The following is a 56,617-nucleotide window of genomic DNA, read 5'->3' as shown; positions in this document are numbered from 1 at the left end:
GAGCTGCTGTCGATGCAGAGCCTGGTTCTGATTGGCGAGCAGATCCTGTGGGGATTTGTATTTGGCGCCACCCTGCAACTGGTGTTTGTCGCCCTGCAGACCGCCGGACATATTCTTTCCATGAATATGGGTCTCGGGATGGCGGTGATGAACGACCCGACCAACGGCAGCTCGACCACGGTGATTTCGCAGATCATTTTTGTCTTTTGCGTACTGCTGTTTTTTATTATGGACGGTCATCTGCTGATGGTAACGCTGCTGTATAAAAGCTTCAGCTACTGGCCCATCGGCCAGGCCATCACGGTGCCCTCGTTGCAGACCCTGGCCCAGAGCCTGGGCTGGCTGATCTCCTCTGCCCTGCTAATCTCCCTGCCGACCGCCTTTGTGATGCTGATGGTGCAGGGCTCGTTTGGCCTGCTGAACCGCATCTCACCGACCCTGAACCTGTTCTCGCTTGGCTTTCCGATCAGCATGTTGTTTGGCCTGCTGTGCCTGGGTCTGATGGTGAGCAATATTCCCGATCACTACCTCAACCTGACCAATTACATCCTCGGCAAGCTTGACGCAATGAGGGTCTACTGATGGCCGCCAGCTCGGGGGATAAAAGTGAAAAGGCCACGCAGGGCAAGCTGCGCAAGGCGCGCAAGAAAGGCGACGTTCCGCGCTCCAAAGACGTGACGATGGCCGCCGGGCTGGTGACATCGCTGGTGATCCTGATGCTGTTTTTCCCCTACTACGAACAGCTGGTGCAGGACTCGTTCACCTCGGTTGGCGTGCTGGCGAGCAAGCTGGATGACCCCACCGCGCTGGAGCATTTTTTGATGCACCACGTCTGGCTGCTGCTGAAATTTATCCTCACCCTCGTGCCGGTGCCAATCGTGTGCATTATCTCCACCCTGGTGCCGGGACGCTGGGTGTTTACCCCCGACAAGCTGCTGCCCGACTTCAAAAAAATCAGCCCGATCAGCGGCTTTAAGCGCCTGTTCTCCGCCAGTCACTATGTTGACGTGCTGAAGATGCTGGCGAAATGCAGCCTGATGATGGTGATGCTCTGGTCGCTTGTCCAGGACAACCTCCCTGCCCTGCTGCGCCTGCAGTTTTTGTGGCTGGAACAGGGCATCGACGAAGGGCTAGCCCTGCTGCGCCAGTCGTTTAGCTGGCTGCTGGGTATCATCGTGCTGTTCGCCCTGATCGACGTGCCGCTGGCGATCTTTATGTACCTGAAAAAGATGCGCATGACCAAGCAGGAGGTGCGCGACGAATTCAAGCAAAACGACGGTAACCCGCAGATCAAGAGCCGCATTCGCCAGCTGCAGCGCCAGATGGCGCAGGGCCAGCTCAATAAAGTAGTGCCGACGGCTGACGTAATTATCACTAACCCGACCCACTTTGCGGTGGCGCTGAAATACGATCCCGATAAAGCCCAGGCCCCCTACATCGTCGCCAAAGGGGTGGACGACGTGGCGCTTTACATTCGTGAAGTCGCCATTCGCCACCAGATTGAAGTCGTGCCGTTCCCGGCGCTGGCACGGGCGGTGTACCACTCCACACGGGTTAACCAGCAGATCCCCACTCCGCTGTTTCGGGCGATTGCCCACGTGCTGACCTACGTTATGCAAATCAAGTCCTGGCGTAGCGGGCAGAGCGCAACCCAACCACAGTTGAACAGGCATATGGATATTCCTAACGAGGTACTGAAATCAGATGGCTAGTCGTAAATTTCCGCAGGTGCTGACCCTGTTAAAGCAAGGCAACATCGGCATTCCGCTGCTGCTGCTTTGCGTGCTGGCGATGGTGATGCTGCCGCTGTCACCGCTGGTGCTGGATATTCTGTTCACCTTTAACATCGTGCTGGCGGTGATCGTCCTGCTGGTAGCGCTGAACAGCAAGCGGCCGCTCGATTTCGCCATCTTCCCCACCATCCTGCTGATCACCACGCTGATGCGCCTGACGCTTAACGTCGCCTCGACGCGCGTGGTATTGCTGCACGGGCACGAGGGCGAAGGCGCGGCGGGTAAGGTTATCGAAGCGTTCGGCCAGGTGGTGATTGGCGGTAATTTCGTGGTCGGCTTCGTGGTGTTCGTCATTCTGATGATCATCAACTTTGTGGTGGTGACCAAGGGCGCGGAACGTATCTCTGAGGTGTCGGCGCGCTTTACCCTCGACGCCCTGCCGGGCAAGCAGATGGCAATCGACGCCGACCTGAATGCCGGGCTGATTAACCAGGAGCAGGCACGCGTCCGACGCCGGGACGTCTCCAGCGAGGCCGATTTTTACGGCGCAATGGACGGTGCCTCTAAGTTTGTGCGCGGGGACGCCATCGCCGGGATCATGATCCTGCTGATTAACATCATCGGCGGGATCTGTATTGGGGTGTTTGCCCATAACCTGGACGTGGGCCACTCCTTCAAACAGTACGTGCTGCTGTCGATTGGTGACGGCCTGGTCGCCCAGATCCCGTCCCTGTTGCTCTCTACTGCGGCGGCGATTATCGTGACCCGCGTCAGCGATGGGAACGACATCAGCTCGGAGATCAAAACCCAGCTGCTGGCGCGCCCGTCGATTCTGTATACCGCCGCGTTCGTGATGTTTATCCTGGCGATTGTGCCAGGGATGCCGCACGTTGCCTTCCTGAGCTTTACCGCCATTTTGCTGTTTGCCGCCTGGAAGCAGAGCAAGCGGGTGGATGTGGCCCAGCCGGAAGTCGAGATGGAGGCGATCAACAGCGCGCTGACCACTGAGAGCACGGCGACCATCGACTGGAGCAGCATCCCGCTGGTGGAGCCGATTGGACTGAACCTGGGCTATAAGCTGGTGACGCTGGTGGACAGCGCCAAGGGAAGCCCGCTTTCCCAGCGTATCCGCGGGGTGCGGCAGGTGATCTCGGAGAACTGCGGCATTTTGCTGCCGGAGATCCGCATCCGGGAAAACTTCCGCCTGAAGCCAGCCCAGTACGCCATCCACATCAACGGTACCCGGGTCGCCACCGGCGAAGTGCACGCTGACAAGCTGATGGCCATTCCAGGGGCTGAACTGTATGGCGAGATCGACGGGGTGCTGGATACCGACCCGGCCTACGGGATGGCGATTATCTGGATCCTGCCGGAGCAAAAATCCCGGGCGTTAAACCTGGGGTACCAGGTGGTGGATTGCGCCAGCGTGGTGGCGACCCACGTCAATAAAGTGGCGCGCCACTATCTGCCGGAGCTATTTAACTACGACGACATCACCCACCTGCACCAGCGCTTGAGTTTGCAGGCCCCGCGCCTGGCGGAAGATTTATCCCAGGCGCTGAACTTCAGCCAGCTGCTGCGGGTGTACCGCCAGCTGCTGCTGGAGCAGGTGTCCTTGAAAGATATCAATACCATTGCCGCTACGTTGCTGGAGAGCGCGGTAGTGACCAAAGACCCGATCCTGCTGACCTCGGATGTGCGCTTCGCCCTGCGCCGGGCAATTATCAACGCGGTGAACGGTGAAAAGCGCCAGCTGTCGGTTTATACCCTGGATAATGCGCTGGAGAACCTGCTGCTTAATGCGCTGAACCATGCCCAGCAGAGCGGCAAGATTGCGCTGGACAGCTTCCCGGTGGACCCGAATATTCTGACCCAGCTGCAGAACACCATGCCGATGGTGTACGAGCAGATGAAGGCGCAAAACCGCGCTCCTGTGATGCTGGTGACGCCACAGCTGCGGCCGATTATCGCGCGGTATGGACGGCTGTTTGCCCCGAGACTTCAGGTTCTTTCTTACAATGAGATCCCGGATGAAGCGGAGCTGGATATTGTGGGGACGGTGGCGTAACCGGTGTGTCTAAGGGGCTTTGCGGCCCCTTTCTTCGCGCTTAATGTGCGGGGATAAGCTTTTCTAATAGATACTGCAGCAGATAAGTATCGCAGAGCTCGCGCACTGGATTAGGGGCTGGTAGCAGGCGTTCGCCGAGCACGGCGCGGGAAGTGACTGGGTGATTAAGCCGTGTGAGAAGCTGTTAAAGTAAATCATTACATTATCTCAACTGCCCGGGTTAGGGCTTAAACTAAGATGAGGGAAATATGACTACAGCCACAATTTCTGAACCTATCTCAGGAGAGAAAAAATATCAGATAAGAGCACGAGCAGCATTACCCTTGCTTGTACGGCAAGCGAAAGCCGGTGCTTCCATTTTTTATTGTGATCTTGCTGAAGAATTAGGCATGCCCAATCCACGCAACTTAAATTATGTTCTTGGAAGCATTGGTCAATCGTTAGAAAAACTTTCAAAAAAATGGAAATATAAAATCCCGCCGATTCAATGCCTTGTTGTAAATAAAAGTACAGGTCTCCCAGGAGAAGGCATTGGATGGTTTCTAGTTAAACAAGAAGAGTTTTCAACGCTTCCTCTGCGCAGAAAAAGAGAGATCGTCCAGGCAGAATTACACCATATTTTCTCATTCCCTGACTGGAACGATGTTCTTGACGCACTGGAGCTAGAACCCGTAATCTCTGATTTCACATTACTCGTAAAAAAAGCTACGGGTGCTTTTGGAGGAGGTGAGAGTCAACAACATAAAGCTTTAAAAGAGTATGTTGCACAGAATCCTGCTCTAATTGGTCTTGGTGAGAGGACACCTGTTGGTACAACTGAGTATCCATTACCCTCAGGTGATAGTTTAGATGTGTCATTCAGCGGCAAGAAAAACTGGGTAGCAGTCGAAGTTAAATCGTCAATATCAGATGAAAGAGATATTGTCCGCGGATTATTTCAGTGCGTTAAGTACCGGGCGATCATGGAAGCCGTGATGCTCACAGAATCACGACCACAAAGCGCGCGGGCTTTACTTGTATTAGAATCAAAACTCCCTGCGTCATTGATTCCAATAAAAAATCTGCTCGGCATTGAAGTCGTCGAAGATATTTCACCACAGAAATAACGCACAGAAAAGAGATATCTAAAGATGTTGAATTGTGGCTTTGACTAAAAACAAAGCCATGTACATAGGTAACATCGTAACCGATAACACAGGAGCACCCTTTAAAACCTCTCCATAATTACCTTGCTATCCCAGAAAGCGGAAAACACTTCCCGTTCATAAGCACAATATTTATAGCAATAGCCATCATATCAATGGCAATCATTAAGTCCTCCTGGAATCATTCTGTGATCTGTGAAGAGCCCCCCTACAGTCAGACTGGATACCCTTGGATAACAATAGCGACCGCTTAAGGTAAAATATTAAAAAATTATTTGAGTTTATTTTTTTCTCATTGACTCGCTTCATGAAAATACTCCACCCAAGTCACTCTCGATTAACAAACAACAATTTAAACCGAACATTCTCCTATACCTTTTCCGATCTAAATACCGGAAAATGTAAAGTTATGCATATATACCCCTCCAGATCAATAACCTTGAATTATCACTCTGGTTTATCACAACACCTATCAACTATCATTGCGCGAAATACATAGAAATATCCTGAAATACACACCAGCAATAAGGAGCACAAATGAGTTCACTCACAGGGACAGATAAAGCCGCGTCCGAAAGCCGCTTAATGAGCGGTTTTTTAAACGCGATTGAGCGCGCGGGGAACCGTTTACCGGAGCCGGCGCTGATCTTCTTCTACATATTACTGCTGGTGATGGGGCTGTCGGCGGTGCTGTCGCTGGTCGAGTTCGACGTGGTGAACCCGGTCACCCAGCAGGCGGTACAGGTTAATAACCTGCTCTCCGCCGAAGCGTTGACCAACACCCTGTCGTCGATGGTGACCACCTTTACCGGGTTTGCCCCGCTGGGGATCGTGCTGGTCGCTATGCTGGGTGTGGGCGTGGCAGAAAGCTCCGGCTTTATTAACGTTGCGCTCAAGAAAATGCTGCGCGTCACGCCGAAAAAACTGCTGACCCCGATGCTGATTTTCGTGGCGATGTTCAGTCACGTGGCGGCCGATGCCGGGTACGTGCTGGTGATCCCGCTGGGGGCGATTATCTTTATCGCCGCAGGTCGCCACCCGCTGGTGGGGATCGCGGCAGCATTCTCCGGCGTCTCCGGGGGCTTTGCGGCTAACATGGTGCCCACCGGCAACGACGCGCTGCTGCAGGGCTTTACCCAGGCTGCAGCCCAACTCCTCGACAGTACCTATACCGTTAATACCCTGTGCAATCTCTACTTTGGTATCGCCTCGTCCATTCTGATTACCCTCGTCGGTTGGTGGGTAACGGAGCGCATCGTCGAACCACGCGTCAGTAAGATGACCATTGATGGCGATTATAAGCATGACGGCGACATGACCCGCATCACCCCGCTGGAGCATCGCGCCTTTACCCGTGCCGGACTGGTGATGGTACTGGGCCTGGCGGCACTGGCCGCAGCCGCATGGCCAGAAACCTCGACCCTGCGCAGTGCAGAAGGTTCGCTCACCGCCTACGGTGCGCCAATCATGAAGTAGATTGTGCCGCTGATTTTCTTGATCTTTATTGTGCCGGGCATTGTCTTTGGGTTAAGCGCCGGGACCTTTAAATCGGGTAAAGACGTGATTAACGCCATGAATGATTCCATGAGCAAAATGGGATCGTACATGGTGATGGCCTTCTTCTGCGCGATGTTTATCAAAGCCTTCAACGACTCTAACATCGGCACGCTGGTGGCGCTGGCGGGCGCAGACGGTCTGAAAGCGATGGCACTCCCGGGCGAAGCGACCATCATCGGGATGATTGTCCTGACGGCAGCGGTTAACCTGCTGATCGGCTCCGCGTCGGCGAAGTGGGCGCTGCTCTCACCTATCATGGTGCCGATGCTGATGGCCGTGGGTATCTCCCCGGAGCTGACCCAGGCGGCGTTCCGCGTCGGTGACTCCTGCACCAACATCATCACCCCGCTGATGGTCTTCTTCCCGCTGGTGGTGGTGTATTGCCAGCGCTACGTGAAAGGGGCCGGTGTGGGTACGCTGGTGTCGATTATGATGCCTTACTCCATCGCTTTCTTTGTGGCGTGGAGTCTGTTCCTGCTGGTGTGGTGGGGCGTGGGCATGCCGCTAGGCGTTGCAGCGCCGTATACCTGGGCACCGAACTGAGAATCAACTAAGTACCAACAAAAATCCCCGACGCGTCGGGGATTTTTTTAGCCAGTCCGCGAGATTAGGGTTTGATGAACTGCTGTTTAAATGCAATTTTCTTTAGCGGTCGCGAGAACAAATACCCCTGCGCCAGCTCTACATTGTGCTTTAACAGCATCGACGTCTGGGCCATAGTTTCGACCCCTTCGGCGATCACCACGGCACCGTAGCGCTGCGCCTGGTAGATAACATCCTCAGTGGTCTGGAGATGTTGCAGTTTCAGGCAGCGGCGATCGAGCTTGATGTAATCACTGGGGATTTGCGTCAGCTTGCTCTCGACGTGTTCCACGGTGGCAACGTCATCCCACGCAATACCAAACCCGACAGTCTGCAGCATCGCCACCGTTTGTTCCCCTGTTTCAGTGAGAGGCTCTTCCGAAGCGGTGATCTCAAAAATAATGGCGGTAGCTGGAATGGAATACAGCTTCTGCATGTTCAGAATATGTTCTGCGCTTTCCGGTGCGTTCAGCTGATGGGTCGCCACATTAATACAGAGAAAGAAATCCGGCTTGATGGGTAAAATTTCATCGCGTAAAAAAAGAAACGCCTCGCGAATAATGTGATTTCCGATGTTGATAATGCTGTCTGAGATCCCGACCTGAGGCAGCAAAACAGCTGGGGCAATCACCTGCTGGCGATGGATCCCTCTCATAAGCACCTCAGCCCCCACGCACTGGAAGGTAGAGAGGTTAAAAATCGGCTGGAGGAAAAAATCGATAACAGACGCACACTTATCCTGCATGATTTTGCTGACAATGATGTTACAGGTTACTTCGCTACTCATTTCCTACCTCGACATAGTGCATCCCAAACAGCGGACAGAACAGGCATCCCGCCTTATCCGATGTCATCAGGAAGCTATAAGCGACCGGTAGCAGGCAAATATTAAAGCGCCCTGCCTTTAGTTCAGATTCTTCGCGATGCGGTACACCGTTTTCTGCTCGTTGGTGGCCGCTTCCTCCACCAGCCCCTCGCGCACCAACGCGCGCAAATCCTTGCGGGCGGTGTTATCCGAAATCCCCAGCGCGTCGCTCACGTCGGCGGCGGTATAAAGGGTTGCTGGCGTGGCCAGCATGATATTCAGCAGCGTTACCTGGCGCGGCAGCAGGCGCGACAGCGCGCCAGACTCAAACAATATCCGGTCAATATTAGCGCACCGGATCACCAGATCGTTAACGTGCTGCAAGAGCGTGTCCAGCGCGCGGCGGATCACGCCGGCTTGATACTCCAGAAAATAGGTCAGATCCATGCCATCCGTTTCGGTGTACTGGTAGCTGTGGGCATACTTCACCGGGGCGGCGTGCAGCAGACTGCTGATAGAGATATAGCGGAACGCCTCGTACCCCGATTTCAGCATAAACCAGTAAAACAGCCCCCGGCTGGTGCGCCCGTTTCCGTCCCGGAAGGGGTGTTCATGGGCCAGCATAAAATGCAGGATGCAGCCTTTCACCAGCGGATGGACGTAATCCGTTTCGCTGTTCAGCCAGTCGCAAACCCGCTGCAGACGATCCGGGAGCAGAACGGCTGCGGGCGGTTGGTGGACGACATTACCGTCATAGTCAGCGATGGCGATATCGTCGGTAGTGCGAAATTCTCCCGGCTGGTACTTCGCATCGTTGATCCCCTCCATCCCGATGGCATGGATACGGCAGATCAGATCCGGGGTCAGGGGCTCATCCAGCAAATCCGGGATTGCCGCCATCAGCCGGGCGTTACCGGCAATCATGTGCTCATCTTCGGTGCGCGGTGCGCGGCCAGAGCCCAGCATCTCCCGCGCCACCAGCGTGGTGGTGCTGGCCCCTTCCAACTGGGCGCTGGTGATCGGCTCCTCGAGTTCAAGCTGCATCAACGCCGCCCCTGCCCCGCGAAGACGGTTAATCAGGTCATTGAGCGCCAGCCGGGTAGCGTGCTTATCCACCCGCTCGCAGGTGGCGGCAATCGCAGGCGTCAGGATAAATCCGGCCTGTTCCCCCGCCTCGTTGCGGTAGTCGATACGCTGCATTGCCGCATCCCGCGTGCGGCGGGTCAGCGTCCAGGCCAGGGCGAGGTTCTCCCGGCGCGTGACCCGGTGCCTGAATTCATCAAACGGCAGATAGCGGCCTTTATCGTCGGTAATGCGCGTATACGACAGGTAGGCTGCAAAATCGGCCCCCGTCAGAGATTCCAGCGGTATCAGGACAGGTGGACGCTTAATCGCCATACGCAAACTATCTCAAAATAGTGAATATTTGAGATAGTTTATCCTGGGAGCGGCAAAATGCCACCCTGACGTCCAATACCCACACCAGGAATGAGAATATGCTCATATTCCCTGAACAATGCCCGATGCAAAACCCTATTCAGGGGCATACACTATCGCCTGCGATGCTCCCGGTACGTACGGACGGGCGTTCGCCAACAACAATAACGAAATACTCAGGAGAAGAGTGTGTCTGAAGTTACGCCTTTTCAGGTACTTATTGTGGACGATCATCCACTGATGCGCAGAGGGATCCGCCAGCTGCTGGCCCTGAATAGCGATTTTAACGTGGTGGCCGAAGCGGGTGATGGCGAGAGCGCCATCCAGTTGGCCAACCGCCTTGAACCGGATGTGATCCTGCTGGATCTCAATATGAAAGGGATGAGCGGGCTGGATACCCTTAATGCCCTGCGTCGTGAAGAGGTGACTGCCCAGGTCATCATCTTGACCGCGTCGGATTCCACCAGCGATATCTACGCCCTGATCAACGCGGGTGCTGACGGCTATTTACTGAAAGACAGCGATCCGGAAGTGCTGCTGAATGATATCCTCGCGGGCGCGAAGGGGGGAAAGGTGTTCAGCGAATTCGTCAGCGACTACCTGCGCGATCGCGACGTCTCCGGCGAACAAGCGGACCCACTGAGCGTGCTGACCGAGCGTGAGCTGGACGTGCTCCACGAGCTGGCGCAGGGGTTGTCGAATAAGCAGATCGCCGCCAGCCTGAACATCGCTGAGCAGACGGTGAAGGTACATATTCGCAACCTGCTGCGCAAACTGAACGTGCGCTCGCGCGTGGCAGCCACCATCCTGTTCCTGCAAACCCGCGGCCTGTAACACACCGGGCCGTTACTTCGCCTGCTCCAGCGCCTGCTGGATACTGCGCTCAATCACGGAACGGCGGGTATCGTTGGCGGGAAGTAATTTCAGCATCATCTCCCAGGCCGCCACCGCCTCACTGAACCGCTGCTGCTCGAAGGCGTTAAAGGCAAACATGCTCAGGACGCGCACGTTGGCATGATCGCTTTTCACCAGCTGGCGCAGCAGCGCCCCACCCCGGCGATTATCCTCCGGATCGGTTGAACGGGTCAGCGCCTCGGCGTAGCCCAGCGCGGCGTCGCTGTTTTTTGGATCGAGCCGGTATGCGTTGGCGTACGCTTCGGTGGCGGTGCTGGCATTGCCCAGCGCCATGCCGATACGACCCAGCATGATCCAGCCTTCGATATTGCCCTCATCGCTTTGCAAACGGGTGCGCAGGCCGAGCGCCAGACGGGTCAGCTCCTCTTCATTTAGCGGCTGCGCCTTCGCATTTAACGCCCGTTCCAGCAGAGCGGGCGTCTGTGCCGTCGCCTGCTGCCAGATCTTCACCTGCTGATAGTGTCCGGTCTGGTAGTAACTCCCCGCCCCCACCGCCAGCGCAATCACGACGCCGGGGGCATACACCCATGCTCCGGCGCGTTTGCCCTGGGGCAAGGTTTTATCGCTAGCGGCATCCGGCGCGATCCGCACCCGGCGGCGGGATCGGGAGTAGATCACCCAGCCCCCGGTCCCCATGGCGGCCAGCGGCAGGATCCACAGCAAAATAGTCAGCGGGGTGAGCGGAGGATCGTAGGTCACGAAGCTGCCGTAACGCGCCACCATGTACTCCACAATCTGCTTATTGCTCTTCCCCTCCTGCATCAGTTCATACACCTTCTGACGCAGGTCGACGGCGATCATCGAGTTGGAATCGGCAATGCTGTTGTTCTGGCATTTTGGACAGCGCAGCTGCTCCGTCAGCTGACGGAACTGCTGCTCCTGCGCCTCATCCTTAAACGGCATCACGTCGATGGTGGCCAGCGCCTGGCCGGATAGCACCAGCATCAGCAAAGCCTGTAAAAATCTCATTGTGCGGCCTCCTGGCTGTACTTGTCCCACAGCGGCTTGAGTTCACGATCCCAGACCTGCGCAGTCAGCGCGCCTGCGTGGCGGTAGCGAATGATCCCTTTTCCGTCGATCAGGAAGGTCTCCGGCGCGCCGTACACCCCCAGATCCAGCCCCAGCATACCGTCCCCGTCAAACAGGCTCAGCCCATAGGGGTTGCCGAGCTCTTTCAGCCAGGTAATGGCTTTCTGACGGTCGTCTTTGTAATTCATGCCCACCACGCGGATCCCCTGCGCGGAGAGCTGGTTCAGATACTGATGTTCAGCGCGGCAGGTCGGGCACCAGGTCGCCCAGACGTTGAGCAGCACCGGTTTGCCCTGGGTGAGGATATCCGCCTGATAGTGCTGACCGGGGTTATCCAGCGACTCAAGGCGAAACGTCGGCACAGGCTTACCAATCAGCGCCGACTCCAGATTGGTCGGATCGTCTCCCTCGGCGTTGCGCGCCAGCTGCCACAGCAGAAGCGCCGCAATCACCAGAAAGATCACAAAAGGAATGACCAGGACGTTACGCTTCATACCGTCGCCTCCGCAGTCGTGCGTTGCTTGCCGCGCTGGCGATAGCGCGGATCGAACAGGCACAGCAGCCCACCCAGCGCCATCAGTAATCCTCCCGCCCAAATCCAGCGCACAAAAGGTTTGTAGTACAGGCGCACGGCCCAGGCACCGTTATCCAGCTCTTCCCCGAGGGCGGCGTACAGGTCGCGGGTGATCCCGCCGTCAATCGCCGCTTCGGTCATCATCGCGCTGTTGCTGTTGTAGAAGCGTTTTTCCGCATGCAGCACCGCTTCGGCTTTGCCGTTTCGCGTGACGCCAATCGTCGCCACGCCGCCCCGGTAGTTAGGCCCGGCGATCTCGTTCACGTCGCGGAAGGTAAAGCGATAGTCGTGGATCTGGACACTTTCCCCCGCTTTCATGCGCACATCACGCTCTACGCTGTAGTTCTGGCTGAAGGCGATCCCGACGACAGTGACCGCCAGCCCGAGGTGACCCGCCACCATGCCCCAGTAGCTGAGCGTCATCGTCGTCCCACGCGAGACGCGCAGCGCGACTTCCGCGATCGCCAGCACAAAGATCCAGCACGCCATCGCCAGCCCGACCACCGTCATGGCAACAATCTTGCTCTCGAACAGCCACGGCAGCAGCAGCGACAGCGCGAAGGTGCTGACCAGGGCGATAACCAGCAGACGCTGGAGCTTGCGCGGACGGTCGCGTCCCCAGCGCACCAGCGGTCCGATCCCTACCAGCAGCGCAAACGGCGCCATCAGCCAGGTGAACAGGGTGTTGAAGAACGGCTCGCCAATCGAAATGCTGCCCAGCCCGAGCTGCTTATGCACCAGCGGTAGCAGCGTGCCCAGCAGCACCACCAGCATGGCGGTGATCAGCAGGATGTTGTTGCCGAGCAGCAGCGACTCCCGCGACCAAAGTGCATTGTTCACCCGGGAGCGAACTTTGTGCCCGCGGGTGGCAAACAGCAGCAGCGAGCCACCAATCACCAGCACCATAAAGGCGAGGATAAACATCCCGCGCGACGGGTCGGACGCAAAGGCATGCACCGAAACCAGCACCCCGGAGCGTACGAGGAAGGTGCCCAACAGGCACAGGGAAAAGGCGCTAATCGCCAGCAGCAGGGTCCAGGCTTTAAAGCTGGCGCGCTGTTCCGTCACCGCCAGGGAGTGCATCAGGGCGGTGCCCACCAGCCACGGCATAAACGAGGCGTTCTCGACCGGGTCCCAGAACCACCACCCGCCCCAGCCCAGCTCGTAATAGGCCCACGCGGAGCCGAGCACGATACCGAGGGTCAGGCACACCCATGCCGCCAGCGTCCACGGGCGGGCAAAACGGGCAAAGGTGCTGTCCAGTCGCCCGCTCAGCAGGGCGGCAATCGCAAAGGCAAAGGCCACCGAGAAGCCGACGTAGCCCATATACAGCAGCGGCGGATGGAAAATCAGGCCCGGGTCCTGCAGAAGCGGGTTCAGGTCCCGGCCTTCAATCGGAAAGTCCGGCAGCGTGCGGGCAAAGGGGTTGGAGGTGAAGAGGATAAACAGCAGGAAGCCGACGCTAACCATCCCCATCACCGCCAGCACGCGGGCGACCACGTCGGGTGGCATCCGCTGGCTGCACAGCGCCACGGCAAAGGTCCAGCCGCTCATCAGCAGCACCCACAGCAGCAGGGAGCCTTCGTGTGCGCCCCAGGTGGCCGCCACGCGATACCAGACCGGCAGTTGGGTGTTGGAGTTGCTGGCAACGTAGGTCACCGAGAAGTCGTTCACCACGAACGCGTGGATCAGCACGATAAACGCGCCCGTCACCAGCATAAACAGCAGCCAGGAAAACAGCCTCGCCGAGGCCATCATCCGCGGGTCATTGCGCGCCACGCCCCACAGCGGGTACAGCGAGAGAAGCAGCGCCACGCCCAGCGCCAGGCACAGCAGCCCGTTGCCAATTTCAGGCATCATGAGGCGTTATCCTTATACACACTTGCCGGACGACGGTGGTTTTCCTGCATCGCTTTTTCCACTTCCGGCGGGGTGTAGTTTTCATCATGTTTGGCGAGCACCTCTTTCGCCTGCACATGGTTGTTCTCGCCAAGTTCGCCCTGCACCACCACGCCCTGCCCTTCGCGGAACAGATCCGGCAGAATGCCGTCGTAGGTCACATCCACCACGCCTTCGGCGTCATAGATGCTGAAATTCACTTTTAACGATTCCGGGTCGCGCTTGACGCTACCGGCCATCACCATCCCGCCCACGCGCAGGCGCTGGCCGACTTCCGGCAGCTGGTGCGTTTCGCGCTTGCCGTACAGGATCTCGCCCGGGGTGTAGAACAGGTCGATGTTGGAACGCAGGGCGTAGAGCACCAGGGTAATAGTCAGCGCCAGCCCGGCCAGCACGGCGCAGGCCACCCACAGACGGTTTTTACGACGCAGATTCATGCCGCCTCCTGTGCCTGAGCGGCCCGCATGCGGGACTCCCGGGCGCGCTGTTGGGCGATGCCGCGAAGAATGGCGCGATGCTGCTGGGCGGTATGCGCCACCAGTATCGCCAGCGGGATCACGGTCATCGCCACCGCCAGCCAGACGTAAAAGGCGTAGCCGCCCATGGCGAAGAATTCACTCCAGGATGCAAACGCACTGTTCATTGGCGGCCTCTCTTTAAAATCAGTTCACTCACCCACGGGCGGCGTTTTTCCATGAGTAAAATCAGGTTACGCACCCGCATCAGCGTCAGCGTGATAAACAGCAGCAGCGTGCCGACGATCGCCAGGCGCAGCGGCGTGCGCATGGCCGGATCGATGCTCTGCTGCATATTGGTTGAGCCCTGATGCAGGGTGTTCCACCACTCCACCGAGTAGTGAATGATGGGTAAGTTGACCACACCAATCAGCACCAGAATGCCGGCAGCGCGACCGGCCAGACGGCGATCGTCAAAGGCGTGCCACAGGGCAATGGCCCCCACGTAGAGAAACAGCAGCACCAGCTCGGAGGTCAGGCGTGCATCCCACACCCACCAGGTTCCCCACATCGGTTTGCCCCAGGCGGAGCCGGTTACCAGCGCAATAAAGGTCAACACCGCCCCAATGGGTGCCATCGCCGCCAGCGCCAGGTTGGCCATTTTCAGCTGCCACACCAGGCCGATAAAGGCCGCCACCGCCATCGAGGCGTAAATCCCCATCGACCAGATGGCCGCCGGAACATGCAGATAAATAATGCGATAGCTCTGCCCCTGCTGATAATCCGCAGGCGCAAAGCCAAAGCCCCAAATCCAGCCCACGGCCAGCACCAGCGCGCTGGCTATCGCCAGCCAGGGAATAAAGTAACCGCAGATCTGATACAGCCGCGGCGGGTTCGCCAGTTGATGCAGTGTTTTCCACATAATTCAGTTACCAGATTCAATCCAATGATTACCGCGCTACTGCACACTGATGCGTAACGCAGCCGCCGTCGCAAACGGGCTTAACGTTGCGCTGCCCGCCAGTAGCGCCCCCAGAATCGCCATGTACCCCTCAACGGGAAGGTGCATGGAGGCCGCATCCATCGCTGCGGTCGCAAAAATCAGTAACGGGATGGTAAGCGGCAGCACCAGCACGCTCAGCAGTACGCCGCCGCGCTTCAGCCCTACGGTTAAGCCCACGCCTGGCGCGCCGAGGAAACCCAGCGTCGGGGTGCCCAGCAGCAGCGTCAGGGCCATAATTTTCCAGCCGTAGAGATCCATGCCGAGCAGCAGTGCCACCAGCGGCGAGAGGACCAGCAGCGGCAGGCCGGTCACCATCCAGTGGGCCATCACCTTGGCCAGCACCACCGCCGGGAGCGGGATCGGCAGCAGCATCAGCTGTTCCAGGCTGCCGTCCTGCAGATCGTCACGGAACAGCCGTTCCAGCGCCAGCAGCGAGGCCAGCAGCGCGGCGACCCAGATAATACCGGGGGCAATGCGCGCCAGCAGCTGCGGCTCCGGGCCAATACTCAGCGGGAACAGGGTGATCACAATCAGGAAGAACCACAGCGGGTTGGCGATCTCGGCGCTATGGCGGAACGCCACCCGCAGTTCGAGACGGAAGATGCGCCACATCATGATGCGACCCTCTCGGGGGTCAGGGCGATGCGTCGAATTTTATCGTTCGCCACGTTCAGCGGCTGGTGGGTCGTCAGGATCACCATCCCGCCCTGCCCGGTATGCCGGGCCATCTGGCGGGTCAGGCGTTCGACGCCGTTCACGTCGATGGCGGTAAAGGGTTCATCGAGGATCCAAAGCGTGGCGCGGGTCAGCCACAGACGCGCCAGCGCCACGCGGCGCTGCTGTCCGGCAGAGAGTTGGCTGACGGGAAGGTCTTCGTATCCGGCGAGGCCCGCCTGGGCCAGCGCCTCCAGGCACTGCTGCGTGTCGCCGTGGTGATGGAAAAAGCGCAGGTTCTCCAGCGCCGTCAGCCGGGTTTTGATCCCCGGCTGATGGCCAATCCACAGCAGATCCTGATGATAGCTGTCGCGCACCCGATGCAGGGGCTGCCCTTGCCAGCACACCTCCCCGGCATCAGGGCGCGCGAGCCCGGTGAGCAGCCGCAGCAGGGTGGTTTTCCCTGCGCCGTTGCCCCCGGTAATTTGTACCCACTCCCCGGCGTTCACCTGGAATGACAGATTGCTGAACAGTATTCTGTCATCCCGCTCGCAGAGCAGCGCTTTAGCGTCAAGTTGGCCCACGCATTAACATCCTGTTAAAAGCCCGGTTTGACGTCGCGCATATCCGGGAGCTTGTGGGCAATCCCTTTATGACAGTCAATACAGGTTTGCCCATCTTTGACGGCCTGGTCGTGCATTTTTGCCGCGACGCCTTTCTGGGCCGTTAAATCCATAAACTCGAAGTTGTGGCAGTTACGGCACTCCTGCGAGTTGTTCTCTTTCATGCGTCGCCACTCGCTCTGGGCCATGGTCAGGCGGTGGTCTTCAAATTTCTGCGGCGTGTCGATCAGTCCGGTCGCCTTGGCGTACAGCTCTTTACTGGCCTTGATCTTACGGATCATTTTAGGACCAAACTCGTGCGGAACGTGGCAGTCAGGACAGGTGGCCCGCACGCCGCTGCGGTTGTTGTAGTGCACCGACTCCATGTACTCCTGATAGACGGTGTTACGCATTTCGTGACAGCTAATGCAGAACGCTTCGGTGTTGGCTTTTTCCATCCCGGTGTTAAAGCCGCCCCAGAAAATAATGCCGCCGACGAAACCGATTAACAGCAGCGTGCCCAGCGCCAGACGACTGGGACGACGCCACCATTGCCAGAGGCGCTTAATCCAGCCAGGTTTAGGGTTAGGGTTAGAATTTTGCATAGTGACCTCTTATTTCCCGTAACCTTTTGATGGGGTAAAGGTGTTACCCACAATCGGCGCGGCATCGGCCTGCGGGACGTGGCACTGCAGGCAGAAGTAGCGACGCGGCGCCACTTCGGCCCCGACTTTACCGTCGCTGTCCATAAAGTGCGTTGGGCTGATGCGCGGTGCGCCGGTGGTGCGATAGCTCTCCACGCCGTGACACTGCAGGCAGCGGTTGGTGTTGGTGGATACCTGATACCCGTCCACGCTGTGCGGGATCATCGGCGGCTGGTTAACATAGTTCAGCGGCATCCGCCCCTGCTCTTTCTGGATATGAATCGCCCCCTCCTGGGTTCCGGAGACTTCCGGCGACTGGCTGAGATCCACTCCATTTGCTGCCCAAACCGCACCGCTCACCACCAGGGCAATCCCGGCCGTCCACTGGCACAGCGCTTTCTTCAGGTCATGGCTTTTCATTGTTTCGCTCCCGAACTCCATCGCATATACACTTCATCCTTCAAGCTGCCTCTTTGTTGGCTGCGATGCATCTCGAATGATTTTGTGTAGAGTTATTGTAAAAACATCCTCAGAACAAACGTCGACACAGCGACCGCAGGCCATGCAGTCACGGCTGGTCACCTGCACCGGGCTGTGCTCATCCAGCACCGGGGCACGCAGCACGTGCGGTTCCGGGCAAACATGAAAACAATCCATACAGCGGTTACAGTTGTGTCGGTCTTTGGCCGCCACCGTTAACGCGCCCTGGCTACCCAGCACGCCGTACAGGGCACCCAGCGGGCAAAGGTGCCCGCACCAGCCGTGCTCAACGACCAGTAAATCAAATAAAAACAGGGCGACGATCAGCAGTGCGCCGCTGCCAAACCCCATCACCAGACTGCGTCCGAGCAGCGAGACCGGGTTAATCCACTCCCACAGCAGCGTGCCGGTCAGCGCGGAGCCAATCAGCACTACCGCCAGCAGCACGTAGCGTATAGAGCGTGGGATCGTCGCGGACTGATTCAGGTCAAACCGTCTGCGCAACCAACCCGCAAAATCAGTCACCGGGTTCAGCGGGCAGACCCAGCTGCAAAACAGGCGTTTGCCTGCCAGGGCATACAGCACCGTGATAATGACCGCCCCGGTCAGCGCCACGGTGGCGGGCAGATGGCCACTCGCCAGGCTTTGCAGGGCAATCAACGGATCGGTCAGCGGAACGGTGTCGAACAGCAGGCTGCTGCTGTAGTTTCCGTGCAGGATCCACACCCCCAACCACGGGCCGCTGAGGAACATCCCCAGCACCGCAAGCTGGCTAAGACGACGTAAAACCAGCCAGCGGTGACTCCGCCACCAGCCCTTTTTCGCCTGCGCTTCCCGCCCAGCATCGCGTTTACGGTTTGCCATCGTTCCCCTCCAGCCAGCCGAAGCGGTAGTGGTGGCCCAACTCCCCTTTCGCCAGCGACAGCGGCAGGACTTTTATCGCCGGTTGCTCCAGGACGCAGACCTTCTCGCATTTACCGCAGCCGGTGCAGGCACTGCTGTGCACGGTGGGCAGAAATCGCGCGTGCTTGCCGGTGCGGATATTGCGATCCAGCTCGAGGGTGATGGCCTCGTCGAGCTTTGGGCATTCGCGATAGCAAACGTCGCAGCGTAAGCCCTGGAAGTTGAGGCAGTTTTCCTGGTCCAGCAGCACCGCCAGCCCCATCCGCGAATCATCGATAGACGCTATTTCGCGATCCAGCGCGCCGCTGGGGCAGACTTTGGCGCAGGGGATGTCTTCACACATTTCGCAGGGGATATCCCGGGCGACAAAGTACGGCGTGCCGGCCGACAGCCCGGAGGCCAGCGTCGCCAGCTTCAGGGTGTCGTAGGGGCAGGCCTGAACGCACTGGCCGCAGCGCATGCAGGCGCTGGCGAAGGCGTTTTCACTTAGCGCACCCGGCGGGCGCAGCCGCACGCCCGTTGCCCTGGCGGTGTGCTGTTGTAATCCCAGTGCGACGCCCACGGCAGCCAGCCCGCCCGCGGTGCGAAGCACATCGCGCAGAAAGCGGCGGCGGCCATTTTGCAGCTTCGCTGACCGGGACATGACCGTTACACCTTCGCCAGCTTAACGGCGCACTTCTTGAAGTCCGTCTCTTTCGAGAGCGGATCCGTCGCATCCAGGGTCAGGTTATTCACCATCTGCGCGGCGTCGAAGAACGGCATGTACACCAGCCCCTGCGGCGGACGGTTACGGCCACGGGTTTCCACCACTGAAATCACTTCGCCCCGGCGGGAGATGACTTTGACCTTTTCACCCCGGCGCAGATCGCGGGCTTTGGCGTCCAGCGGGTGAATAAACAGCACCGCTTCCGGGAAGGCGCGGTGCAGCTCAGGCACGCGGCGCGTCATGCTGCCGGTGTGCCAGTGCTCCAGCACGCGACCGGTAGAGAGCCACAGGTCGAATTCTTTGTCCGGCGCTTCTGCCGCCGGTTCAAACGGCAGGGCGAAGATCACCGCTTTGCCATCCGGTTTGCCGTAGAACTTGTAGCCCTCTCCCGCTTTGACGTACGGATCGTGACCTTCGCTGTAGCGCCAGAGGGTCTCTTTGCCATCGACCACCGGCCAGCGCAGACCGCGCGCTTTGTGGTAATCGTCGAACGGGGCCAGATCGTGGCCGTGACCGCGGCCAAACCAGGCATACTCTTCGAACAGCCCTTTTTGCAGGTAGAAGCCCAGCTCGCGGGATTCGTCGTTCAGCTGCTCTTCAGCGATTTCGCTCAGCGGGAATTTGCTCACCCCAGGAGTGGCGAACAGCACCTCATACAAGGTTTTGCCGCGTAGCTCCGGTTTCTGTGCCAGCAGTTCTTCTGGCCAGACCTCGTCGGTTTTGAAGCGACGGGAAAACTCAACCAGCTGCCAGAGGTCAGATTTGGCTTCGCCCGGCGCTTTAATCTGCTGACGCCAGAACTGGGTGCGGCGTTCGGCGTTGCCGTAGGCACCCTCTTTTTCTACCCACATCGCGGTGGGCAGGATCAGGTCGGCAGCCAGCGCGCTGACGGTCGGGTAGGGATCGGAGACAATGATAAAGTTGCGCGGATCGCGCCAGCCCGGCATACGCTCTTCGTTTATGTTCGGCCCGGCCTGCATGTTGTTGGTACACATCGTCCAGTAGACGTTCAGCTTGCCGTCTTTCAGGGCCCGATCCTGGGCCACGGCGTGCAGCCCAACCTTCGCTGGAATGGTGCCAGCAGGGATCTGCCACTGCTTCTCGCAGATAGCCCGGTGTTTTTCGTTGGTGACCACCATGTCCGCCGGCAGGCGGTGGGCGAAGGTGCCCACTTCACGGGCGGTACCGCAGGCTGAAGGCTGACCAGTCAGCGAGAATGGCCCGCAGCCCGGCTGGGCAATTTTGCCGGTCAGCAGGTGAATGTTGTAGACCAGATTGTTGGCCCACACGCCGCGCGTGTGCTGGTTAAAGCCCATCGTCCAGTAGGAGATCACTTTCTTCTTAGGATCGGCATAGAGCTTCGCCAGCATTTCCAGCTGATCTTTTGGCACGCCGGTCATCTCGGCCGTCTTATCCAGCGTGTACTCGGCAACGAAGGCTTTGTAATCCTCAAAGCTCATCGGCTCGGAGGCATCAGAACCTGGGTTTTTGGCGGCCTTTTCCAGCGGATGGGTCGGACGCAGGCCGTAGCCGATATCCGTCACCCCTTTGCGCAGGTTGACGTGTTTGCTGAAGAAATCCTGGTTGATCGCGTCGTTTTGAATAATGTAGTTGGCGATGTAGTTGAGGATCACCAGGTCGGTTTGCGGCGTAAAGATCATGCCGTTATCCGCCAGCTCAAAGCTGCGGTGCTGGAAGGTGGAGAGCACGGCGACGGTCACGTTCGGGTCAGTCAGGCGACGGTTGGTGATGCGTGACCACAGGATCGGGTGCATCTCTGCCATGTTGGCGCCCCACAGCACAAAGGCGTCGGTCTGCTCGATATCGTCGTAGCAGCCCATCGGCTCATCCATCCCGAAGGTGCGCATAAAGCCCACCACCGCCGAGGCCATGCAGTGACGCGCGTTCGGGTCGATGTTGTTGGTGCGTAAACCGGCTTTGAACAGCTTGGCTGCGGCGTAGCCTTCCCAGATGGTCCACTGACCGGAGCCGAACATCCCGACAGACTCCGGGCCCTTCTCTTTCATCGACGTTTTGAATTTCTCTTCCATCACGTCGAAGGCTTTTTCCCAGCTGATGGGCGTAAATTCGCCGTCCTTACTGTATGCACCGTCTTTCATGCGCAGCAGCGGCTGGGTTAAACGGTCCTTTCCGTACATGATTTTGGGCAGGAAGTAGCCCTTAATACAGTTCAGGCCCCGGTTAACCGGCGCATCCGGGTCGCCCTGGCAGGCGACAACGCGTCCCTGCTGGGTGCCGACCAGCACGCCACACCCGGTTCCGCAAAAACGGCACGGGGCTTTATCCCACTTAATGGCTTCCTGCTGTCCGACCACCGCCCGGGCGACACCCGGTACGCTGAGCCCGGCAGCCGCCGCAGCGGCCGCAACGGCGTTGGCTTTCATAAAGCTACGACGACTGAGTTTCATGGTGTTTCCTCACCTTGCTCATCCTGCTGGTGATAAACCAGCGACACCGCCAGTACGTCCGTAACGTTGCGTACCGACTCAATTGTTTGCATCAGCGTGTCGTGTTGTTCCGCTTCTACCACCACGATCATCTGACCGCTTGCTTCGTCGCTCAGGGCGACCTCGCAACCCGGAAAATCAGCCAGCTGAGCGCTGATAGCGCTGATGTGCTGACGTTTGGCCTGAACAACCAGGCTGCAGACTTGCCAGCTAGTTGACATGGTTGTACTCCGCTTTAATGGCTGATACCGGGCAACTGGCGACACACGCCCCGCATCCGTTACAGGTCTGGTTATCGAGTTGGGGCTGATAAATGCCCGACAGCGTGGGGCGAAATCGAATCGCCATCGGTTCGCAGCTGTCCTGGCAGCGATGACACTCAACGGACTGATTCGCCAGGCAATGTGCCTCAACGATAAACATCAGATCCCAGGCCCTGGTGTGGCGCGAAAGAAAGAGTGATTCAGGACAGACCTGCGCGCACGCAGCGCAAAAACTGCATTCGCCTTTTTGGAAATTGACGCTCGGATAGCCTCCCTGGCCACGTTCCAGAATGTTGCTCTCACAGGCCTGAATGCAGGCGTCACAGCGAGTGCAAAGTGCGAGAAAGTGCTGCTCTACCCCACTCCAGGGCGGACGGATCCCGCTGCTGGCTTGACGCCATCTGCCTGTCAACATGCCTCGACGGGAGTGATCAACCATGATATCGCCCTTCCATGACGGCGCTTGCCTGGGTGGCGAAGCGGCAATAAAAACCGCACAGTTTATGCGTAGTTATTTTTGCCCATACGATATTTCAGGATGTGTTAAAGGTGCATACCCCAATGGAGGTAAATGTTGTCGGTAGATCAACGAAATGGTGGGTTCGTAGAATAAGCGTGAGGAGTCGCGTCCGGATGAACGTAAACGGGGGTTTTGAGTGTGTGAGTGATGTAATGACTGATGTGAAATGGTACGCCCTGTAGGATTCGAACCTACGACCTACGGCTTAGAAGGCCGTTGCTCTATCCAACTGAGCTAAGGGCGCACTGAAATGCGCGTGCTTCGCGGTGATGAAGCGCGTGGAATTATACGGTCAAAGCGTGATGAGTCAATGCATTTTAGTTCGATCCCCTTTCAATTCATACTGATGTCGGGCGGCCACCGCGTGAAACAGGAAAATCCGCAAAGTGTGACTGACAGCGGCCCTCGCTTCTGACAAAATGTGCGCAATCCCCCTTTCATACCTTACAGACGGAATCTTCTCTCTGATGGCAGCAAAGATTATTGACGGTAAAACGATTGCGCAGCAGGTGCGCTCTGAGGTTGCGGAAAAAGTGAAGGCGCGAACTGCTGCCGGAAAACGTGCCCCTGGGCTGGCCGTTGTGCTGGTCGGCAGCAACCCGGCATCGCAAATTTATGTCGGCAGCAAGCGTAAAGCCTGCGAAGAGGTCGGCTTTCTCTCCCGCTCCTACGATCTGCCGGAAACCACCAGCGAAGCTGAACTGCTCGAGCTGATTGATACCCTGAATGCCGATAAAGAAATCGACGGCATCCTGGTTCAGCTGCCACTGCCTGCGGGTATCGACAACGTGAAAGTACTGGAACGTATCGCTCCAGACAAAGACGTGGACGGTTTCCACCCGTATAACGTCGGTCGTCTGTGCCAGCGTGCACCGCGCCTGCGTCCCTGTACCCCACGTGGTATCGTGACGCTGCTGGAGCGTTATAACATCGACACCTACGGCCTGAACGCCGTGGTGATTGGCGCCTCCAACATCGTTGGTCGCCCGATGAGCATGGAGCTGCTGCTGGCGGGCTGCACCACCACCGTGACCCACCGCTTCACCAAAAACCTGCGTCATCACGTTGAAAACGCCGATCTGCTGATCGTTGCCGTGGGTAAGCCGGGCTTTATTCCGGGCGAGTGGATCAAAGAAGGCGCGATTGTCGTGGACGTAGGCATTAACCGTCTGGAAAACGGCAAAGTGGTCGGCGATGTGGTGTATGAAGATGCCGCCGCGCGCGCATCCTATATCACTCCGGTACCGGGCGGCGTCGGTCCAATGACCGTAGCAACTTTGATTGAGAATACTTTGCAGGCATGCGTTGAATATCACGACGTAGAGGAAGCGTAAGATGACCACATTTTCATTAGGTAAACACCCCCACGTCGAGCTGTGCGATCTGCTGAAGCTCGAAGGCTGGAGCGAAAGCGGTGCGCAGGCGAAGAACTTCATTGCTGACGGTCTGGTCAACGTTGACGGCGCAGTGGAAACCCGCAAGCGTTGCAAAATCGTCGCTGGTCAGACGGTGAGTTTTCAAGGTCAGAGCATTACTGTCGTAGCGTAAACACCGCACCACGCTGTTGCCCTCACCCTCTCCCACCGGGAGAGGGGATCTCAATCCCCCTATACCCATCACGGTTAATTATCGATCGACTTCAAAAAATCACTATTTCGTTTGTTGAAATGTGAAAATTAAGTTGCGCGATTTCTGCACTTTCCTCACGATAAGTAGAACGTTCTACTAAAACGTTCTACTCACTATAACAGCGCTCACAGAGCGCACTCGGGGGAAATCAGCATGAGTCTGATATCAGGATTTGTTAAATCGCTGTCGAAATTATCGATGATTGGTCGCGCCTTGATGCTGCCGATCTCACTGCTTCCTGCCGCAGGCCTGCTGTTGGCCTTCGGTGACAAGTTCCATTTACCGCTGATGATGAATGCGGGCGGGGTTATCTTTGACAACCTGCCAATGCTCTTCGCCATCGGTTCTGCCGTAGGTCTGGCATCGGAATCGGGCATTGCGGCACTCTCTGCGGCGGTATCGGTGTTTATCACCAACATCACCATCGGGACGGTGCTCGGCATCACCCCGGAAATGGCCTCCCAGGGCGGGAAATACGCGATGGTGGTCGGCATTCCGACGCTGCAGATGGGCGTCTTTGGCGGCCTGCTGTGCGGTATTCTCGCCGCATGGTGCTATAACCGCTTCCACACCATGCAGCTGCCGGAATTCCTCGGCTTCTTCTCCGGCAAGCGCTTTGTGGCGATTGCCACTGCATTCCTGTCATTTGTGATGGGTCTGCTGCTGCCGTACGTCTGGCAGCACATCCAGGCCGGTATCGATGCCCTGTCGGTGATCGTCAACGGCGATAACCAGGCGGCCTCAACCTTTATCTTTGGCCTGGTCGAACGCGCGCTGATCCCGCTGGGTCTGCACCATATCTGGTATCCGTCGTTCTGGTACTCGTTTGGGGATTACACCACTCAGGCCGGTCAGGTGATCCACGGCGACCAGACCATCTGGTTCAAAATGCTGGAAGAAGGGGTGAAATCCTTCAGCAGCGATACGTACCAGAATGCCGGTAAGTTCATGCAGGGTGAGTTCCCGCTGATGCTGTTCGCGCTGCCTGCGGCCTGTCTGGCGATGTACCACGAAGCGCACACCAAAAACAAAAAGATCGCCGCCGGTATTCTGTTCTCCGCCGCGCTGACCTGTTTCCTGACCGGCATCACCGAGCCGGTTGAGTTCACCTTTATCTTCGTGGCACCGGTCCTCTACGTCTTCAACGCCATTATGGCGGGCCTGGCGTACATGACCATGTATCTGCTGGATGCGCACATCGCCAAATCCTTCTCGGCGGGCTTTATCGACTACCTGTCGTTTGGCATCCTGCCGTCGTTCAACGGCTACCAGACCAACTTCCTGAATGCGGTGATCATCGGTATTCCAATGGCGCTGATTTACTACTTCACCTTCCGCTTTGTGATCCGTCGCTTCGACGTGAAAACACCGGGCCGCACCGACGTCACCGCCAATGCGAATGACAAAACGGATACCGAAATCGCTACCGAAATTATCGGTCTGCTGGGTGGGGCGCAGAATATCGACTCTGTCGGCTCCTGCATTACCCGACTGCGTCTGGAAGTGGCGAAGAGCAATATGGTCGATAAAGATGGCCTGAACGGGCTGGGGGCACGCGGGGTGGTATTCGTGGGCGACTCCGGCATCCAGGTTATCTTTGGCGCAAGGGCGCAGTTTATCGCCCAGACCATGTCGACGATGATCGGTAAATAATTCAGCCTGATTGACGCGTCTCCTGTACTCTTACGGGGGACGTTGTCTTATCAGGCATTCAGGGAGAAGATGTGAAGAAGGTCAGCATCATAGATGTCGCCAGAGAGTCAGGGGTATCGGTTTCGACCGTCTCGCTGGTACTGCGTCAGAAGGGAAAAATCTCTGAGGCGACAATCGAAAAGGTTCACGCCGCCATCACCGCGCTGGGCTACGTGCATAACGTTGCCGCAGCCAATCTCCGGTCCAACACCTCCAATCTTATCGGCCTGATCCTGCGTGATTTCAGCGACAGCTTTTCCATCAAAGTGATGGCCAGCATCGTCCAGGAGCTGGAGAAGCAAGGTTTTATGGTCTTTCTCGGCCAGCCGCTGAACGACCATGATCACCTGGAGCGCTGCCTGCTCTCCTTTAAGCAGCAGGGCGTCGCCGGAGTGATCTATCTGGCCTCTGATACCCGCACTGCCGCCCTGCCCGCGATGATCCGCCAGTGTGCCCTGCCGCTGGTTGCCGTGTCGCAATCGCTGCTGGATGAAACCTGCAATCTGGTGATGCGCGATAACCGCCAGGCGGCGCATCTTGCCACCCGCTATCTGATTGAGCGCGGCCATCGCAATATTGCCTATATCGGCGGCAGAGAAGGCGACTTAATTCGCGAGCAGCGTCTGCTGGGGTTTCGCAGCGCGATGACGCAAAACGGGCTGGTGTTTCGCGAGGAGTCCGCCCCCGCCTGTAGCGACGATACCCAGGCGGTGAGCTTCGCTGCCCGTCAGCTGCTGGAGAAGAACAACACCATCACCGCCCTGCTCTGCCACTCGCCGGATGCGATGATCGGGTCGATCTCCGGGATCCATCACGTGGGACGCACCGTCGGCAAAGACGTGTTTCTGACCCAACAAGTGGCGCTGGTGGGGTTTGAGGATATGCTTCACGTTAACCTCACCTCGCCGTCGTTTACCTACGTCTCGTCTGCCAGTGAAGAGACCGGGCGGCAGGCAGCCGGGCTGATGATCCGCAAGCTGAAAGAGCCCGAACTGCAAACCCAGCGCATTACCTTGTCCGGGCAGCTGATCGCCCGGGAATCGGCATAATTCAGATTTGTGCCCGACGCAGAGCCCGATCAGGCTCTGCTATATTTCCATGATTTGCCATGGATAACTGCTATGCCTACCATTATCACCCACGCCGCTGTTCCGCTTTGCCTGGGCTTAGGCCTGGGCACCCGCGTTATTCCTCCGCGCCTGCTGTTTGCCGGGATCGTCCTTGCCATGCTGCCGGATGCCGACGTCCTGGCCTTTAAGTTTGGCATCGCCTACGGCAATATTTTTGGTCATCGCGGTTTTACCCACTCACTGCTGTTCGCCTTTGTGGTGCCGGTATTGTGCGTACTGGCGGGCCGACGATGGTTCAGGACCGGGCTGATACGCTGCTGGCTGTTCTTAACGGTTTCGCTGCTGTCGCACAGCCTGCTGGATTCGGTGACGACGGGCGGGAAAGGGGTAGGCTGGCTATGGCCATGGTCGGATGAACGCTTCTTTGCGCCGTGGCAGGTGATCAAGGTTGCCCCGTTTGCCCTGTCGCGCTACATGACGCCTTACGGGCATCAGGTGATTATCTCAGAACTGCTGTGGGTATGGCTGCCGGGGGTTATCGTAATGGGGATGTTGTGGTGGAAACGGCGGTAAAAGCAAAACGGCAACGCAAGTTGCCGTTTTTAGTGTTTGCGCCCTCTACCACGGGGGAGAGGGCAGCAGAGCGCACCAGAATTACTTACGGCGCCAGGTGGTGCCCTGCGGGCCGTCTTCCAGGATAATGCCCATCTCGGTGAGACGATTACGCGCGGCATCGGCTGCGGCCCAGTCTTTCGCCTGACGCGCATCCAGACGCGCTTTAATCAATGCTTCAATCTCTGCCACTTCACCGTCGTCCGCCTGCGCACCGCTCTGCAGGAAGGTTTCCGGCTCCTGCTCCAGCAGGCCCAGCACGCCGGACAGTTTACGCATGTGCGAAGCCAGCGCGTTAGCAGCCGCCATATCTTCACCCTTCAGACGGTTCACTTCACGCGCCATATCGAACAGCGCGGAATACGCTTCCGGGGTGTTGAAATCGTCGTTCATCGCCTCGATAAAGCGGGCTTCAAACGCCTCCCCCCCCGCAGCCGGTACGGATTTATCCGTGCCGCGCAGGGCAGTGTACAGGCGCTCCAGGGCAGAACGTGCCTGCTTGAGGTTCTCTTCGCTGTAGTTCAGCTGGCTACGATAGTGGCCGGACATCAGGAAGTAGCGGATGGTTTCAGCGTCGTAGTATTTCAGCACATCGCGCACGGTAAAGAAGTTGCCCAGCGATTTCGACATCTTTTCGCGGTCAATCATCACCATCCCGGAGTGCATCCAGACGTTCACGTATTCGCCGTCGTGCGCACAGGTGGACTGGGCGATTTCGTTTTCATGGTGCGGGAACATCAGATCTGAACCGCCGCCGTGGATATCGAAGTGGTTACCCAGCTGTTTGCAGTTCATGGCCGAACATTCGATGTGCCAGCCCGGACGCCCTTCGCCCCATGGCGACGGCCAGCTCGGTTCACCGGCTTTCGACATCTTCCACAGCACGAAGTCCATCGGGTTGCGCTTTACGTCCACCACATCCACGCGGGCACCCGCCTGCAGCTGATCCAGATCCTGACGGGAGAGCTGACCGTAATGCGGATCGGTCGGTACGTCGAACATCACATCGCCGTTGTCTGCCACGTAGGCGTGGCCTTTGGCGATCAGCTGCTCGGTGATTTCAATGATTTCCGGGATGTGGTGCGTCGCACGCGGCTCCAGGTCCGGGCGCAGAATGTTCAGCGCGTCAAAATCGCTGTGCATTTCGGCGATCATGCGGTCGACTAAATCGACGAAGTTTTCGCCGTTTTCATTCGCGCGCTTGATAATTTTGTCGTCGATATCGGTGATATTGCGTACATACTTAAGGTTGTACCCGAGGAAACGCAAATAGCGGGAGACCACATCAAACGAGACAAATGTACGCCCATGGCCGATATGACAGAGATCGTAAACGGTAATACCACACACGTACATGCCGACTTCCCCGGCATGAATAGGTTTGAATTCCTCTTTTTGGCGCGTCAGTGTGTTGAAGATTTTTAACATCGAAGATTCCATGTGAGACGTGTGTGGGCGAAAACGGCGTATTCTACACGCAAAATCATTTGAGTTGCATCAAGGCGGCAAGAGAAGAAATCCCCGGGAGCATAGATAACTATGTGACCGGGGTTTCTGAACGCAGCCAACGGTGAGGCAACTTAAAGGATGAAGCGTATACCCGTAATTCAAACCGGAATCAGCACGTAATGCAAGGTGATCGCGCCGGGCGGTTATGCTATAACAAGCGCTTATTGTGGCCCCCCACGGGGTCGAAGCACCACTATAACGGAACAGGATGCAAAAATGGTTACTTTCCACACTAATCATGGCGATATCGTCATCAGCACTTTTGATGATAAAGCGCCTGAAACAGTTAAAAACTTCCTGGACTACTGCCGCGAAGGTTTCTACGACAACACTATCTTCCACCGCGTCATTAACGGCTTTATGATCCAGGGCGGCGGTTTTGAACCTGGTATGAACCAGAAAGAGACCAAAGAGGCTATCAAAAACGAAGCTAACAACGGTCTGAAAAACACCCGCGGTACGCTGGCAATGGCCCGTACTCAGGCACCACACTCAGCAACGGCCCAGTTCTTCATCAACGTGGCTGATAACGACTTCCTGAACTTCTCCGGTGAAAACCTGCAGGGTTGGGGCTACTGCGTATTTGCAGAAGTGACTGACGGTATGGACGTGGTCGAGAAGATCAAAGGCGTGTCCACTGGCCGCAGCGGTATGCATCAGGACGTTCCTAAAGAAGACGTTGTGATCACAAGCGTGACCGTCAGCGAATAATTGGTGGCGACACTCTTTATTGCAGATCTGCATCTGCAAACAGAAGAACCGGCGATCACCGCCGGTTTTCTGCGTTTTTTACAGGGTGAAGCCCGGCACGCCGATGCGCTTTACATCCTGGGGGATCTGTTCGAGGCCTGGATTGGCGACGACGACCCGAACCCGCTGCACCGCGAGATAGCGAGTGCGCTTAAAACCCTGGTCGACTCCGGCGTCCCCTGCTTCTTTATCCACGGTAATCGCGATTTTCTGCTCGGCAAGCGCTACGCCCGCGATTGCGGCATGACCCTGCTGGCTGAAGAGACCGTCCTCGACCTGTACGGTCGCAGAGTGTTGATCATGCATGGCGACACGCTCTGCACCGACGATACCGGCTATCTGGCGTTTCGCGCCAAAGTGCACACCCCCTGGATTCAGACCCTGTTTCTCGCCCTGCCGCTGTTTATCCGCAGCCGAATTGCGGCGAAGATGCGCGCCGGCAGCAAAGCCGCCAACAGCAGCAAATCGATGACCATCATGGACGTCAATCCGCAGGCCGTCGTCAGCGTGATGAAAAAACATCAGGTACAGTGGCTGATCCACGGCCATACCCATCGTCCGGACGTGCACGACCTGACCGTCAACGGCGAGCCCGCTCACCGCGTGGTGTTAGGCGCCTGGCACACCGAAGGCTCGATGATTAAGGTCACGCCCGAAGGCGTGGAACTGATCGCTTTCCCGTTCTGAAATCCTCGCCTGAAATTCATTCAATTATTTTGAATTAAATCCGCAAATTGTTTTGATTTTAATCACACTTCGGTCGGCCTATGATGACTCACATCAGGGCACAACGCCCTACCCCAAACAAAATCGCTTAAGGAATACGACCATGAAATCCATCAAAACTTTCGTTGCAGTTGCCGCTCTGTCTCTGATCTCTTTCGGTTCTTTTGCTCAGAGCGTCAGCGCCACCGCCTCCACCCTTGACCGTGCAGAAGCCAAAATTGCCGCTCAGGCCGCCAGAGAAGGCGCAGCGTACAAAATCACCAGCGCTCAGTTCGCTAACCGCGTGCACATGACCGCTGAACTGACTAAATAATTTGCCCCATTGCCGTGCCGCCAGAGACAAGACCCGCGACAGCGACAATACGATGAAGAAGGAAAAGAGAATGAAAAATATCAGCATCGTCAGCGCCCTGCTGCTGGCCGCCTCACTGTCATCTGGCGCAATGGCTGCAGCGCATCACGTCTCCCCGCAGGAGGCGGGCTCGAATATCGACACGGCACTGCATCAGAATCATATCGATGTGAACCATGCCTTCGACAAAGAGAACCTGACCGCGGGCAATCTCCTGTAAAAAGAGTCAAGCATCCTGTGAAAGACCGCCGAAAGGCGGTCTTTTTCGTTGCCGCTTCAGCCCGACTTTGGCAGAAGTTTTAGCCGCGCAACCGTTTTCCTTGCCTGTGTATCGTGCTATTCTCTGTCACCTCAAAAGCCGAGAATTGTGCCTCACAGGAGTTTTTAGCCGCATGTCTTCCAGCAATAATCCGGCGCGTGTCGCCATCGTGATGGGGTCCAAAAGCGACTGGGCTACCATGCAGTTTGCCACCGAAATCTTCGAAATCCTGCATGTACCACACCACGTTGAAGTGGTCTCCGCACACCGCACCCCCGATAAACTGTTCAGCTTCGCCGAAGGCGCAGAAGAGAACGGCTATCAGGTGATTATTGCCGGCGCCGGCGGTGCCGCGCATCTGCCAGGCATGATTGCGGCCAAAACGCTGGTGCCGGTGCTCGGCGTACCGGTGCAAAGCGCGGCCCTGAGCGGCGTCGACAGCCTTTACTCTATTGTGCAGATGCCGCGCGGTATTCCGGTGGGTACGCTGGCGATTGGTAAAGCGGGAGCCGCAAACGCCGCCCTGCTGGCCGCCCAGATTCTGGCGACTCACGATCAAGAATTGCATCAGCGCCTGGTCGCGTTCCGCGCGGCCCAGACCGACGAGGTACTGGAGAACCCGGACCCGCGAGGTGCGGCATGAAGCAGGTTTGCGTCCTCGGTAACGGTCAGTTAGGCCGCATGCTGCGTCAGGCCGGTGAGCCGCTGGGCATTACCGTCTGGCCGGTCGGGCTGGACGATGAACCCGAATCCGTCCCGTTCCAGCAAAGCGTGATCACCGCCGAGATTGAGCGCTGGCCAGAGACCGCCCTGACCCGCGAGCTGGCACGTCATAACGCCTTCGTTAACCGTGACGTGTTCCCAATTATTGCCGACCGTCTGACGCAAAAGCAGCTGTTCGACGATCTGAAGCTTGCCACCGCCCCGTGGCAATTCCTGGCCGAAAAAAACCAGTGGGCAAGCGTGTTTGAGCATCTGGGTGAACTGGCGATCGTCAAACGTCGCGTTGGTGGCTACGACGGGCGCGGACAGTGGCGTCTGCGTGCCGGTGAAACCGACCAGCTGCCGGACGAATGCTACGGCGAGTGCATCGTTGAGCAGGGCATTAACTTCAGCGGCGAAGTGTCGCTGGTGGGCGCCCGCGCTCACGACGGCAGCACGGTGTTTTATCCCCTGACCCACAACCTGCATCAGGACGGCATTCTGCGCACCAGCGTGGTCTTCCCGCAGGCGGATGCCCGGCAGCAGGCGCAGGCCGAAAGCATGTTGTCGGCCATTATGCAGGAGCTGGGCTATGTCGGCGTGATGGCGATGGAGTGCTTTGTCACCCCGGAAGGCCTGCTGATCAACGAGCTGGCACCGCGCGTGCACAACAGCGGCCACTGGACGCAAAACGGCGCGTCCATTAGCCAGTTTGAGCTGCATCTGCGTGCCATTACTGGCCTGCCGCTGCCGCAGCCGGTGGTCAACAGCCCGTCGGTGATGATCAACCTGATCGGCACCGATCTGAATGACGCCTGGCTGTCGCAGCCGCTGGTGCATCTGCACTGGTACGACAAAGAGGTGCGTTCGGGTCGCAAGGTCGGACACCTGAACCTGAACGACACCGACGTTGCGCGCCTGAGCGCCGCCATCGGGGCCCTCGTTCCCCTGCTGCCAGCGGAATACGCCAGCGGGATTGCCTGGGCGCAGTCGACGCTCCGTTAAGCCTCAGCGCCGGGGAGTTGACCTTCCCCTTCCCCGGCGTAAAATCCAGCCCATCGCTGTTATGAGGGATCCTTATGAACGATGGGACGGACTACCGCGCCATACTTACCGCCGACACGCCGCTAATCGACGTGCGCGCCCCTGTGGAATTTGCTCAGGGCGCGATGCCTGCGGCCATCAACCTGCCGTTAATGAATGACGACGAACGCGCCGCCGTGGGCACCTGCTATAAACGCCAAGGATCAGACGCTGCGCTGGCGCTCGGCCATCGGCTGGTCAATGGCGACACCCGCGCCCAACGGCTGGAGGCGTGGAAAGTGGCCTGCCTGATGCACCCCCAGGGCTACATTAGCTGCGCCCGGGGTGGGCAACGGTCGCATATCGTGCAGGCGTGGCTAAAAGAGACTGGCGTCGATTACCCGCTGATCCGTGGCGGCTATAAAGCGCTGCGTCAGGCGGCGATGCAGGCCACTGTCGAGCAGGCGCAAAAGCCCGCCGTGCTGATTGGCGGCTGTACCGGCAGCGGCAAAACCCTGCTGGTGAAAGCCCATCCTGAGGGCGTTGATCTGGAAGGGCTGGCGCACCATCGCGGCTCGTCGTTTGGCCGCACGCTGACGCCGCAGCTGTCGCAGGCGAGCTTTGAAAATCATCTTGCGGCCGACCTGTTAAAGAAGAACGCCAGCCGCTGGGTTCTGGAAGACGAAGGCCGGATGATTGGCTCTAACCACCTGCCGGCGTGCCTGCGCGAGCGCATGGCGCAGTCGCCGATGGTGGTGGTTGAAGATCCGTTTGAGGTACGGCTGGAAAGGCTGCGCGAGGAGTATTTCGAACAGATGTGGCAGGCGTTTCGCAGCGCGCGTGGCGAAGAGGCGGGCTGGCGTGAGTACGGTGAGTACCTGCACCACGGCCTGTTCGCCATCCGCCGTCGCCTGGGGCTGCAGCGTTTTGCACAATTCACCGCCCTGCTGGACAGCGCGCTCATCGAGCAGCGGCGCACAGGCGGTACCGAGGCGCACTACGCCTGGCTTGCGCCACTGCTCAATGACTATTACGACCCGATGTACCGTTATCAGCTGGAGAAGAAAGCGGACAGCATTGTCTATCGGGGCGCATTTAACGACGTGGCCGCCTGGCTGGCGGCCTGAAAATCTAACGGCGATCGCGCTTATCGGCGCGTTTCGCCAGCCAGTCGCCGAGCACCTGCACGATTTGCACCAGCACAATGAGGGCGATCACCGTCACTACCATCACCTGGGTTTCGTAGCGGTAGTAGCCGTAGCGGATCGCCAGATCCCCTACTCCACCGCCACCGACAATCCCGGCCATCGCCGAATAGCCGATCAGACTTACCAGGGTGATGGTCAGGCCGCGCAACAGCCCGGCGCTCGCCTCCGGCAACAGCACGGTGCAGATAATGCGCATCGGGCTGGCGCCAAAGGCTTCCGCCGCTTCAATAATCCCTTTATCCACTTCGCGCAGGGCACTGTCCACCAGCCGGGCGTAGAACGCAATCGCCGCCACCGACAGCGGCACCGAGGCGGCAATTGGCCCGATGGTGTTGCCCAGCAGGAACTGGGTTAACGGCAGCAACAGCACCAGCAAAATCACAAACGGCACCGAGCGGATGATGTTCACCAGTACGGAGCTGATGAGATAAAAAAATCGGTTTTGCCAGAACAGATGGCGGTCGGTAACGAAGATCAGAAAGCCCAGCGGCAGGCCGCCGAGGACCGCCAGCACCGTTGAGATGCCGAGCATCTGGAAGGTTTCGTTAAACGCCAGACTGAGATCGAGCAGTAAATCATCCACGGATCACCTCCACCTGAGCGGTACGGCTGCGAATATGTTCCACGGCTGAGGCCACGGCAGGCGGATTGTCTGGCGCAGTGAGTTGCACCACCAGAATGCCCAGCGCACGTTCGCCGATGTACTCGATTTTGCCGTGCAGGATATTCACCGCCACGCCAAACTTCACCGCCACTTCTGAGAGCACCGGCTGTTCGGCGGAGTCGCCGATAAACAGGATCTTCAGCAACTGCCCCGGCAGATGCTGCTGCAGGCGCTCCGGTAGAGTCAGGTTCAGGGTGTGCGACACCAGCTGTCGGGTAAACGGATGCTGCGGATGAGCAAAGACATCAAACACCTCGCCCAGCTCGACCACTTCGCCGCCGGACATCACCGCCACGCGATCGCAGATCGATTTGATCACGTTCATCTCGTGGGTGATCAGCACGATGGTGATCCCCATCTGGGCGTTGATCTGCTTTAGCAGCGCCAGAATGGTGGCGGAGGTTTCCAGATCCAGCGCCGAGGTCGGTTCATCGCAAAGTAACACATCGGGATGGTTGGCAATGGCGCGGGCAATGCCGACGCGCTGCTTCTGCCCGCCGCTGAGCTGCACCGGATAGCGGTTGGCTTTATCGCTCAGTCCCACCAGGGTGAGGATCTCGCTGACGCGCGGGGCGATTTTGCTGCGCTCCCAGCCTGCGGCTTTCAGGCTGAAGGCCACGTTCTGCGCCACGGTGCGGGTGTGCATTAGGTTGAAATGTTGAAAAATCATGCCGATACGCTGGCGTGCCTGGCGCAGATTTGCGCCTTCAAGGGCGGAGATTTCCACGCCGTTGACCTTCACACTCCCCGACGCCGGACGCTGGAGCGCATTGAGGGTGCGCAGCAGGGTGCTCTTGCCTGCGCCGCTGGTGCCGACAATGCCAAAAATTTCGCCCGCGGCGATGCGCAGGCTGACGTCTGACACCGCCCGGGTGGCGGGGCCGCGTCCGGTCTGGAAATCAACGCAGACCTTATCTAACTCAATCATGACTACCTCAGAAATACGAAAAGGGCAGCCGCTGCTGCCCTGGTGTCTGCCCATAGCTATCAGGGTTTGGCGGCCGTCATCCAGTCTGGTTTCTGGAACGATTTATAGACATTTTTCGGGTCGTCGATCGCCGCGCGATAGGCCGGAGACTGCACCACCGTCACAATATCTTTGGCAAACGGCTTGTCCGCATCTTCCGTGCGTACCGCAATGATATTTTTCAGGTTCTCGTCCAGCTGTTCCTGGGCAAGGGCACTAGAGAGATCCAGCCCGGCGGCAATGGCGAAGTTGCCGTTAACCAGCGAGGCGGTGACGCTGTCCAGGGTGCGCGGCAGCTGGGCCGCTTCCAGCGGTTTGAACACCAGCCCTTTCGGGTTGCTGGCAATATCGCGCTCAGAGGCTTTGGTTGGGTCGATATTCTCTTTGATGGTAATCAGCTTCAGCGAGGCGAGGAAACGCAGCCCGCGCGCAAGGTTGGTCGGATCGTTCGAAAGGGTAACGATATCGCCTTTTTTCAGCTCATCGAGGCTCTTCACCTGGCGGGAGTAAAAACCCATCCCGGCGGTCGGCACGGCCAGCAATTTGGTGAGTTGCAGATTTTTATCGGCGGTGAATTTGGTTAAATAGAGCGAGTGCTGGAACAGGTTGGCGTCGATGCTACCGTTCGCCAGCGCCATATTGGGCTGCACGTAGTCGCTAAATTCGCGCACTACCACTTTGTAGCCTTTCTCTTTCAGCGACGGGGCAATGGCCTGCTTAACCATGTCACCGTACGGGCCCGGCGCAACGCCGAAGACGATAGTGTGTGGATCGCTGTTAGCGTGGGCAGCCTGCAAACCGCAGACCAGCAAAAGCGCACCGGCGGCAGCGCGAAGGGTGTGACGTAATCCCATGAGATCTCCATTTCAAAGCGGTGATGCGTGATGTGGGTGCGCCGTACGATGCGGCGCAGTTGCCGTTAACATGACACAGATCACAGGCCACGTCCTTGAAATTATTTCATGATGTTGCGAATTATGTCGTTGAATGTACAGGAGATGGGTTATGCGATTTTTGGGATTGTTTTCCCGGCGGGGTCGACTGTAGCCCCGGTGAACAATGCGTCACCGGGGACAAACCGCGCAGACTTAGAAGTCGTAACGCAGACGGACCAGGTTCATGTCGCCCAGATCGTCGGTGCTGGAGGTGAACACGTGCTCGTAGTCAACGCGGAAACCGTAATCCAGCTGGAAGCTGATACCCACGCCATTGTCGATACGCTGGTAGTTGCGACCGTTCATGGTCTCGATGCGATCGCCCATAAAGTAAGGCTGGATGGATTTCAGCGCATACTGCTCAACCGGGAAGGTGTAACCCGCGAAGTACTCGATACCCCACGCATCACCGGCGAAGTAGTCATTTACTGACGCTTTTTTGCTGGTCATAAAGTTCTGATACCAGCCGCCGCCTGCAGAGAAGGTCCAGTTGTCTGGTTTCCAGCTCAGGGCGGTGCCGAGGATATTCTGATCGTAAGATTTGCTGTCGCCGTTGTTCGGGTTACGCATGTCTGCGCGGGTGTAGTTCCACGCCGTACCCCAGGTCAGATCCTGGGTCAGGTGGTAGTTCACGCCCAGCGAACCGCCGCCTTTACGCTTGTAGCGCATCCCGTCTTTCGCCAGGAATTCGCTGTCTTCGAACAGGTAAGAGGCATACAGATCGGCATCACCCACGGTTTTTTTGTATTTCAGCATCTGGCGTGAACGGTACGAGCCGTCGTAGTCGCCGTTGATGCCGTTACCCGGTGCCTGGCCGATCATGTCGTAATCCCAGATATCGGTTTTCGCGCCCACCACGTCGTAATAGACGCTGTTCTGCTGGCCGAAGGTCAGGGTGCCCCAGGTGTCGCTTTTCAGGCCGGTGTAGAGCATACGACGGGAGGTGTCGTGTGCGCCTTCAGCATAGTGGTGATCCCAGTTGAACTGGGCCGGAATGTTCACACCCAGCTCGTAGTAACTCACCCAGCTGATGTCATCAAACAGGTAGTAGTCCGCCGCGAAACGGAAGCGGGTGCCGCCGTCAAAGCCGTTACGCTTGTAGCTGTTTTGGCCGTCATTGCCGGTCATGTTCTGGAACTGAGGACGAATACTGCCGCCAACGGTGAAATTCAGACGGCTCAGCGGGTTACCCGCCTGCGGATCTTGTTTCAAAACGGTGATTTCTGCCTGGGATGCAAAAGACGTCAATGCCACTGCCGCGCCGATCGCAACCGCCAGCGCTGTTTTATTTATGGTCATTATTATTCCTTGATAGACACACTGCTATTTATTTAGCGGGTGAATGTTACCCGGAATTTATTGACCCGTGTTGTCCGGTTTTTAATGATTTGTGCCACTAAAATTCAAGGAGTTATCTTTTTATGCTACTTAAGTATCACGCGCCGGTATAAAAACCGGCACGTGATGATGACGGAAGGGAATTAACCGGCGAACTGGCGGAACAGGGCTTTGCCTTTCAGTAAACGCGCGCCCAGCCAGCCGCCGCACAGGGAGAGCATCACCGCCCCACACAGCGGCAGGATCACCCACAGTCGCCAGTCAGGCTCCCACGGGAAATCAAACACCCGGGTTTGCAGCACCGCCAGCGCGGTTTCCGCCCCGATGGCTGCCACCAGTCCGGCCACCAGCCCCAGCAGCGCAAACTCACTCCAGAGGGTTGTACGCAGCAGCTTTTTACCCGCGCCCAGCGTGCGATAGACCACCAGCTCCTGATGGCGCTGGCGCATACCCACCTGCACCTGGGCCAGCAGCAGCAGGACGCCGCAAATCGTCACCAGCACCACCATCACCTCCAGCGCCCGGCTAACCTGCTCGAGCACCTGGCCGACCTGTTTAAGGATCGCCCCGATATCCAGCAGGCTGATGGTCGGGAACTCACGGTTGAGCTGAGTAAGCATGCCGTTGCCGTTCTCCCAGCGGAAGCTGGTCAGCCAGCTCTGGGGCTGCCCATCCAGCGCCCCGGAGGGGAAGATAAAGAAAAAGTTAGGCCGCAGGCTCTCCCAGTCCACTTTACGCAGGCTGGTCACTTTGGCGCTAAAGTCCTGGGTATCCCCGGTAAAGGTCACCGTATCCCCCAGCCCGACGTTAAGCCGTGCCGCCAGCCCTTCTTCCATCGACACTTCGCCCGCTTTTGGCGGCCAGCTACCGGCGGTAATCGGATTATGGTCTGGACGTTGATCCTGCCAGGTGAGGTTCAGCTCGCGGTTCAGCGATTCATCTTTGTTGCCCTCGGTCGAGTGACCGTTAATCTGGGTCAGACGCGCCCGCACAATCGGGTAGAACGCCGCAGGCACAATCTGATGCTCGGAGAGGAACCCTTTTAACGGCGTGACCTGCTCCGGGGCGATGTTAATCAGAAAATAGTTCGGGCTTTCAGCCGGGAGCTGCTGTTGCCAGCGATCCAGTAGATCGCCGCGCAGCACCAGCAGCAGCGCCAGCAGCATAAACGACAGCGAAAACGCCGACAGCTGGCTGAGGGTCGACCACGGCTGACGCAGCAGGCGGTTCACCGCCAGCCGCACCGGCAGCGATTTTACCGTCAGCCCGCGCAGGACGCTGAGCAACATCCAGCCCAGCACGCCGCACAGCAGCGCCAGCACCACTGCGCCTGCCAGCACCGCCCACAGCAGCATGCTGCCGCCCATCAGCCAGGCCAACAGCGCCACCACCACGACAACAATGACCGGCAGGTACACTTTCAGCGGCCAGACGCTGGCCACCACGTCCCGGCGCAGCACCCGCAGCGGCTGCGTGGCCAGCAGCAGGCGATACGGACGCAGCCCCACCAGCAGGGAAATCACCGTCATCGCGCCAATTGCCCACAGCCACGGCCACAGACTGGCAGGCGGCAGTGCGGCGGGCAGTACCGGTTTAAGCAGCACCATCAGCACCTTTTCAAACAGCAGCCCCATCGCTCCGCCAGTGATGGCAGAGAGCCCGAGCACCATCAGCCACTGGCCAACAATCAGCTTGCGCAGCTGCGCCCTGCCCGCCCCCAGCGTTTTGAGGATCGCCACCAGGTCGTAGCGACTGCGGCAGTAGTGGCTCATGGCCACCGCCACCGCAGCGACCGCCAGCAGCAGGGTCAACAGCGCGGACAACAGCAGGAACTGTTGGGAGCGCTCCAGGGATTTGCCCAGCGCGCCGTCCTCCTGCTCCATCCCGGACCAGCGATGCTCCGGTTTCAGCTGCGGCAGCAGCCATTTTTCGTACGACGCCAGTTGAACGGGCGTGCCGCCAAATTTATAGCGCCAGGTGACGCGGCTGCCGGGCTGTACCGCCCCGGTCTTCGCCACGTCGGCGGTGTTCATCAGCAGGCGCGGCGCCATCTGGAAGGGGTTAAAGCCGGAATCGGGCTCCTGCACCACTTCTCCGGCGATTTTAAGCGTCGCATCCCCGACGTCGATGCTGTCGCCGGTTTTCAGGTTCAGCAGCGCCATCAGGCGCGAGGCCAGCAGCACCGTCCCTGGAGCCGGTTTCAGACCCGGCGGGTTGGTCTGTAAATCGCCGTACATCGGGTAGACATTGTCTACCGCCTTCACGCTCGCCAGCTGCGGCGTGTCCCGGGCAAAGGTCATGGTCTGGAAAATGAGTTGATCGCTGACCTTCAGCCCCTGTTTTTGCGCCTCATCCAGCCACGCCTGCGGCACCTCGCGCGAGCTACGCAGGGTCCGGTCTCCCGCCATAAATTCGCGGCTTTGCTGGCTGAGCCCCTTTTCCATCCGATCGCTGACGCTGCCGAGCGCCAGCACGCAGGCCACCGCCAGGCTTAACGCCAGCCAGACGATCAGCAGCGAGGGCGAGCGCCATTCGCGCCAGAACCAGCGGGCAATCATGCTTCCTCCTGCAACAGACCGTTCACCAGCCGCAGACGGCGATCGCAGCGGGCCGCCAGCTGAGGATCGTGCGTGACGAGGATAAGCGTGGTGCCGTTCTCGCGATTGAGCGAGAACAGTAGATCGGCAATTTTGTCCCCGGTCTGGCGATCGAGGTTGCCGGTGGGTTCATCGGCAAACAGCACGTCCGGGCGACCGTTAAAGGCACGGGCCAGCGCCACGCGCTGCTGCTCGCCACCGGACAGCTGCGCCGGAAGATGATCGAGACGTTTGCCCAGCCCCAGCTGCTCCAGCAGCGCTTTCGCCCCGGCGCGGCTCTGGGTGGTATTCTCGCCGCGCAGCAGACCCGGCAGCTCGACGTTCTCCAGCGCATTAAGGGTCGGAATCAGCATAAATGACTGGAAAACAAAGCCGATGTGTTTTGCACGCAGGGCGGCACGCGCCTCTTCATCACGGCTGTGCAGCGGCTGCCCGACCAGATTGACTTCACCGCTGCTGCCGTCGTCCAGCCCCGCGAGGATCGCCAGCAGCGTCGACTTACCGGAGCCCGATTCACCAATCAGCGCGATGCTTTGCCCGCGTTTGACAATGAGTTCAACTCCGGTAAGGATGGAAAGCTCGTGCTCCCCCTGACCCACGGACTTCTTAAGACGATGAACTTCAACAATGTTTTCCGCTGGCATTTGCCCTTCCTGTTTTTGATTCTGATGACATGTCGCGCCGCGGCGGCAGACACGATATTAATTCTGGGTGACAGCCTCAGCGCAGGCTACCGGATGGCGGCCAGTGCCGCCTGGCCCGCGCTGCTGAACGATAAATGGCAGACTAAAACGCCGGTGATCAACGGCAGCATCAGCGGCGATACTTCCCAGCAGGGGCTTTCTCGCCTGCCGGCATTGCTTAAGCAGCATCAACCGCGCTGGGTGCTGGTGGAGCTCGGCGGCAACGATGGCCTGCGCGGATTCCAGCCACAGCAGACGGAGCAAACCCTGCGCAAAATTCTGCAGGATATTCGCGCCGCGAATGCCCAGCCGCTGCTGATGCAAATTCGACTCCCGGCAAACTATGGCCGTCGGTATAATGAAGCCTTCAGTGCGATATATCCCAAACTTGCCAAAGAGTTTGATATTCCGCTGCTGCCCTTTTTTATGGAAGAGGTCTACCTGAAGCCGCAGTGGATGCAGGACGACGGTATTCACCCCAATCGGGACGCACAGCCGTTTATCGCCGACTGGATGGCGACCCGGCTGGCACCCTTAGTTAAACATGACTCGTAATTCAGCGGAGATTCTGACAGGTAAAGTTATGCAAAAATCGGTCTTAATAACAGGATGTTCCAGTGGGATTGGCTTTGAAAGCGCCCTTGAGTTGAAGCGTCAGGGATTCTGGGTGCTGGCCGCCTGTCGTAAACCCGACGACGTTGAACGAATGAACAACATGGGGTTTACCGGCGTGCTGCTGGATCTGGATTGCCCGGACAGCATTGATCGCGCCGCCGACGCGGTGATCGCCCTGACCGATAATCGGCTGTATGGTCTGTTCAACAATGCCGGTTTCGGCGTGTATGGCCCGCTGCAAACCCTTTCTCGCCAGCAGCTTGAGCAGCAGTTTTCGGCTAACTTTTTTGGCATCCACCAGCTGACCATGCGCCTCCTGCCCGCCATGCTGCCGCACGGTGAAGGACGGATCGTGATGACCTCCTCGGTGATGGGGCTGATTTCTACCCCCGGTCGCGGAGCCTATGCCGCCAGCAAATACGCGCTGGAGGCCTGGTCAGATGCGCTGCGTATGGAGCTGCGCCACAGCGGTATAAAAGTGAGCCTGATTGAGCCAGGCCCGATCCGCACCCGCTTTACTGAAAACGTCAATCAAACCCAGGCCGACAAGCCGGTGGAGAATCCGGGAATTGCCGCACGTTTTACCCTCGGTCCGGAGGCGGTTGTCGTCAAAGTGCGCCATGCTTTTGAGAGCAAAAATCCCAAAATGCGTTATCCGGTCACGCTGGTGACCCATGCCGTCGGTCTGCTGAAGCGCCTGCTGCCTGGCCGGATGATGGACAAAATTTTACAGGGCTGAGTTGAAGCCACGCGCCACGCCCCCATGTATACCCTAAATAAAAACTCATAACCGGGATAGCCGCATGTCCGTACAGAATATTGTCAACATTACCGAAGCAAACCTGCAGCAGACGCTTGAACAGTCGATGATCAAACCGGTGCTGTTCTATTTCTGGTCTGAGCGTAGTCAGCACTGTCTGGAGCTGACGCCGGTGCTGGAAAAACTTGCGGCGCAGTACAACGGTCAGTTCATTCTGGCAAAACTGGACTGCGACGCCGAGCAGATGATCGCCTCCCAGTTTGGCCTGCGCGCCATTCCAACAGTGTATCTGTTCCAGAATGGTCAGCCGGTTGATGGCTTCCAGGGGCCACAGCCAGAAGAGGCGATCCGCGCCCTGCTGGATAAAGTGCTGCCGCGTGAAGAAGAGCTGAAAGCGCAGCAGGCGATGGAATTTATCGCCGAAGGCAAACATGAAGATGCCCTGCCGCTGCTGAAAGAGGCCTGGCAGTTGTCCGCTCAGGACAGTCAGATCGGCTTACTGCTGGCAGAAACGCTGATTACATTAAAGCGTTCCGAAGACGCTGAAGGGGTGCTGAAAACCATCCCGCTGCAGGATCAAGACACCCGCTACCAGGGTCTGGTGGCGCAGATTGAACTGCTGAAGCAGGCCGCCGATACGCCGGAAATCCAACAGCTGCAGCAGCACGTTGCCGCCAACCCTGCCGACGCGACGCTGGCCAGCCAGCTGGCTCTGCAGCTGCACCAGGTCGGTCGCAATGAAGAAGCGCTGGACCTGCTGTTCAGCCACCTGAAAACAGATCTGGCGGCCGCCGACGGCCAGGCGCGTAAAATGTTCCAGGAGATCCTTGCCGCACTCGGCACCGGCGATTCTCTGGCATCAACTTACCGTCGCAAGCTGTACGCCCTGCTGTACTGATCCGGTTACTGCCCCGCAGCCCTGCTAATTTTAGCGGGGCTTTTTTACGTCCAACGCCCGTGTGCGCCGTTGATTCGGCGCGAATTTTGCGCTGTTTACCGATATACTAATGAACAATAAACGCGCAATCGTTGTTGCTAAATGGAATGCAAAACAGGAGGTTTTATATGCTCATCGTGATCCCCGTACTGATATTCGTCGCCCTGGTGATTGTTGCCGCCGGGGTCAAAATTGTCCCGCAGGGCTACCAGTGGACGGTTGAACGCTTTGGCCGTTACACCAACACCCTTCAGCCCGGCCTGAGCCTCGTCGTGCCGTTTATGGATCGTATTGGGCGCAAGATTAACATGATGGAACAGGTGCTCGATATCCCATCCCAGGAGGTCATCTCCAGGGATAACGCCAACGTCACCATCGACGCGGTATGCTTTATTCAGGTCATCGACGCGCCGAAAGCCGCCTATGAGGTGAGCAACCTTGAGCAAGCGATTCTGAATTTAACCATGACAAATATTCGTACCGTCCTGGGCTCAATGGAGTTGGATGAAATGCTCTCCCAGCGCGACAGCATTAACACCCGGCTGCTGCATATCGTCGATGAAGCCACTAATCCGTGGGGTATTAAGGTTACCCGCATTGAAATCCGCGACGTACGCCCACCGGCAGAACTGATCTCTTCTATGAACGCCCAGATGAAGGCCGAACGGACTAAACGCGCCTATATTCTGGAGGCCGAAGGGATACGGCAGGCGGCGATCCTGAAAGCCGAAGGGGAGAAACAGTCACAGATCCTCAAAGCCGAAGGTGAACGTCAGTCGGCATTTTTACAAGCTGAGGCCCGCGAACGTTCAGCAGAAGCAGAAGCACAGGCCACCAAAATGGTGTCAGAGGCCATCTCCGCCGGGGATATTCAGGCGATTAACTACTTTGTGGCGCAAAAGTACACCGAAGCGCTACAAAAAATCGGCTCGGCGGAAAACAGCAAAGTGGTGATGATGCCGCTGGATGCCAGTAGCCTGATGGGGTCGATCGGTGGGATCGCAGAGCTTATCAAAAACAGCGGCAACGAGCGTAAATTATGATCGAGATGATCGCTGCACATCCCCACATCTTCTGGCTGAGTCTCGGTGGCCTGCTGCTGGCAGCTGAGATGCTCGGCGGCAACGGCTACCTGCTGTGGAGCGGTGTGGCAGCAGTGGTCACCGGGCTACTGGTCTGGGTACTGCCCCTGGACTGGGCATGGCAGGGAACGCTGTTTGCCCTGCTGACCCTGATTGCCGCATGGCTCTGGTGGCGCTGGCTCTCCAGGCAGGTGCGCGCGCAAAAGCCTGCCGATGCGCGACTTAATCAACGCGGGCAGCAGCTTGTCGGGATGCGGTTTACGCTGGACACGAATCTGGTGAACGGTCGCGGCCATATGCGGGTGGGCGACAGTTCGTGGCCAGTCGTTGCCGACGACGACCTCAACGCGGGTACTAAAGTCGAGGTCGTGGCGGTAGAAGGGATCACCCTTCGCCTCAGGGCCTGCTAAACCTCACGCTTGCGATGACAGCAGCCGGAAAGATTGTCGATAATCGGACAGTCGGCGCTGTCATCCCCCGGACAGCTCTCGGCAAGCGCCAGCAGCCGATCGCGCATCGCCTGCAGCTCCACAATATGACGTTCGATTTCGGCGACCTTCTCCAGGGTCCGGCTTTTGACATCCGCGCTATGTCGGGCGGGATCGTTAAACAGATCCACCAGATCGCCACACTCATCCAGATTAAACCCCACCTGGCGGGCCTGACGCAGTAGCGTGAGTTCATCAAGGTGCTTTTGCGTGTAGCTCCGGTAGCCGTTCTCGCTGCGCAGCGGGGGGGTGACAAGCCCCTTCTCTTCATAAAAACGAATGGCTTTGCTGGTCAGCCCGGTTTTTTTGGCAACATCACTGATATTCACGTTTCCCCCTTGACCTTCCCCTTGATGGAAGGTTTAACCTTTATAACAGTTTGAGGAAAGTGTTCCTACGGTCAATATGTGGCCGGATATTTATAAGGAGTTTTGATATGTCTCACAGCATTAATCTGACGCTCGACGGCCTGTCTTGCGGCCACTGCGTCAAACGTGTCAAAGAGAGTCTGGAGCAACGCCCGGACGTCGAACGTGCAGAAGTGACTATTGACCATGCGGTTATCACCGGCAGCGCCAGCGCCGATGCCCTGATCGACACCATCCAACAGGCCGGTTACGGGGCGGAGTTAAGCCACCCAAAGGCTGATCCGCTGACAGCGTCAACAATCCCGTCGGAAGCACTGACAGCGGCCCCTTCTGAGCTTCCGGCAGCTCACGACACCGTTGACAGCCAGCAGCTGTTAATCAATGGCATGAGCTGCGCCAGCTGCGTCACCCGGGTACAGAATGCCTTGCAGGCGGTACCGGGGGTTGCACAGGCACGGGTCAATCTGGCGGAGCGCACTGCGCTGGTGATGGGTAGCGCCTCCGCCTCGGATTTAGTGCTGGCGATTGAAAAAGCGGGCTACGGTGCCGAGGCGATAGAAGATGACCTCAAACGCCGCGCGCGCCAGCAGGAAACCGCCATCGCCACCATGAAGCGTTTCCGCTGGCAGGCGATTGTTGCCCTGCTGGTGGGGATCCCGGTGATGGGCTGGGGGATGCTTGGGGACAACATGATGGTCACCGACGACAACCGCAGCCTGTGGCTGGCGATCGGTATTCTCACCCTTGGGGTGATGGTCTTCGCGGGCAGGCATTTTTATACCAGCGCATGGAAAAGCCTTAAAAACCGCACAGCCACCATGGACACGCTGGTGGCGCTGGGCACGGGTGCCGCCTGGCTCTATTCGATGAGCGTCAACCTCTGGCCGCAGTGGTTCCCGATGGAAGCGCGCCATCTCTATTATGAAGCCAGCGCGATGATTATCGGCCTGATTAACTTAGGCCATATGCTCGAAGCGCGGGCCCGCCAGCGCTCCTCAAAAGCGCTGGAAAAATTACTCGATTTAACCCCACCGACCGCCCGGGTGGTGACTGAAAACGGCGAACAAGACGTCCCGCTGGCCGACGTTGAGGTGGGGATGATCCTACGCCTGACCACCGGGGATCGCGTGCCGGTCGACGGGGAGATCGCCCAGGGCGAAGCCTGGTTTGATGAAGCGATGCTGACCGGCGAACCGATCCCGCAGCAGAAAAGCAGCGGGGAGAGCGTCTACGCCGGAACGGTGGTGCAGGATGGCAGCGTGCTGTTCCGCGCCAGCCACACGGGCAGCCACACCACCCTGTCACGCATTATTCGCATGGTGCGCCAGGCGCAGAGCAGTAAGCCGGAAATCGGCAAACTGGCCGATAAAATCTCTGCCATTTTCGTGCCGGTGGTGGTGGGCATTGCCCTGTTTAGCGCCGCCATCTGGTACTTTTTTGGCCCCGCACCGCAGATTGTTTACACCCTGGTGATCGCCACCACCGTGCTGATCATCGCCTGCCCATGCGCACTCGGGCTGGCGACGCCGATGTCGATTATTTCGGGTGTGGGCCGTGCCGCCGAGTTTGGGGTCCTGGTACGCGATGCCGATGCGCTACAGCACGCCAGCACCCTGGACACACTGGTGTTTGATAAAACCGGAACCCTCACAGAAGGCAAGCCACAGGTGGTCGCCGTCAATACGGTGGGCAATCTCAGCGAAGCCGACGCCCTGCGTCTGGCGGCGGCACTGGAACAGGGCTCCAGCCACCCGCTGGCGCGCGCCATCCTCGGCAAAGCCGACGCGGCGGGGTTACCGCAGGTCAACAACTTCCGCACCCTGCGCGGGCTGGGCGTCAGCGGCGAGGCCGACAACCGCACACTGCTGCTGGGCAATCAGGCGCTGCTGGCCGAAAACGGCATTGATACCCGCGCGCTGGATGACTCTTTACACACCTGGGCCGCTCGGGGAGCTACCCCGGTGCTACTGGCAATTGACGGCCAGGCTGCCGCGCTGTTTGCTGTTCGCGATCCGCTGCGTGAGGACAGCGTCGTCGCACTACAGCGTCTGCACCGCGCGGGCTATCGACTGGTGATGCTCACCGGCGACAACGCCATTACTGCACAGGCCATCGCTAAAGAGGCCGGTATTGACGAGGTGATTGCGGGCGTGCTGCCGGACGGCAAAGCCGAGGCCATTATGAAGCTGCAGGGCGAAGGTCGCCGGGTGGCGATGATCGGTGACGGCATTAACGATGCCCCGGCGCTGGCACAGGCAGAAGTGGGAATTGCGATGGGCGGCGGCAGCGATGTCGCCATCGAAACGGCGGCGATCACCCTGATGCGCCACAGCCTGACGGGCGTTGCCGACGCACTCGCGATCTCGAAAGCGACCCTGCGCAATATGAAGCAGAACCTGCTGGGGGCTTTTATCTATAACGCGATTGGGATCCCTGTTGCCGCCGGGATCTTATGGCCGCTGACCGGCACGCTGCTGAACCCGGTGGTGGCAGGTGCAGCGATGGCGCTTTCCTCCATCACCGTGGTGAGCAATGCCAACCGCCTGCTGCGTTTTAAGCCCAAAGCCTAGCCTTTTATCGCAGACAAGGACGTCTTGCACCCCGCCCCCCCACGCGCTAGCATGAATTTTTCCCTTCACGGAGCGCGTATGAGTTTGTTTCATCGTCTAAAAATAGCGTTTCGCGCCCTGTTTCCCCGCCGCTATGCCTGGCCGGGGCTCGATATCTCCCTGCCTGGCGGGCAGCATCTGCACCTGGTGGGCAGTATCCATATGGGCACGCGCGATATGTCTCCCCTGCCGCCCGGTCTTATCACCCGGCTGCGCGGGGCGGATGCGCTGATCGTCGAGGCAGATATCTCCGGCGACGAATCGCCTTTCGCTGGCCTTGCTATCCCGCCTCCGCTGAATGAACGTCTCAACCCTGCGCAACTGACTGAACTGGAGCGGTTCGCCGACGAACTGGGATTACCGCTCTCAATGCTGGAGAGTCAGCCGCTATGGCAAATCGCAATGGTGTTGCAGGCCACTCAGGCGCAGCGTCTGGGATTGCGTGGTGAATTCGGGATCGACTATCAGCTGTTGAACGCCGCACGCGCGCAGCAGTTGCCGGTTATTGAGCTCGAAGGGTCCGACAGCCAGATTGCCCTGCTGCGCCAGATGCCGAACGATGGATTATTGTTACTGGAAGATACGCTGACCCACTGGCATACCAACGCCCGTCTGCTGCAAACGATGGTGAGCTGGTGGCTGGAGGCACCGCCCAGCGTCGATAAGCTGGCGCTGCCGGCAACGTTCAGTGAATCGCTGTATGACGTCTTAATGCACGAACGCAATCAGGCGTGGTGTTCAACGCTGCACGCGCTGCCTGCGGGCCGCTACGTGGTGGCCGTGGGAGCGCTGCATTTGTACGGTGAAGGAAATTTGCCGTCGTTGCTGAGATAAAAAAGCGGCCAATATTTCTATTGGCCCGTCAAAGAGGAATTTCATCGTTGTTATTATGCCGGAGGAGACCCCCGGTTGAGCCGATTGTCGCTCAAAGTGACCATCACTGCCAACACTATTGCGCAAGATGGTGCTATTTTTTAGCCACTCCACAGGCGTATGCTTAGGGCGTTTATTGTCTGTGCTAAGAAGGATTGCGATGACTCCCGCCGTTAAATTACTCGAAAAAAACAAGATTTCTTTCCGGGTCCACAGCTACGACCACGATCCCAGCGAAACGAATTTTGGTGATGAAGTGGTGCGCAAGCTGGGACTGAATGCCGATCAGGTTTACAAAACGCTACTGGTTGCGGTCAATGGTGACATGAAGCACCTCGCCGTGGCGGTGACGCCGGTGGCCGGTCAGCTGGATTTGAAGAAAGTGGCAAAAGCGCTGGGCGCCAAAAAAGTGGATATGGCCGACCCGATGGTGGCGCAGCGCACAACGGGGTATCTGGTGGGCGGTATCAGTCCGCTGGGGCAGAAAAAGCGCCTGCCGACGCTGATTGATGCGCCCTCTCAGGACTTTGACACCATTTTTATTTCGGGTGGCAAGCGCGGGCTGGACATTGAATTAGCCGCCAGCGATCTGGCAAAAATGCTGGATGCGCAGTTCGCGGATATCGCGCGGCGGGAGTAATCAAACGCCCGGTAGCGTCTCGCTACCGGGCGTTCACCCCACTACTGCCAGCTCACTTCACCTTTCGGTTCATAGGCATTCACATCCAGCGGAGAGTTCTGCTCGATGTATTGCTTCAGCACCTCGGCATCGATAAAGCCGGTATTCACATAGCCTGGTTTGTCATCCAGATGCGGATAACCATCCCCGCCGGTGGCGTTAAAGCTTAAGGTCGCCATGCGGTAGGTTTTGGCGGGATCAACCGGTTCACCTTTGATCTTCAGGTCGTTGAGCACGCCCTCTTTTGCCACGAAGCTGACGTTTGCAAACTGCGGATAGGCCCCGGAGTCCGGTTTCATCTTCGCCACCGCCGTCAGGTAATCGCTCACCTCTTTCCCGCTCATGTCGGCATACACCACCACGTTGCCGAACGGCTGCACCTTCAGCACATCTTTATAGGTGATATCCCCGCCCTCGATAGAGTCGCGGATACCGCCGCCGCTCATTACCGCAAAGTCAGCGTTAGTGCGCGCCATTTGCGCGGCCAGCAGCAGGTGGCCCATATTGGTCTGTACAAAGCGGACTTTACTGCGATCGCCTTCCAGCCTGCCGGTCAGGGTGCCGATCTTCACATCCAGCTGCGCTTTACCTTTGTTCTGGAACGGCGACAGCAGGGAGAGCATCTGCTGGTTTTCGGCGATTTCCGGGGTATAGAGCACGCGCTCGCTCTGCCCGTTGTCGTAGGTCACTTTCTTCTTCAGGTTGACCGGAATCAGCTGGTAATTCACCAGCTTCATCTCGCCGTTGCGGAACTCGAAGTCCGCGCGTCCCACGTATTTGCCCCACTCATGCGCCTGCACAATCCAGATCCCGTTCTGTTTGTCCGGCGCGCAAGGAGTGCCTGGCACGTAATCCGCCTGCTTTTTATTTTCCGACGCCATGCACACCGGATCCTGTGAGTGACCACCCACAATCATCGCCAGCGCGCCCGCTGGCAGGCTGCGTGCCATCTCGACATCCCCCGGCGCGTTCGAGCCATGATCGCCATTATCGTAATGCCCCATATGGGTGGTGGCGATAATCACATCCGGCTTTTCGTTCTGCTGCAATTCCTGGATCACCAGCTTCGCTTCATCCGCCGGTTTACGGAACTCAATATCGGTGAAATATTCCGGGTTGCCGATTTTGGCCGTGTCATCGGTGGTCAGCCCTACCACCGCAATTTTAATATCCTGGCGTTTGAAAATGGCCCAGGGTTTAAATAAGCGCTCGCCGGTACTTTTCTGGTAAATATTGGCGGAGAGGAACGGGAATTTTGCCCACTTTTCCTGCTGGCGTAATACGGTCAGCGGATTATCAAACTCATGGTTACCCACGGCCATCGCATCGTAGCCAATCAGGTTCATGCCACGGAAATCGGGTTCGGCATCCTGCAGATCGGACTCCGGCACACCGGTATTAATGTCGCCGCCGGAGAGTAACAGCACGCTGCCGCCCTTCGCCGCGACCTCTTTACGGATCCCGTCCACCAGCGTCTTCTGCGCCGAGAGGCCATACTCGCCATACTCACTGCGCCAGAAGTGACCGTGATGATCGTTAGTGTGCAAAATGGTGATGTTATAGGTTTTATCTTGTTCCCAGGCTTGCGCAGGCAGGCTAAGCAGCCCGCAGGCCGCTAATATTGCCAGCGCAACGCTACGCTTCATTAACTTCATCTCTTCTCTCCCTGACTCATCGACAAACGCAAAAATTACAATGAGTAACCAGAATAGACAAATATCTTTTCAGAATTGCGACTTTCCTCAAATGTCGGGGAAAGGTATGTTAGTCGGATAATAATTACTCCCTGCACTTCCAATAACAATTAACGTGGTATTTATGGCAATCAGTGAATCTACTCCCCCGGTGTCGGCTGCGAAGCCGCGCACCTCATTTGGTATTCTCGGCGCGATCAGTCTGTCGCATCTGCTTAACGACATGATCCAGTCGCTGATTCTGGCGATCTACCCGCTGCTGCAGTCAGAATTCTCACTGACGTTTGTGCAGATCGGCATGATCACCCTTACTTTCCAGCTGGCGTCGTCATTGCTCCAGCCGGTAGTGGGCTACTGGACGGATAAATATCCGATGCCGTGGTCGCTGCCTGTTGGCATGTGTTTTACCCTCAGCGGGCTGATCCTGCTGGCGATGGCGGGAAGCTTTGAAGGGGTGCTGGTGGCGGCGGCGCTGGTCGGTACCGGATCATCCGTCTTCCACCCGGAATCGTCCCGTGTGGCGAGAATGGCGTCCGGCGGCCGTCACGGACTGGCGCAGTCTCTGTTCCAGGTGGGCGGTAACTTCGGCAGTTCCCTTGGTCCTCTGCTGGCGGCGGTGATTATTGCCCCGTACGGCAAAGGTAACGTCGCCTGGTTTGTACTGGCCGCGCTGCTGGCGATTGTGGTACTGGCGCAAATCAGCCGCTGGTACGCCGCTCAACACCGGGTGAATAAGGGTAAACCCCAGACTCCGGTGATCAATCCGCTGCCGCGCAACAAGGTCATTCTGGCCGTTAGCATCCTGTTAATGCTCATTTTCTCCAAATACTTCTATATGGCGAGCATCAGCAGCTATTACACCTTTTATCTGATGGAAAAATTCGGATTATCGGTACAAAACGCGCAGTTTCATCTGTTTGCGTTCCTGTTTGCTGTTGCCGCCGGGACGTTTATTGGCGGGCCGCTGGGCGATAAGATCGGGCGTAAATATGTGATTTGGGGCTCTATCCTCGGCGTAGCGCCATTTACGCTGCTTTTACCCTATGCAACCCTGTGGTGGACGGGGGTTTTAACCGTGATCATTGGTTTTATCCTCGCATCCGCGTTTTCGGCCATCCTGGTGTACGCTCAGGAGCTGTTACCGGGCCGTATTGGCATGGTTTCCGGGCTATTTTTCGGTTTCGCCTTCGGCATGGGTGGGCTGGGAGCGGCGGTGTTAGGGCTGGTTGCGGACCATACCAGTATCTTTTTGGTCTACAAAATCTGTGCTTTCCTGCCACTTCTGGGGATGTTGACCATATTCCTGCCTGATAACCGGCATAAAGCCTGATTTATCCGCGGCCAAAGTCTGACTTTGGCCGCAGCCTTTCCTTCTGCCATAAGCCTTTCTTAGCCCCCTTCCTGAAAAATCGTCCTGTTCTCCTTCCGTTTAACGCTTATTGCTGTTTTCTTCAAAATTCAATAATTATTCATAAACATAATCATTAGATTTGTCATAAACTATTACTCGGCTTTTTGGTTTTTTAACCAAAAATGGATCAACACAGCAACGAAAGGAGACGGAATGCATCACGCCACACCGCTTATCACCACCATTGTCGGTGGACTTGTACTTGCATTTATACTCGGCATGCTTGCCAACAAACTGCGTATTTCCCCTCTGGTGGGCTATTTGTTAGCAGGTGTGCTGGCCGGTCCGTTTACTCCTGGTTTCGTTGCTGATACCAAACTTGCCCCTGAACTGGCGGAACTTGGCGTGATCCTGCTGATGTTCGGCGTCGGTTTGCATTTCTCCCTGAAGGATTTGATGGCGGTAAAGGCCATCGCCATCCCCGGTGCCATCGCCCAGATAGCCGTGGCGACGTTGCTGGGTATGGCGCTTTCATCAATGCTGGGCTGGCCGCTGATGACCGGTATTGTGTTCGGGCTGTGTCTCTCCACCGCCAGTACCGTGGTGCTGCTGCGCGCGCTTGAAGAGCGGCAACTGATAGACAGCCAGCGCGGGCAGATTGCCATTGGCTGGCTGATCGTCGAAGACCTGGTGATGGTATTAACGCTGGTGTTGCTGCCCGCCGTTGCCGGGATGCTCGAAAAAGACAACGTCGGCTTTGCCACGCTGGCGCTGGATATGGGCATCACCATCGGTAAAGTGGTAGCGTTTATCGCCATTATGATGCTGGTTGGCCGTCGCCTGGTGCCGTGGATCCTCTCCCGCAGCGCCGCCACCGGCTCACGCGAGCTGTTTACTCTCGCCGTGCTGGCCCTGGCGCTGGGTATCGCCTTTGGTGCCGTCGAGCTGTTTGATGTCTCCTTCGCCCTGGGCGCCTTCTTTGCCGGGATGGTACTCAACGAATCTGAACTCAGCCACCGCGCTGCACACGACACCTTACCGCTGCGCGACGCCTTTGCGGTGCTGTTCTTCGTCTCCGTCGGGATGCTGTTCGACCCGCTGGTACTCATCGACCAGCCGCTGGCGGTGCTTGGCACGCTGGCGATCATCATCTTCGGTAAGTCGGTCGCGGCCTTTTTCCTGGTGCGTCTGTTCGGCCACTCGCCGCGTACTGCCCTGACCATCGCCGCCAGCCTCGCACAGATTGGTGAGTTTGCCTTTATCCTCGCCGGACTGGGGATGGCGCTGAACCTGCTGCCGCAGGCGGGACAAAACCTGGTGCTGGCGGGAGCGATCCTGTCGATTATGCTCAACCCGGTGCTGTTCGCACTGCTGGAGAAATACCTCGATAAAACCGAAACCCTCGAAGAGCAGACCCTGGAAGAGGCCATCGAGGAAGAGAAGCAGATCCCGGTGGATATTTGTAACCATGCGCTGCTGGTCGGCTTTGGCCGGGTTGGTAGCCTGCTGGGCGAGAAGTTAATGGCTCAGGGCATTCCGCTGGTGGTGATTGAGACCTCCCGCACCCGCGTGGATGAGCTGCGCGAGCGCGGCGTTCGTGCAGTGCTGGGCAATGCGGCGAACGAAGAGATTATGGAGCTTGCGCACCTAAACTGCGCGCGCTGGCTGCTGCTGACCATCCCCAATGGCTATGAGGCCGGTGAGATTGTGGTCTCCGCCCGCGAGAAATTCCCGCACCTGGAGATTATCGCCCGGGCGCATTATGACGACGAAGTGGAATACATTATCGAGCGCGGCGCCAACCAGGTGGTGATGGGCGAACGCGAGATTGCCAATACCATGCTGTCGCTGCTGGAGAAACCGCCGGTTGAAGAGGCGGTGACGGGTTAAATTTCTGCGGCCTGATGCCCTCACCCTGGACCTCTCCCACCGGGAGAGGGAATAAACACTAAAAACGACAACCAGAGGTTGTCGTTTTGCTTTTACCTGGCCCAGTACGACTCTTCCAGGCTGTCTTCTCTTTCCGGCAGACCACGCGTTAAGCGCGGCGAGTGCTGGTTAAGCACCTGATAACTCACGCGGTTCGCGTATTTGCATACCTGCGCCAGTGACGAGTAGGTCAGCCAGGAGAACGTATGTTTGCTGGAGTTAGGCACGTTGGTGCGGTGGAAGGCATTCGCGGTGATATCGTGCAGCAGCGCCGCCAGCGCACCGTCTCCTGCGCCATTGGTGTTCATGATCTTCTCTGGCCCGCCCATGTACGGGGCGATATGCGAGAAGATGCGCAGCGGATTCTGACAATCTTTGTGGCGCATCGCGCGACTGAACTCAAACTGATTGAACTCGGCGATGGCACCTGGCAGCAGCGGGTGCTGGGTTTTGCGTTTGGCTTCTTCTTCGGTAAAGCCCGCCATATATAAGCCCACCGGCCCGGCGGTGCAGAGCACCAGATCGACCCAGTCCAGCGCTTTATCAGACGCCAGCAGAGGATCGCTCTCCCCGGTCAGGGCTTCGGCCTCTTCTTCGTTCATTGCCAGAATGGAGACGTGCTCTTTCAGGAACGCCTGCCACCACTCGGGGTTATCGGCGATCACAAATTTCGTCCCCAGCGTCAGCACCACCGGCACATTGTATTTTTTCGCGTATTCCACCGCCTTCATGGTCGCTTCCGGCATCGGCTCGCCCGGCTTGCAGCGCACCAGATAGGAAGTCAGCACCAGCGCTGAGGCACCGGCAATCACCTCTTCCGGAATGCTATCGGCGCGCAGCTTGTTCATATGGCCCGGGCTGATGGCGAAGGTCCGCTCCCCGGATTCACCGATCAGCGTAAAGCAGCGGCCAATTGCCCCTTCCACGCCCTGCAGGTAGTTCAGATCCGTGCGGCTGGAGGTGTTGCACAGATAGCGGTAGGCGTAGCCGCCAATTTCAATGTTGCTGCACATAACGCCCAGCAGCACCGAGCGGTCATCAGCCAGTACCGAGTAGTTGTGCATGGTATTGCCGATGGTGCCACCGGCAAACTGATGGGTGATGAGGTTTTCACGCACCAGCTCCTGATACAGCGCTTCCGCCACATCGTCTTCAATCACCAGTGAGTGCCCGGCGCTCAGGCCATAGCGTGCGACAAACGCATCGTCCACTTTTGCTTCAATATCCACCAGCGTCTGATCGATACCCACTACCCAGGCGGCGTTGGTCTCATTCTCCGGCTGAATTTGTTGCAGCAGCGGATCGCGGGCGTTAACGGGAAAGTAGTGTTTAGATTTGCGTTTACCGGGAAATTTCATGTTCTGGGCTACGAGTGACGGATGGGCCGGAAATGGTAGCACAAATCCGGCCTGTCGCGCGATCAGCGGCTGTTGGTGACCAGGGACACCATCATCTCGATATGTTCAGGGTCGTCGTTCAGCGCCGGGATATACTCGTACTTTGTCCCGCCGGCTTCGAGGAAGAATTCCCGGTTTTGCACCGCAATCTCTTCCAGCGTTTCCAGACAGTCCGCTGCAAAGCCCGGCGACATCACCTGGATATGCTTTACGCCCTTCTCACCCAACATTTTAAGGGTTTCATCGGTATAAGGTGTCAACCACGGCTCGCGACCAAAGCGCGACTGGAAGGTCATCATCACCTTCTCGGGGGGCAGCCCCAGCGCGGATACCAGCTCACGCGTAGTATCGCGACAGCGCTGCGGATAATCGTCCCCTTCATTGGCAAATCGCTGCGGGATACCGTGGTAGGAAAGCAGCAGCAAATCCGGCTCGCCGTGTTTCGCAAAGGACGCGCGCGCGCTGCTGGCAAGGGCATTGATATACATTTCGTTATCCGCGTAGTCGCGAATAAAGGTCACAGCAGGAATACGGCGACGGGTTGCCAGAATGCGCGCCAGTTCATCCCAGACCGCGGCCACGGTGGAACAGGAGTATTGCGGATAGAGCGCCAGCACCACGATATGGTCCACGCCTTGCGCCAGCAGTTCATTAACCGCACTTTCCAGCGAGGGTTT

The 56,617-nt window shown here is 57.9% G+C and carries 55 protein-coding genes, 1 tRNA gene and 1 pseudogene (1 of these 57 cut by a window edge); 28 read left to right on the top strand and 29 right to left on the bottom strand.

Annotated elements, in window-relative coordinates; translation table 11 throughout:
• The 5 genes and pseudogenes from fliR to ACRDD5_RS15740 all read left to right on the top strand — a co-directional run.
• Positions 1-582 carry the 3' portion of a flagellar biosynthetic protein FliR gene (gene fliR / locus ACRDD5_RS15760; protein ID WP_438677271.1) on the top strand. The gene continues 192 nt to the left of window position 1, outside the view, so only the last 582 of its 774 coding nucleotides appear in the window; its start codon lies beyond the left edge, outside the window; its stop codon occupies positions 580-582.
• Positions 582-1,712, top strand: a complete 1,131-nt coding sequence (flhB, locus tag ACRDD5_RS15755) for a flagellar biosynthesis protein FlhB (RefSeq protein ID WP_438677270.1) — start codon at positions 582-584, stop codon at positions 1,710-1,712. The genes fliR and flhB overlap by 1 nt, the downstream gene beginning before the upstream one ends.
• Complete coding sequence (locus ACRDD5_RS15750; RefSeq protein ID WP_438677269.1) at positions 1,705-3,801, top strand: flagellar biosynthesis protein FlhA; 2,097 nt, start codon at positions 1,705-1,707, stop codon at positions 3,799-3,801. The genes flhB and ACRDD5_RS15750 overlap by 8 nt, the downstream gene beginning before the upstream one ends.
• A 248-nt stretch (positions 3,802-4,049) precedes the next feature.
• On the top strand, positions 4,050-4,907 hold the full coding sequence (locus ACRDD5_RS15745) for a hypothetical protein (protein ID WP_438677268.1): 858 nt from the start codon (positions 4,050-4,052) through the stop codon (positions 4,905-4,907).
• 576 nt (positions 4,908-5,483) lie between these two features.
• Positions 5,484-7,046 (top strand): annotated as a pseudogene (locus tag ACRDD5_RS15740) (AbgT family transporter).
• A 64-nt stretch (positions 7,047-7,110) separates the two neighbouring features.
• Here ACRDD5_RS15740 and ACRDD5_RS15735 read toward each other — a convergent pair.
• A complete protein-coding gene (locus ACRDD5_RS15735) occupies positions 7,111-7,872 on the bottom strand; it encodes an EAL domain-containing protein (protein ID WP_438677267.1) in 762 nt (253 codons plus the stop codon).
• A 117-nt stretch (positions 7,873-7,989) separates the two neighbouring features.
• Entirely contained in the window at positions 7,990-9,288 is a 1,299-nt protein-coding gene (locus ACRDD5_RS15730) for a Fic family protein (RefSeq protein WP_438677266.1), read from the bottom strand.
• A 228-nt stretch (positions 9,289-9,516) separates the two neighbouring features.
• Here ACRDD5_RS15730 and narP point away from each other — a divergent pair, with 228 nt between their 5' ends.
• A complete protein-coding gene (narP, locus tag ACRDD5_RS15725; protein ID WP_271283400.1) occupies positions 9,517-10,161 on the top strand; it encodes a nitrate/nitrite response regulator protein NarP in 645 nt (214 codons plus the stop codon).
• Between the two features lie 12 nt (positions 10,162-10,173).
• On the opposite strand, the gene ACRDD5_RS15720 is transcribed toward narP, so the two are convergent.
• The 16 genes from ACRDD5_RS15720 to ACRDD5_RS15645 all read right to left on the bottom strand — a co-directional run bounded on the left by ACRDD5_RS15720 (position 10,174) and on the right by ACRDD5_RS15645 (position 22,686).
• Positions 10,174-11,211 (bottom strand): cytochrome c-type biogenesis protein CcmH, encoded by a 1,038-nt coding sequence (locus tag ACRDD5_RS15720; RefSeq protein ID WP_438677265.1) that lies wholly within the window; start codon positions 11,209-11,211, stop codon positions 10,174-10,176.
• Complete coding sequence (dsbE, locus tag ACRDD5_RS15715; protein ID WP_438677264.1) at positions 11,208-11,765, bottom strand: thiol:disulfide interchange protein DsbE; 558 nt, start codon at positions 11,763-11,765, stop codon at positions 11,208-11,210. The genes ACRDD5_RS15720 and dsbE overlap by 4 nt, the downstream gene beginning before the upstream one ends.
• The gene (locus ACRDD5_RS15710) at positions 11,762-13,705 is read right to left on the bottom strand and encodes a heme lyase CcmF/NrfE family subunit (RefSeq protein WP_438677263.1); all 1,944 of its coding nucleotides are present in this window, start codon (positions 13,703-13,705) and stop codon (positions 11,762-11,764) included. The genes dsbE and ACRDD5_RS15710 overlap by 4 nt, the downstream gene beginning before the upstream one ends.
• On the bottom strand, positions 13,702-14,181 hold the full coding sequence (gene ccmE / locus ACRDD5_RS15705; protein ID WP_271283396.1) for a cytochrome c maturation protein CcmE: 480 nt from the start codon (positions 14,179-14,181) through the stop codon (positions 13,702-13,704). Before ccmE ends, ACRDD5_RS15710 begins: the two co-directional genes overlap by 4 nt.
• Positions 14,178-14,387: a heme exporter protein CcmD gene (gene ccmD / locus ACRDD5_RS15700; RefSeq protein ID WP_438677262.1), complete on the bottom strand. Its 210-nt coding sequence runs from the start codon at positions 14,385-14,387 to the stop codon at positions 14,178-14,180. The genes ccmE and ccmD overlap by 4 nt, the downstream gene beginning before the upstream one ends.
• On the bottom strand, positions 14,384-15,121 hold the full coding sequence (locus ACRDD5_RS15695) for a heme ABC transporter permease (protein ID WP_438677261.1): 738 nt from the start codon (positions 15,119-15,121) through the stop codon (positions 14,384-14,386). The genes ccmD and ACRDD5_RS15695 overlap by 4 nt, the downstream gene beginning before the upstream one ends.
• A gap of 36 nt (positions 15,122-15,157) precedes the next feature.
• The gene (ccmB, locus tag ACRDD5_RS15690) at positions 15,158-15,820 is read right to left on the bottom strand and encodes a heme exporter protein CcmB (RefSeq protein ID WP_438677314.1); all 663 of its coding nucleotides are present in this window, start codon (positions 15,818-15,820) and stop codon (positions 15,158-15,160) included.
• Positions 15,814-16,440, bottom strand: a complete 627-nt coding sequence (gene ccmA / locus ACRDD5_RS15685; RefSeq protein WP_271283393.1) for a cytochrome c biogenesis heme-transporting ATPase CcmA — start codon at positions 16,438-16,440, stop codon at positions 15,814-15,816. Before ccmA ends, ccmB begins: the two co-directional genes overlap by 7 nt.
• A gap of 14 nt (positions 16,441-16,454) precedes the next feature.
• Entirely contained in the window at positions 16,455-17,063 is a 609-nt protein-coding gene (napC, locus tag ACRDD5_RS15680) for a cytochrome c-type protein NapC (protein ID WP_438677260.1), read from the bottom strand.
• 9 nt (positions 17,064-17,072) lie between these two features.
• Entirely contained in the window at positions 17,073-17,522 is a 450-nt protein-coding gene (gene napB, locus ACRDD5_RS15675; protein ID WP_271283391.1) for a nitrate reductase cytochrome c-type subunit, read from the bottom strand.
• Between the two features lie 33 nt (positions 17,523-17,555).
• Complete coding sequence (napH, locus tag ACRDD5_RS15670; protein ID WP_438677259.1) at positions 17,556-18,446, bottom strand: quinol dehydrogenase ferredoxin subunit NapH; 891 nt, start codon at positions 18,444-18,446, stop codon at positions 17,556-17,558.
• Entirely contained in the window at positions 18,433-19,128 is a 696-nt protein-coding gene (napG, locus tag ACRDD5_RS15665) for a ferredoxin-type protein NapG (protein WP_438677258.1), read from the bottom strand. Before napG ends, napH begins: the two co-directional genes overlap by 14 nt.
• Before the next feature lie 5 nt (positions 19,129-19,133).
• The gene (napA, locus tag ACRDD5_RS15660) at positions 19,134-21,620 is read right to left on the bottom strand and encodes a nitrate reductase catalytic subunit NapA (RefSeq protein ID WP_438677257.1); all 2,487 of its coding nucleotides are present in this window, start codon (positions 21,618-21,620) and stop codon (positions 19,134-19,136) included.
• Positions 21,617-21,880, bottom strand: a complete 264-nt coding sequence (napD, locus tag ACRDD5_RS15655; protein ID WP_271283387.1) for a chaperone NapD — start codon at positions 21,878-21,880, stop codon at positions 21,617-21,619. Before napD ends, napA begins: the two co-directional genes overlap by 4 nt.
• Positions 21,870-22,364, bottom strand: coding sequence for a ferredoxin-type protein NapF (napF, locus tag ACRDD5_RS15650; RefSeq protein ID WP_438677313.1), 495 nt, complete (start codon positions 22,362-22,364; stop codon positions 21,870-21,872). Before napF ends, napD begins: the two co-directional genes overlap by 11 nt.
• Positions 22,365-22,609: 245 nt before the next feature.
• A tRNA-Arg gene (locus tag ACRDD5_RS15645) sits at positions 22,610-22,686 on the bottom strand.
• Between the two features lie 223 nt (positions 22,687-22,909).
• Between ACRDD5_RS15645 and folD the strand changes: the two genes are divergently transcribed.
• The 5 genes from folD to ACRDD5_RS15620 all read left to right on the top strand — a co-directional run bounded on the left by folD (position 22,910) and on the right by ACRDD5_RS15620 (position 27,406).
• Positions 22,910-23,776 carry a bifunctional methylenetetrahydrofolate dehydrogenase/methenyltetrahydrofolate cyclohydrolase FolD gene (gene folD / locus ACRDD5_RS15640; RefSeq protein WP_271283386.1) on the top strand — a complete coding sequence of 289 codons (867 nt, stop codon included), beginning with the start codon at positions 22,910-22,912 and terminating at the stop codon, positions 23,774-23,776.
• Between the two features lies 1 nt (position 23,777).
• Entirely contained in the window at positions 23,778-23,990 is a 213-nt protein-coding gene (gene ybcJ, locus ACRDD5_RS15635) for a ribosome-associated protein YbcJ (RefSeq protein ID WP_438677256.1), read from the top strand.
• A gap of 234 nt (positions 23,991-24,224) precedes the next feature.
• Positions 24,225-25,724 (top strand): PTS transporter subunit EIIC, encoded by a 1,500-nt coding sequence (locus ACRDD5_RS15630; protein ID WP_271283384.1) that lies wholly within the window; start codon positions 24,225-24,227, stop codon positions 25,722-25,724.
• A gap of 71 nt (positions 25,725-25,795) precedes the next feature.
• Positions 25,796-26,812, top strand: coding sequence for a Mal regulon transcriptional regulator MalI (malI, locus tag ACRDD5_RS15625; RefSeq protein WP_438677255.1), 1,017 nt, complete (start codon positions 25,796-25,798; stop codon positions 26,810-26,812).
• Between the two features lie 72 nt (positions 26,813-26,884).
• Entirely contained in the window at positions 26,885-27,406 is a 522-nt protein-coding gene (locus ACRDD5_RS15620) for a metal-dependent hydrolase (RefSeq protein WP_271283382.1), read from the top strand.
• Positions 27,407-27,487: 81 nt separating this feature from the next.
• Here the strand turns inward: ACRDD5_RS15620 and cysS are convergent, their stop codons facing one another.
• Positions 27,488-28,873, bottom strand: coding sequence for a cysteine--tRNA ligase (gene cysS / locus ACRDD5_RS15615; protein ID WP_438677254.1), 1,386 nt, complete (start codon positions 28,871-28,873; stop codon positions 27,488-27,490).
• Positions 28,874-29,170: 297 nt separating this feature from the next.
• Here cysS and ppiB point away from each other — a divergent pair, with 297 nt between their 5' ends.
• From ppiB to mnmH, 7 genes are all read left to right on the top strand, one after another.
• A complete protein-coding gene (gene ppiB / locus ACRDD5_RS15610; RefSeq protein WP_271283380.1) occupies positions 29,171-29,665 on the top strand; it encodes a peptidylprolyl isomerase B in 495 nt (164 codons plus the stop codon).
• 3 nt (positions 29,666-29,668) lie between these two features.
• Positions 29,669-30,391, top strand: coding sequence for a UDP-2,3-diacylglucosamine diphosphatase (gene lpxH / locus ACRDD5_RS15605; protein ID WP_438677253.1), 723 nt, complete (start codon positions 29,669-29,671; stop codon positions 30,389-30,391).
• Positions 30,392-30,533: 142 nt separating this feature from the next.
• On the top strand, positions 30,534-30,743 hold the full coding sequence (locus ACRDD5_RS15600; RefSeq protein ID WP_438677252.1) for a YdgH/BhsA/McbA-like domain containing protein: 210 nt from the start codon (positions 30,534-30,536) through the stop codon (positions 30,741-30,743).
• 70 nt (positions 30,744-30,813) lie between these two features.
• Entirely contained in the window at positions 30,814-31,002 is a 189-nt protein-coding gene (locus ACRDD5_RS15595; RefSeq protein WP_271283377.1) for a hypothetical protein, read from the top strand.
• Between the two features lie 172 nt (positions 31,003-31,174).
• Positions 31,175-31,684, top strand: coding sequence for a 5-(carboxyamino)imidazole ribonucleotide mutase (gene purE / locus ACRDD5_RS15590; RefSeq protein ID WP_271283376.1), 510 nt, complete (start codon positions 31,175-31,177; stop codon positions 31,682-31,684).
• Positions 31,681-32,748: a 5-(carboxyamino)imidazole ribonucleotide synthase gene (gene purK / locus ACRDD5_RS15585; protein ID WP_438677251.1), complete on the top strand. Its 1,068-nt coding sequence runs from the start codon at positions 31,681-31,683 to the stop codon at positions 32,746-32,748. Before purE ends, purK begins: the two co-directional genes overlap by 4 nt.
• A 74-nt stretch (positions 32,749-32,822) precedes the next feature.
• Complete coding sequence (gene mnmH, locus ACRDD5_RS15580) at positions 32,823-33,893, top strand: tRNA 2-selenouridine(34) synthase MnmH (protein WP_438677250.1); 1,071 nt, start codon at positions 32,823-32,825, stop codon at positions 33,891-33,893.
• A gap of 4 nt (positions 33,894-33,897) precedes the next feature.
• Here mnmH and ACRDD5_RS15575 read toward each other — a convergent pair whose 3' ends face one another.
• The 6 genes from ACRDD5_RS15575 to ybbA all read right to left on the bottom strand — a co-directional run bounded on the left by ACRDD5_RS15575 (position 33,898) and on the right by ybbA (position 41,119).
• Complete coding sequence (locus tag ACRDD5_RS15575) at positions 33,898-34,557, bottom strand: methionine ABC transporter permease (protein ID WP_438677249.1); 660 nt, start codon at positions 34,555-34,557, stop codon at positions 33,898-33,900.
• A complete protein-coding gene (gene sfbB, locus ACRDD5_RS15570) occupies positions 34,550-35,566 on the bottom strand; it encodes a virulence-associated ABC transporter ATP-binding protein SfbB (protein ID WP_438677248.1) in 1,017 nt (338 codons plus the stop codon). Before sfbB ends, ACRDD5_RS15575 begins: the two co-directional genes overlap by 8 nt.
• A gap of 59 nt (positions 35,567-35,625) precedes the next feature.
• Complete coding sequence (locus tag ACRDD5_RS15565) at positions 35,626-36,459, bottom strand: MetQ/NlpA family ABC transporter substrate-binding protein (protein WP_438677247.1); 834 nt, start codon at positions 36,457-36,459, stop codon at positions 35,626-35,628.
• Between the two features lie 234 nt (positions 36,460-36,693).
• A complete protein-coding gene (locus ACRDD5_RS15560) occupies positions 36,694-37,839 on the bottom strand; it encodes a porin (protein ID WP_438677246.1) in 1,146 nt (381 codons plus the stop codon).
• A gap of 182 nt (positions 37,840-38,021) precedes the next feature.
• A complete protein-coding gene (gene ybbP, locus ACRDD5_RS15555; protein WP_438677245.1) occupies positions 38,022-40,436 on the bottom strand; it encodes a putative ABC transporter permease subunit YbbP in 2,415 nt (804 codons plus the stop codon).
• On the bottom strand, positions 40,433-41,119 hold the full coding sequence (gene ybbA, locus ACRDD5_RS15550; RefSeq protein WP_271283368.1) for a putative ABC transporter ATP-binding protein YbbA: 687 nt from the start codon (positions 41,117-41,119) through the stop codon (positions 40,433-40,435). The genes ybbP and ybbA overlap by 4 nt, the downstream gene beginning before the upstream one ends.
• Between ybbA and tesA the strand changes: the two genes are divergently transcribed.
• The 5 genes from tesA to ACRDD5_RS15525 all read left to right on the top strand — a co-directional run bounded on the left by tesA (position 41,090) and on the right by ACRDD5_RS15525 (position 44,962).
• On the top strand, positions 41,090-41,713 hold the full coding sequence (gene tesA, locus ACRDD5_RS15545) for a multifunctional acyl-CoA thioesterase I/protease I/lysophospholipase L1 (protein WP_271283367.1): 624 nt from the start codon (positions 41,090-41,092) through the stop codon (positions 41,711-41,713). The genes ybbA and tesA overlap by 30 nt on opposite strands.
• On the top strand, positions 41,703-42,512 hold the full coding sequence (locus ACRDD5_RS15540) for an SDR family oxidoreductase (RefSeq protein WP_271283366.1): 810 nt from the start codon (positions 41,703-41,705) through the stop codon (positions 42,510-42,512). Before tesA ends, ACRDD5_RS15540 begins: the two co-directional genes overlap by 11 nt.
• Before the next feature lie 64 nt (positions 42,513-42,576).
• Positions 42,577-43,431: a co-chaperone YbbN gene (locus tag ACRDD5_RS15535; protein WP_438677244.1), complete on the top strand. Its 855-nt coding sequence runs from the start codon at positions 42,577-42,579 to the stop codon at positions 43,429-43,431.
• Positions 43,432-43,598: 167 nt separating this feature from the next.
• Positions 43,599-44,513 carry an SPFH domain-containing protein gene (locus ACRDD5_RS15530; RefSeq protein ID WP_271283364.1) on the top strand — a complete coding sequence of 305 codons (915 nt, stop codon included), beginning with the start codon at positions 43,599-43,601 and terminating at the stop codon, positions 44,511-44,513.
• Positions 44,510-44,962, top strand: a complete 453-nt coding sequence (locus ACRDD5_RS15525; protein WP_271283363.1) for an NfeD family protein — start codon at positions 44,510-44,512, stop codon at positions 44,960-44,962. The genes ACRDD5_RS15530 and ACRDD5_RS15525 overlap by 4 nt, the downstream gene beginning before the upstream one ends.
• Here the strand turns inward: ACRDD5_RS15525 and cueR are convergent.
• On the bottom strand, positions 44,959-45,369 hold the full coding sequence (gene cueR, locus ACRDD5_RS15520; protein WP_271283362.1) for a Cu(I)-responsive transcriptional regulator: 411 nt from the start codon (positions 45,367-45,369) through the stop codon (positions 44,959-44,961). The genes ACRDD5_RS15525 and cueR overlap by 4 nt on opposite strands.
• Before the next feature lie 107 nt (positions 45,370-45,476).
• Here cueR and copA point away from each other — a divergent pair, with 107 nt between their 5' ends.
• From copA to ybaK, 3 genes are all read left to right on the top strand, one after another.
• On the top strand, positions 45,477-47,978 hold the full coding sequence (copA, locus tag ACRDD5_RS15515; RefSeq protein WP_438677243.1) for a copper-exporting P-type ATPase CopA: 2,502 nt from the start codon (positions 45,477-45,479) through the stop codon (positions 47,976-47,978).
• 78 nt (positions 47,979-48,056) lie between these two features.
• A complete protein-coding gene (locus tag ACRDD5_RS15510; protein WP_438677242.1) occupies positions 48,057-48,851 on the top strand; it encodes a TraB/GumN family protein in 795 nt (264 codons plus the stop codon).
• Between the two features lie 199 nt (positions 48,852-49,050).
• A complete protein-coding gene (gene ybaK / locus ACRDD5_RS15505) occupies positions 49,051-49,530 on the top strand; it encodes a Cys-tRNA(Pro)/Cys-tRNA(Cys) deacylase YbaK (RefSeq protein WP_271283359.1) in 480 nt (159 codons plus the stop codon).
• Between the two features lie 41 nt (positions 49,531-49,571).
• Here ybaK and ushA read toward each other — a convergent pair whose 3' ends face one another.
• Positions 49,572-51,224, bottom strand: a complete 1,653-nt coding sequence (ushA, locus tag ACRDD5_RS15500) for a bifunctional UDP-sugar hydrolase/5'-nucleotidase UshA (RefSeq protein ID WP_438677241.1) — start codon at positions 51,222-51,224, stop codon at positions 49,572-49,574.
• Positions 51,225-51,387: 163 nt separating this feature from the next.
• On the opposite strand from ushA, the gene ACRDD5_RS15495 reads away from it, so the two are divergent.
• A complete protein-coding gene (locus ACRDD5_RS15495; protein ID WP_438677240.1) occupies positions 51,388-52,593 on the top strand; it encodes an MFS transporter in 1,206 nt (401 codons plus the stop codon).
• 234 nt (positions 52,594-52,827) lie between these two features.
• Positions 52,828-54,504, top strand: a complete 1,677-nt coding sequence (gene ybaL / locus ACRDD5_RS15490) for a YbaL family putative K(+) efflux transporter (RefSeq protein WP_271283356.1) — start codon at positions 52,828-52,830, stop codon at positions 54,502-54,504.
• A gap of 92 nt (positions 54,505-54,596) precedes the next feature.
• Here ybaL and ACRDD5_RS15485 read toward each other — a convergent pair whose 3' ends face one another.
• Together ACRDD5_RS15485 and hemH are read right to left on the bottom strand one after the other, a co-directional pair.
• Positions 54,597-55,901, bottom strand: a complete 1,305-nt coding sequence (locus ACRDD5_RS15485; protein WP_438677312.1) for an inosine/guanosine kinase — start codon at positions 55,899-55,901, stop codon at positions 54,597-54,599.
• A gap of 62 nt (positions 55,902-55,963) precedes the next feature.
• Positions 55,964-56,617 (bottom strand): ferrochelatase (gene hemH / locus ACRDD5_RS15480; protein ID WP_438677239.1); only part of this gene is annotated, 654 nt, incomplete at its 5' end.

It is taken from the genome of Silvania sp. (assembly GCF_051656365.1).
In the GTDB taxonomy this organism is placed as follows: domain Bacteria; phylum Pseudomonadota; class Gammaproteobacteria; order Enterobacterales; family Enterobacteriaceae; genus Enterobacter; species Enterobacter hatchlandensis.
Note: the sequence above shows the minus strand (reverse complement) of the source record. Positions and strands in the feature narration are given on the sequence as shown.

Excerpts from the sequence above, each read along its gene's own strand:
- flhB (WP_438677270.1), top strand. The coding sequence starts at position 582 with ATGGCCGCCAGCTCGGGGGATAAAAGTGAAAAGGCCACGCAGGGCAAG.
- ACRDD5_RS15750 (WP_438677269.1), top strand. The coding sequence starts at position 1,705 with ATGGCTAGTCGTAAATTTCCGCAGGTGCTGACCCTGTTAAAGCAAGGC.
- ACRDD5_RS15745 (WP_438677268.1), top strand. The coding sequence starts at position 4,050 with ATGACTACAGCCACAATTTCTGAACCTATCTCAGGAGAGAAAAAATAT.
- ACRDD5_RS15735 (WP_438677267.1), bottom strand. The coding sequence starts at position 7,872 with ATGAGTAGCGAAGTAACCTGTAACATCATTGTCAGCAAAATCATGCAG.
- ACRDD5_RS15730 (WP_438677266.1), bottom strand. The coding sequence starts at position 9,288 with ATGGCGATTAAGCGTCCACCTGTCCTGATACCGCTGGAATCTCTGACG.
- ACRDD5_RS15720 (WP_438677265.1), bottom strand. The coding sequence starts at position 11,211 with ATGAGATTTTTACAGGCTTTGCTGATGCTGGTGCTATCCGGCCAGGCG.
- dsbE (WP_438677264.1), bottom strand. The coding sequence starts at position 11,765 with ATGAAGCGTAACGTCCTGGTCATTCCTTTTGTGATCTTTCTGGTGATT.
- ACRDD5_RS15710 (WP_438677263.1), bottom strand. The coding sequence starts at position 13,705 with ATGATGCCTGAAATTGGCAACGGGCTGCTGTGCCTGGCGCTGGGCGTG.
- ccmE (WP_271283396.1), bottom strand. The coding sequence starts at position 14,181 with ATGAATCTGCGTCGTAAAAACCGTCTGTGGGTGGCCTGCGCCGTGCTG.
- ccmD (WP_438677262.1), bottom strand. The coding sequence starts at position 14,387 with ATGAACAGTGCGTTTGCATCCTGGAGTGAATTCTTCGCCATGGGCGGC.
- ACRDD5_RS15695 (WP_438677261.1), bottom strand. The coding sequence starts at position 15,121 with ATGTGGAAAACACTGCATCAACTGGCGAACCCGCCGCGGCTGTATCAG.
- napC (WP_438677260.1), bottom strand. The coding sequence starts at position 17,063 with ATGCAAAATTCTAACCCTAACCCTAAACCTGGCTGGATTAAGCGCCTC.
- napB (WP_271283391.1), bottom strand. The coding sequence starts at position 17,522 with ATGAAAAGCCATGACCTGAAGAAAGCGCTGTGCCAGTGGACGGCCGGG.
- napH (WP_438677259.1), bottom strand. The coding sequence starts at position 18,446 with ATGGCAAACCGTAAACGCGATGCTGGGCGGGAAGCGCAGGCGAAAAAG.
- napG (WP_438677258.1), bottom strand. The coding sequence starts at position 19,128 with ATGTCCCGGTCAGCGAAGCTGCAAAATGGCCGCCGCCGCTTTCTGCGC.
- napA (WP_438677257.1), bottom strand. The coding sequence starts at position 21,620 with ATGAAACTCAGTCGTCGTAGCTTTATGAAAGCCAACGCCGTTGCGGCC.
- napD (WP_271283387.1), bottom strand. The coding sequence starts at position 21,880 with ATGTCAACTAGCTGGCAAGTCTGCAGCCTGGTTGTTCAGGCCAAACGT.
- folD (WP_271283386.1), top strand. The coding sequence starts at position 22,910 with ATGGCAGCAAAGATTATTGACGGTAAAACGATTGCGCAGCAGGTGCGC.
- ybcJ (WP_438677256.1), top strand. The coding sequence starts at position 23,778 with ATGACCACATTTTCATTAGGTAAACACCCCCACGTCGAGCTGTGCGAT.
- ACRDD5_RS15630 (WP_271283384.1), top strand. The coding sequence starts at position 24,225 with ATGAGTCTGATATCAGGATTTGTTAAATCGCTGTCGAAATTATCGATG.
- ACRDD5_RS15620 (WP_271283382.1), top strand. The coding sequence starts at position 26,885 with ATGCCTACCATTATCACCCACGCCGCTGTTCCGCTTTGCCTGGGCTTA.
- cysS (WP_438677254.1), bottom strand. The coding sequence starts at position 28,873 with ATGTTAAAAATCTTCAACACACTGACGCGCCAAAAAGAGGAATTCAAA.
- ppiB (WP_271283380.1), top strand. The coding sequence starts at position 29,171 with ATGGTTACTTTCCACACTAATCATGGCGATATCGTCATCAGCACTTTT.
- ACRDD5_RS15600 (WP_438677252.1), top strand. The coding sequence starts at position 30,534 with ATGAAATCCATCAAAACTTTCGTTGCAGTTGCCGCTCTGTCTCTGATC.
- ACRDD5_RS15595 (WP_271283377.1), top strand. The coding sequence starts at position 30,814 with ATGAAAAATATCAGCATCGTCAGCGCCCTGCTGCTGGCCGCCTCACTG.
- purE (WP_271283376.1), top strand. The coding sequence starts at position 31,175 with ATGTCTTCCAGCAATAATCCGGCGCGTGTCGCCATCGTGATGGGGTCC.
- purK (WP_438677251.1), top strand. The coding sequence starts at position 31,681 with ATGAAGCAGGTTTGCGTCCTCGGTAACGGTCAGTTAGGCCGCATGCTG.
- mnmH (WP_438677250.1), top strand. The coding sequence starts at position 32,823 with ATGAACGATGGGACGGACTACCGCGCCATACTTACCGCCGACACGCCG.
- sfbB (WP_438677248.1), bottom strand. The coding sequence starts at position 35,566 with ATGATTGAGTTAGATAAGGTCTGCGTTGATTTCCAGACCGGACGCGGC.
- ACRDD5_RS15565 (WP_438677247.1), bottom strand. The coding sequence starts at position 36,459 with ATGGGATTACGTCACACCCTTCGCGCTGCCGCCGGTGCGCTTTTGCTG.
- ACRDD5_RS15560 (WP_438677246.1), bottom strand. The coding sequence starts at position 37,839 with ATGACCATAAATAAAACAGCGCTGGCGGTTGCGATCGGCGCGGCAGTG.
- ybbP (WP_438677245.1), bottom strand. The coding sequence starts at position 40,436 with ATGATTGCCCGCTGGTTCTGGCGCGAATGGCGCTCGCCCTCGCTGCTG.
- tesA (WP_271283367.1), top strand. The coding sequence starts at position 41,090 with ATGAACTTCAACAATGTTTTCCGCTGGCATTTGCCCTTCCTGTTTTTG.
- ybbA (WP_271283368.1), bottom strand. The coding sequence starts at position 41,119 with ATGCCAGCGGAAAACATTGTTGAAGTTCATCGTCTTAAGAAGTCCGTG.
- ACRDD5_RS15540 (WP_271283366.1), top strand. The coding sequence starts at position 41,703 with ATGACTCGTAATTCAGCGGAGATTCTGACAGGTAAAGTTATGCAAAAA.
- ACRDD5_RS15535 (WP_438677244.1), top strand. The coding sequence starts at position 42,577 with ATGTCCGTACAGAATATTGTCAACATTACCGAAGCAAACCTGCAGCAG.
- ACRDD5_RS15530 (WP_271283364.1), top strand. The coding sequence starts at position 43,599 with ATGCTCATCGTGATCCCCGTACTGATATTCGTCGCCCTGGTGATTGTT.
- ACRDD5_RS15525 (WP_271283363.1), top strand. The coding sequence starts at position 44,510 with ATGATCGAGATGATCGCTGCACATCCCCACATCTTCTGGCTGAGTCTC.
- copA (WP_438677243.1), top strand. The coding sequence starts at position 45,477 with ATGTCTCACAGCATTAATCTGACGCTCGACGGCCTGTCTTGCGGCCAC.
- ACRDD5_RS15510 (WP_438677242.1), top strand. The coding sequence starts at position 48,057 with ATGAGTTTGTTTCATCGTCTAAAAATAGCGTTTCGCGCCCTGTTTCCC.
- ybaK (WP_271283359.1), top strand. The coding sequence starts at position 49,051 with ATGACTCCCGCCGTTAAATTACTCGAAAAAAACAAGATTTCTTTCCGG.
- ushA (WP_438677241.1), bottom strand. The coding sequence starts at position 51,224 with ATGAAGTTAATGAAGCGTAGCGTTGCGCTGGCAATATTAGCGGCCTGC.
- ACRDD5_RS15495 (WP_438677240.1), top strand. The coding sequence starts at position 51,388 with ATGGCAATCAGTGAATCTACTCCCCCGGTGTCGGCTGCGAAGCCGCGC.
- ybaL (WP_271283356.1), top strand. The coding sequence starts at position 52,828 with ATGCATCACGCCACACCGCTTATCACCACCATTGTCGGTGGACTTGTA.
- ACRDD5_RS15485 (WP_438677312.1), bottom strand. The coding sequence starts at position 55,901 with ATGAAATTTCCCGGTAAACGCAAATCTAAACACTACTTTCCCGTTAAC.